The 57671-nt window shown below is 42.1% G+C and carries 52 protein-coding genes, 1 tRNA gene and 1 pseudogene (2 of these 54 cut by a window edge); 25 read left to right on the top strand and 29 right to left on the bottom strand.

From position 1 onward, the window contains the following. Positions 1 to 540, bottom strand: partial view of an LA2681 family HEPN domain-containing protein gene (locus tag E0H88_RS10645; RefSeq protein WP_131274143.1) — the 5' end (the start) only. The gene continues 1005 nt to the left of window position 1, outside the view; the window shows 540 of its 1545 coding nt (coding positions 1-540); its start codon is at positions 538 to 540; the stop codon falls past the left edge of the window. Between the two features lie 240 nt (positions 541 to 780). Continuing rightward, a complete protein-coding gene (gene metG, locus E0H88_RS10640) occupies positions 781 to 2838 on the bottom strand; it encodes a methionine--tRNA ligase (RefSeq protein ID WP_131274142.1) in 2058 nt (685 codons plus the stop codon). Positions 2839 to 3146: 308 nt separating this feature from the next. Between metG and E0H88_RS10635 the strand changes: the two genes are divergently transcribed. Beyond that, positions 3147 to 3935: a hypothetical protein gene (locus tag E0H88_RS10635; RefSeq protein ID WP_131274141.1), complete on the top strand. Its 789-nt coding sequence runs from the start codon at positions 3147 to 3149 to the stop codon at positions 3933 to 3935. A gap of 270 nt (positions 3936 to 4205) precedes the next feature. Further along, positions 4206 to 5006: a hypothetical protein gene (locus E0H88_RS10630; RefSeq protein WP_131274140.1), complete on the top strand. Its 801-nt coding sequence runs from the start codon at positions 4206 to 4208 to the stop codon at positions 5004 to 5006. Between the two features lie 276 nt (positions 5007 to 5282). Here E0H88_RS10630 and E0H88_RS10625 read toward each other — a convergent pair whose 3' ends face one another. Further along, a complete protein-coding gene (locus E0H88_RS10625; RefSeq protein WP_092819820.1) occupies positions 5283 to 5477 on the bottom strand; it encodes a hypothetical protein in 195 nt (64 codons plus the stop codon). A 556-nt stretch (positions 5478 to 6033) separates the two neighbouring features. Here E0H88_RS10625 and sbmA point away from each other — a divergent pair. The 3 genes from sbmA (at position 6034) to E0H88_RS10610 (ending at position 9739) form a co-directional block, all read left to right on the top strand. After that, entirely contained in the window at positions 6034 to 7230 is a 1197-nt protein-coding gene (gene sbmA, locus E0H88_RS10620; protein WP_131274139.1) for a peptide antibiotic transporter SbmA, read from the top strand. A 116-nt stretch (positions 7231 to 7346) separates the two neighbouring features. Then, positions 7347 to 8417, top strand: coding sequence for a DUF1176 domain-containing protein (locus E0H88_RS10615; RefSeq protein WP_131274138.1), 1071 nt, complete (start codon positions 7347 to 7349; stop codon positions 8415 to 8417). A gap of 326 nt (positions 8418 to 8743) precedes the next feature. Then, positions 8744 to 9739: a hypothetical protein gene (locus E0H88_RS10610; RefSeq protein ID WP_092819817.1), complete on the top strand. Its 996-nt coding sequence runs from the start codon at positions 8744 to 8746 to the stop codon at positions 9737 to 9739. A gap of 92 nt (positions 9740 to 9831) precedes the next feature. Here the strand turns inward: E0H88_RS10610 and E0H88_RS10605 are convergent, their stop codons facing one another. Continuing rightward, positions 9832 to 10410 carry a DJ-1/PfpI family protein gene (locus E0H88_RS10605; RefSeq protein WP_131274137.1) on the bottom strand — a complete coding sequence of 193 codons (579 nt, stop codon included), beginning with the start codon at positions 10408 to 10410 and terminating at the stop codon, positions 9832 to 9834. A 234-nt stretch (positions 10411 to 10644) separates the two neighbouring features. Here E0H88_RS10605 and E0H88_RS10600 point away from each other — a divergent pair, with 234 nt between their 5' ends. Beyond that, positions 10645 to 11163 carry a hypothetical protein gene (locus E0H88_RS10600; RefSeq protein WP_131274136.1) on the top strand — a complete coding sequence of 173 codons (519 nt, stop codon included), beginning with the start codon at positions 10645 to 10647 and terminating at the stop codon, positions 11161 to 11163. A gap of 123 nt (positions 11164 to 11286) precedes the next feature. Here the strand turns inward: E0H88_RS10600 and E0H88_RS10595 are convergent, their stop codons facing one another. Together E0H88_RS10595 and E0H88_RS10590 are read right to left on the bottom strand one after the other, a co-directional pair. Continuing rightward, complete coding sequence (locus tag E0H88_RS10595) at positions 11287 to 12018, bottom strand: carbonic anhydrase (RefSeq protein WP_131274135.1); 732 nt, start codon at positions 12016 to 12018, stop codon at positions 11287 to 11289. A 292-nt stretch (positions 12019 to 12310) separates the two neighbouring features. Next, the gene (locus E0H88_RS10590) at positions 12311 to 12916 is read right to left on the bottom strand and encodes a hypothetical protein (protein ID WP_131274134.1); all 606 of its coding nucleotides are present in this window, start codon (positions 12914 to 12916) and stop codon (positions 12311 to 12313) included. 384 nt (positions 12917 to 13300) lie between these two features. On the opposite strand from E0H88_RS10590, the gene E0H88_RS10585 reads away from it, so the two are divergent. Then, positions 13301 to 13966: a hypothetical protein gene (locus E0H88_RS10585; RefSeq protein ID WP_131274133.1), complete on the top strand. Its 666-nt coding sequence runs from the start codon at positions 13301 to 13303 to the stop codon at positions 13964 to 13966. Positions 13967 to 13992: 26 nt separating this feature from the next. Here E0H88_RS10585 and gatB read toward each other — a convergent pair whose 3' ends face one another. The 3 genes from gatB to gatC are packed head-to-tail and all read right to left on the bottom strand — an operon-like array spanning position 13993 to position 17313. Then, entirely contained in the window at positions 13993 to 15468 is a 1476-nt protein-coding gene (gatB, locus tag E0H88_RS10580; protein ID WP_131274132.1) for an Asp-tRNA(Asn)/Glu-tRNA(Gln) amidotransferase subunit GatB, read from the bottom strand. Then, positions 15468 to 16946: an Asp-tRNA(Asn)/Glu-tRNA(Gln) amidotransferase subunit GatA gene (gatA, locus tag E0H88_RS10575; RefSeq protein ID WP_131274131.1), complete on the bottom strand. Its 1479-nt coding sequence runs from the start codon at positions 16944 to 16946 to the stop codon at positions 15468 to 15470. The genes gatB and gatA overlap by 1 nt, the downstream gene beginning before the upstream one ends. 52 nt (positions 16947 to 16998) lie before the next feature. Then, positions 16999 to 17313, bottom strand: coding sequence for an Asp-tRNA(Asn)/Glu-tRNA(Gln) amidotransferase subunit GatC (gene gatC, locus E0H88_RS10570; protein WP_086174772.1), 315 nt, complete (start codon positions 17311 to 17313; stop codon positions 16999 to 17001). A 132-nt stretch (positions 17314 to 17445) separates the two neighbouring features. Between gatC and E0H88_RS10565 the strand changes: the two genes are divergently transcribed. The 6 genes from E0H88_RS10565 to E0H88_RS15930 all read left to right on the top strand — a co-directional run bounded on the left by E0H88_RS10565 (position 17446) and on the right by E0H88_RS15930 (position 22199). Beyond that, positions 17446 to 18492, top strand: coding sequence for a rod shape-determining protein (locus tag E0H88_RS10565; RefSeq protein ID WP_092819810.1), 1047 nt, complete (start codon positions 17446 to 17448; stop codon positions 18490 to 18492). Positions 18493 to 18507: 15 nt separating this feature from the next. After that, positions 18508 to 19365, top strand: coding sequence for a rod shape-determining protein MreC (mreC, locus tag E0H88_RS10560; protein WP_092819809.1), 858 nt, complete (start codon positions 18508 to 18510; stop codon positions 19363 to 19365). Further along, the gene (gene mreD / locus E0H88_RS10555) at positions 19352 to 19843 is read left to right on the top strand and encodes a rod shape-determining protein MreD (RefSeq protein WP_131274130.1); all 492 of its coding nucleotides are present in this window, start codon (positions 19352 to 19354) and stop codon (positions 19841 to 19843) included. Before mreC ends, mreD begins: the two co-directional genes overlap by 14 nt. Then, on the top strand, positions 19831 to 20397 hold the full coding sequence (locus E0H88_RS10550) for a Maf-like protein (RefSeq protein WP_131274129.1): 567 nt from the start codon (positions 19831 to 19833) through the stop codon (positions 20395 to 20397). Before mreD ends, E0H88_RS10550 begins: the two co-directional genes overlap by 13 nt. Before the next feature lie 42 nt (positions 20398 to 20439). Further along, a complete protein-coding gene (gene rng / locus E0H88_RS10545; RefSeq protein WP_131274128.1) occupies positions 20440 to 21894 on the top strand; it encodes a ribonuclease G in 1455 nt (484 codons plus the stop codon). Positions 21895 to 22028: 134 nt separating this feature from the next. Continuing rightward, positions 22029 to 22199 (top strand): PA1571 family protein, encoded by a 171-nt coding sequence (locus E0H88_RS15930; RefSeq protein WP_086196905.1) that lies wholly within the window; start codon positions 22029 to 22031, stop codon positions 22197 to 22199. Between the two features lie 77 nt (positions 22200 to 22276). Here E0H88_RS15930 and E0H88_RS10540 read toward each other — a convergent pair whose 3' ends face one another. Beyond that, positions 22277 to 23662 (bottom strand): WS/DGAT/MGAT family O-acyltransferase, encoded by a 1386-nt coding sequence (locus E0H88_RS10540; protein ID WP_131274127.1) that lies wholly within the window; start codon positions 23660 to 23662, stop codon positions 22277 to 22279. Between the two features lie 170 nt (positions 23663 to 23832). Next, the gene (locus E0H88_RS10535) at positions 23833 to 24564 is read right to left on the bottom strand and encodes a phosphoadenylyl-sulfate reductase (RefSeq protein WP_092819804.1); all 732 of its coding nucleotides are present in this window, start codon (positions 24562 to 24564) and stop codon (positions 23833 to 23835) included. Positions 24565 to 24764: 200 nt separating this feature from the next. Between E0H88_RS10535 and thrH the strand changes: the two genes are divergently transcribed. Next, positions 24765 to 25382, top strand: coding sequence for a bifunctional phosphoserine phosphatase/homoserine phosphotransferase ThrH (gene thrH / locus E0H88_RS10530; RefSeq protein ID WP_086196902.1), 618 nt, complete (start codon positions 24765 to 24767; stop codon positions 25380 to 25382). A gap of 69 nt (positions 25383 to 25451) precedes the next feature. Here the strand turns inward: thrH and E0H88_RS10525 are convergent, their stop codons facing one another. Both E0H88_RS10525 and E0H88_RS10520 read right to left on the bottom strand, forming a co-directional pair. Then, a complete protein-coding gene (locus tag E0H88_RS10525) occupies positions 25452 to 26672 on the bottom strand; it encodes an OmpP1/FadL family transporter (protein WP_131274126.1) in 1221 nt (406 codons plus the stop codon). 327 nt (positions 26673 to 26999) lie between these two features. Beyond that, positions 27000 to 28298 carry an OmpP1/FadL family transporter gene (locus E0H88_RS10520; RefSeq protein ID WP_131274125.1) on the bottom strand — a complete coding sequence of 433 codons (1299 nt, stop codon included), beginning with the start codon at positions 28296 to 28298 and terminating at the stop codon, positions 27000 to 27002. Between the two features lie 1527 nt (positions 28299 to 29825). Here E0H88_RS10520 and E0H88_RS10515 point away from each other — a divergent pair. Beyond that, positions 29826 to 30284: a DUF2147 domain-containing protein gene (locus tag E0H88_RS10515; protein WP_131274124.1), complete on the top strand. Its 459-nt coding sequence runs from the start codon at positions 29826 to 29828 to the stop codon at positions 30282 to 30284. 378 nt (positions 30285 to 30662) lie between these two features. Here the strand turns inward: E0H88_RS10515 and E0H88_RS10510 are convergent. Further along, positions 30663 to 30738 (bottom strand) — tRNA-Arg (locus E0H88_RS10510). A 90-nt stretch (positions 30739 to 30828) separates the two neighbouring features. Then, complete coding sequence (locus tag E0H88_RS10505) at positions 30829 to 32184, bottom strand: amino acid permease (RefSeq protein WP_131274123.1); 1356 nt, start codon at positions 32182 to 32184, stop codon at positions 30829 to 30831. 323 nt (positions 32185 to 32507) lie between these two features. On the opposite strand from E0H88_RS10505, the gene prpF reads away from it, so the two are divergent. Together prpF and E0H88_RS10495 are read left to right on the top strand one after the other, a co-directional pair. Next, entirely contained in the window at positions 32508 to 33698 is a 1191-nt protein-coding gene (prpF, locus tag E0H88_RS10500) for a 2-methylaconitate cis-trans isomerase PrpF (RefSeq protein ID WP_131274122.1), read from the top strand. Positions 33699 to 33917: 219 nt separating this feature from the next. After that, entirely contained in the window at positions 33918 to 34826 is a 909-nt protein-coding gene (locus E0H88_RS10495) for a polyprenyl synthetase family protein (protein WP_092819780.1), read from the top strand. A gap of 81 nt (positions 34827 to 34907) precedes the next feature. Here the strand turns inward: E0H88_RS10495 and putP are convergent, their stop codons facing one another. The 5 genes from putP to E0H88_RS10470 all read right to left on the bottom strand — a co-directional run bounded on the left by putP (position 34908) and on the right by E0H88_RS10470 (position 39628). Continuing rightward, positions 34908 to 36398 (bottom strand): sodium/proline symporter PutP, encoded by a 1491-nt coding sequence (gene putP / locus E0H88_RS10490; RefSeq protein WP_131274121.1) that lies wholly within the window; start codon positions 36396 to 36398, stop codon positions 34908 to 34910. A 181-nt stretch (positions 36399 to 36579) separates the two neighbouring features. Beyond that, complete coding sequence (locus E0H88_RS10485; protein WP_092819778.1) at positions 36580 to 37434, bottom strand: SPFH domain-containing protein; 855 nt, start codon at positions 37432 to 37434, stop codon at positions 36580 to 36582. 14 nt (positions 37435 to 37448) lie between these two features. Further along, positions 37449 to 37922: an NfeD family protein gene (locus tag E0H88_RS10480; RefSeq protein ID WP_131274120.1), complete on the bottom strand. Its 474-nt coding sequence runs from the start codon at positions 37920 to 37922 to the stop codon at positions 37449 to 37451. 98 nt (positions 37923 to 38020) lie between these two features. Further along, positions 38021 to 38938 carry a patatin-like phospholipase family protein gene (locus E0H88_RS10475; protein WP_131274119.1) on the bottom strand — a complete coding sequence of 306 codons (918 nt, stop codon included), beginning with the start codon at positions 38936 to 38938 and terminating at the stop codon, positions 38021 to 38023. Positions 38939 to 39001: 63 nt separating this feature from the next. Further along, a complete protein-coding gene (locus E0H88_RS10470; RefSeq protein WP_131274118.1) occupies positions 39002 to 39628 on the bottom strand; it encodes a 1-acyl-sn-glycerol-3-phosphate acyltransferase in 627 nt (208 codons plus the stop codon). A 146-nt stretch (positions 39629 to 39774) separates the two neighbouring features. On the opposite strand from E0H88_RS10470, the gene E0H88_RS10465 reads away from it, so the two are divergent. The 5 genes from E0H88_RS10465 to E0H88_RS10445 all read left to right on the top strand — a co-directional run bounded on the left by E0H88_RS10465 (position 39775) and on the right by E0H88_RS10445 (position 46100). Then, positions 39775 to 41034 carry an MFS transporter gene (locus tag E0H88_RS10465; protein ID WP_131274117.1) on the top strand — a complete coding sequence of 420 codons (1260 nt, stop codon included), beginning with the start codon at positions 39775 to 39777 and terminating at the stop codon, positions 41032 to 41034. A gap of 118 nt (positions 41035 to 41152) precedes the next feature. Then, positions 41153 to 42268 carry a porin gene (locus E0H88_RS10460; RefSeq protein ID WP_131274116.1) on the top strand — a complete coding sequence of 372 codons (1116 nt, stop codon included), beginning with the start codon at positions 41153 to 41155 and terminating at the stop codon, positions 42266 to 42268. Positions 42269 to 42395: 127 nt separating this feature from the next. Continuing rightward, the gene (locus E0H88_RS10455; protein WP_131274115.1) at positions 42396 to 44063 is read left to right on the top strand and encodes a phosphoethanolamine transferase; all 1668 of its coding nucleotides are present in this window, start codon (positions 42396 to 42398) and stop codon (positions 44061 to 44063) included. A gap of 9 nt (positions 44064 to 44072) precedes the next feature. Continuing rightward, entirely contained in the window at positions 44073 to 44750 is a 678-nt protein-coding gene (locus tag E0H88_RS10450) for a response regulator transcription factor (protein ID WP_092819771.1), read from the top strand. A 39-nt stretch (positions 44751 to 44789) separates the two neighbouring features. After that, positions 44790 to 46100, top strand: coding sequence for an ATP-binding protein (locus tag E0H88_RS10445; protein WP_131274114.1), 1311 nt, complete (start codon positions 44790 to 44792; stop codon positions 46098 to 46100). Positions 46101 to 46131: 31 nt separating this feature from the next. Here E0H88_RS10445 and E0H88_RS10440 read toward each other — a convergent pair whose 3' ends face one another. Further along, positions 46132 to 46833 (bottom strand): phosphatase PAP2 family protein, encoded by a 702-nt coding sequence (locus E0H88_RS10440; RefSeq protein WP_131274113.1) that lies wholly within the window; start codon positions 46831 to 46833, stop codon positions 46132 to 46134. A gap of 209 nt (positions 46834 to 47042) precedes the next feature. Here E0H88_RS10440 and E0H88_RS10435 point away from each other — a divergent pair, with 209 nt between their 5' ends. Then, the gene (locus E0H88_RS10435) at positions 47043 to 47726 is read left to right on the top strand and encodes an HAD family hydrolase (protein ID WP_131274112.1); all 684 of its coding nucleotides are present in this window, start codon (positions 47043 to 47045) and stop codon (positions 47724 to 47726) included. Between the two features lie 110 nt (positions 47727 to 47836). On the opposite strand, the gene E0H88_RS10430 is transcribed toward E0H88_RS10435, so the two are convergent. The 6 genes from E0H88_RS10430 to E0H88_RS10405 form a co-directional block, all read right to left on the bottom strand. Continuing rightward, entirely contained in the window at positions 47837 to 49024 is a 1188-nt protein-coding gene (locus E0H88_RS10430; protein WP_131274111.1) for an ammonium transporter, read from the bottom strand. Between the two features lie 438 nt (positions 49025 to 49462). Further along, entirely contained in the window at positions 49463 to 50188 is a 726-nt protein-coding gene (locus E0H88_RS10425; protein ID WP_171458688.1) for an amino acid ABC transporter ATP-binding protein, read from the bottom strand. Positions 50189 to 50202: 14 nt separating this feature from the next. Then, positions 50203 to 50886, bottom strand: coding sequence for an ABC transporter permease subunit (locus E0H88_RS10420; RefSeq protein ID WP_092819765.1), 684 nt, complete (start codon positions 50884 to 50886; stop codon positions 50203 to 50205). Further along, on the bottom strand, positions 50886 to 51629 hold the full coding sequence (locus E0H88_RS10415) for an amino acid ABC transporter permease (RefSeq protein WP_131274109.1): 744 nt from the start codon (positions 51627 to 51629) through the stop codon (positions 50886 to 50888). The genes E0H88_RS10420 and E0H88_RS10415 overlap by 1 nt, the downstream gene beginning before the upstream one ends. Positions 51630 to 51700: 71 nt before the next feature. After that, on the bottom strand, positions 51701 to 52642 hold the full coding sequence (locus E0H88_RS10410; RefSeq protein ID WP_131274108.1) for a transporter substrate-binding domain-containing protein: 942 nt from the start codon (positions 52640 to 52642) through the stop codon (positions 51701 to 51703). Positions 52643 to 52977: 335 nt separating this feature from the next. Then, positions 52978 to 53655 carry a YetF domain-containing protein gene (locus E0H88_RS10405; protein WP_131274107.1) on the bottom strand — a complete coding sequence of 226 codons (678 nt, stop codon included), beginning with the start codon at positions 53653 to 53655 and terminating at the stop codon, positions 52978 to 52980. A 282-nt stretch (positions 53656 to 53937) separates the two neighbouring features. On the opposite strand from E0H88_RS10405, the gene E0H88_RS10400 reads away from it, so the two are divergent. Then, entirely contained in the window at positions 53938 to 54966 is a 1029-nt protein-coding gene (locus tag E0H88_RS10400; RefSeq protein WP_131274106.1) for a molecular chaperone DnaJ, read from the top strand. A 206-nt stretch (positions 54967 to 55172) separates the two neighbouring features. Next, positions 55173 to 55373: pseudogene (locus tag E0H88_RS10395) on the top strand (endonuclease domain-containing protein); the annotation flags it as partial. Between the two features lie 120 nt (positions 55374 to 55493). Here the strand turns inward: E0H88_RS10395 and E0H88_RS10390 are convergent. Together E0H88_RS10390 and E0H88_RS10385 are read right to left on the bottom strand one after the other, a co-directional pair. Beyond that, entirely contained in the window at positions 55494 to 57497 is a 2004-nt protein-coding gene (locus E0H88_RS10390; RefSeq protein ID WP_131274104.1) for a hypothetical protein, read from the bottom strand. 60 nt (positions 57498 to 57557) lie between these two features. Beyond that, a protein-coding gene (locus E0H88_RS10385; protein ID WP_131274103.1) for a valine--tRNA ligase crosses the window boundary here: on the bottom strand, positions 57558 to 57671 show its final stretch. Its footprint extends 2781 nt past the window's final position; 114 of the gene's 2895 nt are visible here — the last part of the coding sequence; its start codon lies beyond the right edge, outside the window; the stop codon is at positions 57558 to 57560.

Below are 57671 nucleotides of genomic sequence, written 5' to 3'. Positions count from 1 at the left end.
ATAATCCAAATTTGTTAAAGCTATTTTGTCATATATAAACATCGCTTCAGAGAAACGATATTGTTGTTTTAGAGTGTTCGCTAGATTTATTAAATTTTGATAATAAATACCCGTATCTGTATCTTTAGTAATTTTTTTGAAATTTTGCCAATAAAGATTTTTTGCTTCACTATATAATTTGCTATCTTCATAGCTTAATAAGTCATCTTTATATCCAAAATCATTTGCAATGCTAAGTTTTGCATTTGCCAAATTGTAAAAGAAATGATCATTAAATTTTTTCTCGTAGTGAGGCTGATGTTTTTCGAGAATTTTAATCCCTTTCAAGACTGCTTCTTTGTTTTTTAAATATGAACCTACATCTATAAATTGACCAGCTAGATTAAAAAGTAGATGCAATGAAGTTTCAGATATTTCATATTTTTTTAATTCGCTGAGTATTATTTCAGAACCTACTAATGCCTCAGCCCATTCACCAATATCAATAGAATTAGAAATAGCATTTATAGCTTCATTAATTTCTTTTAGTTCTAGTTTCATTAAAATAACTTGTATAAAAAAGCCCCACTAAAATATAGCAGGGCTTTTTATAAGTGTCTAAAAAAACCTCTCCCTAACCCTCTCCTAAAAGGAGAGGGAATATCGCGGACTATCTTTCTATAAAAATTCTCTAATGAATACTCCCTCTCCCTGTGGGAGAGGGTTGGGGTGAGGGTAATATAAGAGCAATAAAAAAGCCCCTACAACGTAGAGGCTTTTTCTTATCTTTCGACCGAAATCTTAAGACACTTTATCACCCGGTTTAGCACCAGATTCAGGTGAAATCACCCAAACGCCGTCGCCGTTACCCGCAGCTAAAACCATACCGTTTGAAATACCAAAACGCATCTTACGTGGAGCAAGGTTAGCCACCATCACCACCAATTTGCCTTTAAGGTCTTCTGGCTTATAGAACTCACGAATACCGCTAAATACATTACGTGGTTCTGCTTCGCCAACATTTAAAGTCAATTGAAGAAGCTTGTCAGAACCTTCAACCGTTGCAGCTTCAAGAACTTCAGCCACACGTAGGTCAACTTTCATAAAATCATCAATATTAATGATTTCAGCTTCACCGACTTTAGGTTCAGGTTTCTTTTCAGCTTTCTTCTCTTTTTTCTTTTCCGCTTTTGGTGCTTCAGCAGGGGCAGCTAAAGAATCTTTAGATGCATCCACCATTGCAGCAACCGCTTTCGGGTCAACACGTTGCATCAACGGTTGGAACAATGCAATTTCATGACCGACTAGAATTGTTTCACGAGAAGCGAAATCGAAAGCATCTAACTGCAAGAAGGCTTGAACCTGTTCAGCCAAAGTTGGTAGTACAGGGGCTAAATAAACCGCCAATTGACGGAACAGGTTAATACCAACAGAACATACATCATGTACCTGTTGTTCTTCACCTTCAATTTTCGCCAGTGCCCAAGGTTTTTTCTCATCAATGTACTGGTTGGCTTTGTCGGCAAGCGCCATGATTTCACGAATCGCCGCTGAGAATTCACGCGCTTCATATTGAGACGCAATTGAAGCACCCGCATCAATAAAGCTTTGTACCAGTTCAGGTTCTGCACAGGTTGCAGATAATTTGTTCTCAAACTTGGTGTTGATAAATTTCGCACAGCGGCTGGCAATGTTGACCACTTTACCGACCAGGTCAGAGTTTACTTTCTGAACGAAATCATCAAGGTTCAAGTCAGAATCTTCAACTTTATCCGAAAGTTTAGATGCAAAGTAGTAACGTAGGTATTCAGGGTTCAAGTGCTGTAAATAGGTTTCAGCTTTAATGAAGGTACCGCGAGATTTCGACATCTTCTGACCGTTTACAGTCAGGAAACCATTCACAAATAAGCCTGATGGCGTACGGTAGTTTGCACCTTCAAGCATTGCAGGCCAAAACAGTGCATGGAAGTAAACAATGTCTTTACCAATGAAGTGATAGACTTCGTTTTTCGAATCTTTTTTCCAGTAATCGTCAAAGCTCAAATCAGGACGTTTGGTCTTGATGTAGTTTTCAAAGCTCGACATATAGCCAATTGGCGCATCGACCCAAACGTAGAAGTATTTGTTTGGCGCATCCGGAATTTCAAAACCGAAGTAAGGCGCATCACGGGAAATATCCCAGTCCGACAAACCTGCTTCAAACCATTCATCCAGCTTGTTGGCAATCGACACAGGCAGGCGGCCTTCGTCACGAGTCCATTTTTGCAGGTATTCACCAAAATTAGGCAGCTTGAAGAAGTAGTGATCTGAAGACTTCTCTACAGGCGTCGCACCACTTAAAGTCGATTTCGGATTGAGTAATTCTGTTGCGTTGTAGGTTGTACCGCAGACTTCACATGAGTCGCCGTATTGGTCTTCCGCTTTACATTTCGGGCAGGTGCCTTTAATGAAACGGTCTGACAGGAACATGCCTTTTTCAGGGTCAAATAACTGGGTGACAGGGCGAACCGCAATATTGCCTGCTTCACGGTTTTTCACATAAATTTCAGAAGCACGGGCACGGTTGGTGTTGCTATGGGTTGAATCGTAGTGGTCAAAGTCAACCTTAAAGCCGGCAAAGTCACGCTCATGTTCTTTTTGTACATTGGCGATTTGCGCTTCAGGCGAAATACCGTTGGCTTCTGCACGCAGCATGATGGCTGTACCGTGAGCATCATCCGCGCAGACATAAGTCACGTCATGACCCATTGCACGCATCGCACGTACCCATATATCAGCCTGGATATAACCGAGTAAGTGACCCATATGAATCGGGCCATTGGCGTAAGGAAGGGCATTGGTGACTAGGATTTTACGCACGGATTCACTCTCTCATTCGTATTCATTATGCAATGGGCCATAATTTTACATGATGCAGAGGGGATTACAAAGAAATGCTTTAGCTGAAGCGCAATCAATAAAGCGACCTGAATTTTCAAATACAGCATTCGGTATCATCCGATGCGCGACGATTAAACAATTGATCGAGGTAAGTTAACGCTACTTTCTGCAATCAATAGCAACAACATGTACAGGCTTTGTTGCAGTTTACTTAATTCGTCCGTTTGGGTGCATGCTTTGTGCTAAAAAATTGTCTGATCATTTTATGACACCTCAGGAGGGTACTCATGACTCAGAATAACCAGACAAGTACTTCGAAGCAAAACTCAGATAAAGAACAACATGCACGAGAACTGAATGAGCAAGTGGAAAAAGAGCAAAAGCAGAACGAGATCGATAAAAAGCATAATCAGGAAGTTCTAGAAGCCCAGAAGCACAATACTGATGAAAAGTCCGAAGCTAGGCAAGGCACTCAGCTAGGTGGCGAACATGCAGACCAGAAAGATAATTCTAAACAAGCTCAGTCTGGCAAGTCAGATCAAAAAACTGAAAGCATTAAGATGGATGACTTAAAAGCGAAGGCAATTGCGATTGGTGAGGATCTGCTGAAAAAAGCTGAAAAGATTCTGAATGAGCTAAAAAATGGCAAGTCAGACAGCCAGCAAAATGGTGAACAGGGTTCGGGTGACACGAAAAAGGCTAAAGCGGATCATACATCGGAAGATAAATCGGCAAATCAGTCAGATCAGCAGGACCGTATGGCACATTTAAAAGATGAGGCCCTGCACAAGTTTGAAGACACCAAACAGAAGATTATGGAGTTGGTCAATGAAGCCTCTGTCAAACTGGGTGAACTGAGACAGATGGCGACGGATACAATGAGTAAAATGAAAGGAGAAGATCTGTCTCAGTCTGGTGAGTCGAAAAAACAGGATCAGGATTCTTCGTCCAAGGACAATCAGGATAAAGACCAGAACTCAGCTCACACCAACAACAAAGCTGACGCCAAAAAGGATCAAGATAACACCCATCAATCTGAGCAACACAAGTCTGACCAGAATAAAAATCATCAATAAGGGTTTCAATTTTAAAGATACTTCATTCAGGGCATGGTTGAAGGGGCTAGAACGGCCAAAAAATTGAAAATGGTCCGGATGGCATCCGAATATGCTCCATCTGCAAATTGGGCAAAGTCTAAATCGGGCGGACTGTGATTGGGTGGTTAGGGTTGATTGAATCTCGTTTGGGATTCAATCAACCTCATAGTATTTATTTTATAACGCTATGTGCTGTAATGAATACCTGTGATAATAGGCACTTAAAGCAATCTGCCAAGAGTAAAGACCATGATTGACCAGGATGATTTTGATTACGACCCACCTGTAACGCGTATTCAGCAAAATCAGCAGAATAAAGTGCAAATGGGCAATCAAATCTTGAAAGAAGCCGAACAGTATCTGGAAGAGATCTCGGCAGATGAACATGCTTTTCTTATCAAAACATTATTGGGCTTAGCCGAGCAGGAACCGTATTTCCAGGTACTGGCAGAAGAACTTGATCAGCCCCTGGGGGCGAAAGTTGCCAACGATGCTCTAAACCTGCTGTATTTCTGGCAAGCGGTTCATCAGTTTGAAGATATCGAAAAATTTAATTTACTGGATGTGGTCAAATCGGAAAACTTTCAGTCAGAAATGCTCAAAGCTTTTGATGCCTTAAACATTGCAGAACATAAAGCACAGCGTCGCCTCGTGCTTCTGGAAGCATTCAAGTTATATAAATTGGGTTTTTATGCAGGCTGTATTCCCATGCTGTATGCACAACTTGAAGGAATCCTAACTGATGTACTGATTGAGGCAGGTTTTTTAAAACAAAATGCCACCAGGTTTGTCGATGTTTATAAAATTGTTCCCGGATTAAAGGGCAATGAAATTAAAAGCTTGTGGCATAAATCAAAAATTGCAGCAGAGCTGAATCCTTATTTTTCCGAACTTGCAGCATACCAGATGGATAGCAGTTCAACCGTGAGCATGACCCGGCATAATATTTTGCATGGTACGGATCTGAATCATTTTAATCAGGGACGCAGTTTCGTCTTGTTTATCTGGCTGTTTTCTGCGTTAAGCTTTATGAGTACGCTTAAATATTGAAAAAAACTGGTGTAAGTAATATTCAGCTTAAAGCAGCTGGGTTGAGGGATGCTGGATGGACTAGAGGTAGAGGGAACTTTTAAGCTTCATAACAGATAAAGCATCTATCTCTTTTTCTATGGCTTTGATCAGCAGCGGAGGCTTTTAGCCAAAGTTTAAAGTTTATTGTTGTTTTATGGCACACCAAAAATCTCGAACTTGAGTATAGGGAAGGTGTACCCAAGTTGAGAATTCCGTAGCCAAATTTTCTAAATCACTATAAAAATCCAATGAAATTTATAGCTCACGCCAGACTGTATTTTCATCTCGCAAAGAAACAGTAAAGTTAAAATTTGAGTCGTCTGATACCAGCAGGCTGGTCGGTGTTTGCATAACGACTTTTAAAATAGTGCCTTGTTCAAAAACCAGCGGATTGCAGTTTTCTTTTTCCAAGGTTACGGGTTTTAATAATTCGATGATTAATTTTTCCATTTCACTTCCCCTGTTTATTAGAAATTAGATTAATTATACCATAAATTGGTAAATATTTAACCAATTTTATCAGTTTTGCGAGTTAAATCAAAAACAAACGGATAAAAATCATTATGCAGTCGACATACTGAAGAAGTAAATGAGAGGGGATTAAAGTTTATATTTTGATTTATCTTCCATTTTTGAACATTTCCATAAAATTTTTAGGGATTTAATAGCTGGATTATTTTTAAGAAAATTTTAATTTATCCAGTCTAAGCTGAGTCAAGATGTGGCTTAAAGTCATCAGTGCTGTGTTGAATGCAGGATGTCGCAGATTTTAAGCTGAACTGAATGATTAAGACGTCATCACAGGGCGAATGAACCCTACCATTTCCTGATTAAGGTATCAGCCAAAGACATTGATTTCATCTGAAAAAACATTTCACAAACAGTGTATAAGTTGCTACAAAGATGAAAAGACGAGAATAATAGCCGCTTCATCCCTTCGGCTTAAATAGGCCGGGTGGGTTGATTGGCAAGTTTGAAACTAAAAATAAAGGAATAGCTTGAGCGAATGTTTAAATCTTTTTTTCCTGACCCGAAGTGGTTCTTTTCATCGTTGGTACTCTGGTTTGTCATCAATATTGCGCTGTGGTATTCCGGCGGAAGTGGCTGGGGAACATTTTTAGGCTTTGCACCGGGTTATGCTACAGCAGAATTACCGATAGGGGTAAGCCGCTTTTGGTCACCTTCATTTTTATGGTTCTATCTGTGGTTCATGGTTTCAACCGTTATTTTTGCCCTGTTCTGGCGCTTAAAATCCAGCAATCCATGGCAGGGATGGTCGGTCTGGGGCTCGGCTTTTATTCTGTTTAACATCTGGTTTGCGGTGCAGGTGAATGTGGTGGTGAATGCCTGGTACAGCCCATTTTATGACCTGATTCAGAAAATGCTGAGCAGTGGCGGTGGCAATGTCAATTTACTCTACAGTGAGACCTTGACCTTCCTCTATGTCGCGATGGTCTATGTGACCATTGCCGTATTTAACCTGTTCTTTGTCAGCCATTATGTATTCCGTTGGCGTACGGCCATGAATGACTATTACACTGCACATTGGGAGCAGCTACGCCATATTGAAGGGGCTTCGCAGCGTATTCAGGAAGATACCATGCGTTTTGCCAAAACCACCGAAAGTTTGGGAGTGAGTTTCATTCAAGCCTTAATGACGCTCATGGCATTTTTACCGGTGTTATTGCAGTTGTCATCGCATGTCAAACAGCTGCCAGTGGTGGGTGAAATTCCTTATGCGCTGGTTTGGGCTGCCATTAGCTGGGCAGTGCTGGGTACTGTGGTGTTGATGGTCGTCGGGTATAAATTGCCGGGTCTGGAATTTAACAACCAGAAGGTTGAAGCTGCCTACCGTAAGGAACTGGTTTACGGTGAAGACTATGCCGATCGTGCCGATCCGCTGACTTTAAAAGAACTGTTCAGTCGCGTGCGTTTTAACTATTTCCGCCTGTATTTCCATTATGCTTATTTCAACATGGTACGCATCTGGTACATGCAACTGGACAATCTGTATGGCCTGTTTGTGCTGTTTCCAAGTATTGCCGCAGGGGCGATTACCTTGGGTCTTATGATGCAGATTGCCAATGTCTTTGGCAAGGTACGCGAGTCATTCCAGTATTTAATCGAGTCTTGGCCAACGATTATTGAACTGCTTTCGATTTATAAGCGTTTACGGGCATTTGAATCGACTTTGCATAAATAATGAAGAATCAAATTGAGCAACAGAACCCGCATGATGCGGGTTTTTTATAACGCTTTATATTTCACAATCATGAAAATGCTGAAGTATAGTAATTAAAAAGGGAAGGGGCAGAAAAAATGAAAAGGTTTTATGCGTGGACTTCGCTTTGCTGTCTGGCCGTGACCAGTCCTCTAACATTTGCCAAAGAAATTCAAGGCATGTCTTTTTCTCATCAGGATTGGGAAGTGTATTGCAGTAATATCGGCACCTGTCGGGCAGCAGGCTATCAGGATGATCATCTGCAAAGCATGCCCGCCACAATCTTGTTGACCCGTAAAGCTGGAGCAAAACAAACCGTACAAGGGACATTTGCCCTATCCAGTTTTGATCAAGCCTTAGATAACAAAAAACTGAATAGTTTAAACTTTTTTATCAATAATCAGGATTATGGCCGAGTCAGGATTAACATTTCAGAGCAACTGCTTACAGGATCGCTAAATAGCAAACAGCTCAATGCACTGTTACAACAGACCCGGAAAAAAGTGAACATCGTATTTAAAAACGCCTATTACACCTGGCAGGTTTCGGATGCAGGCATGACGGCTTCATTATTGAAAATGGATGATTTTCAACAACGTATGGGTACGGTAGGTGCTTTGGTCAACCCCGGAACTGCAGATGAGTCGAAAGTATTGGCAGCACAGCCCAAATTAGTGGTCAATAAAGTAAAAACCGCAGCAAAACCTTATTTAACACTACAGCCCAATAGCAGACAGTACCAAAACCTGCATAAGTTACTCATGGCTGCCCGGCCGACACAGTCAGATGTAGCTGAATTTTGTGAAGGCATTTATGATGGAGAGGGTGCCAAACCACAAGCGATTGAACTCTATAAGCTTACCAATAACAAAGTTATAGCTACCACCCTATGCTGGCGCGGAGCCTACAATGAAGGCTATGGGGCTTGGGTAATGAATCAATCTTTAACAGGCAAAGCCAGCTTTGTGACCGAATCTGCATCGGGTTTTGCAGCAGGCGAAATCAGCAGTGCACAAAAGGGTCGTGGTATTGGTGATTGCTGGAAGATGAGCGAATGGATTTGGCAGGGACAAGCTTTCGTTCAAACTGTAGATCGCTGGTCTGGCATGTGTAAAGGTTTTGCCGGTGGTGCCTGGGATCTTGATTTAATTGAAGCCGTGGTGAAATAACCCATTTCATTTTTGCTTTTGAGTACGCCAGCTGGCTATTTATATAAAAGATTAAATTTACATCAGGTCATGATGGAAATTGCCGAATAGCATCAGGGATAACTAAAGCTTCACCAATCATACAAAGTTTCAAATTGGCTAAAAAGTGTTATCTCCTTCAGATTTCAGTGCTGAAACTTTTAAAAGATTGGCAGTTATTTTGCTTTTTCAGATAAAAATGTATCCTGTAAATCAGTGGGAATTAATAATAAAATCAAGGTAGTGTATTTGTGATTTCCCGGATTTTCATATATTTTCTTAATGACAGCATCAGTGAGCATTAATACGTGAATTTCAAAACATTCATCTTGATTGGCGGAGTGGGCATCACTTTACATGGCTGTACCAGTTTTAATGCTTTGAGCTCAGATGATTCCGCTAAAAATTATGCTTCAGCACAGGAAATGATCGTTCAAAAAAATATTAACCAATCGAATGGACATGCCAAAGAATATGTCTATTCATGGGGAGCAAAACAGAATGACAAAGAGCCGCAATCTTTATATCCAAGAAAATATTTAAACAATTACTGTTCTGCCAAGCAGGGCAAATTCACGCTGCTCTATAAGAGCTCCATGACTCTGGTCAAGGATGCATCGGATAAAAAGCGTTTATCTGCATCTGGCAATGTCAAACAAGGCATAGGTGCCTACAAGTGCGTACAAAATAATGGGCAAAGCTGGATTGCGTCTATTGAGCCGGTGGCTGAACGTAAACTCAATGATGGGCGTGATACGCGTGTCGTCAGTTTGCAGACCAGGCTGATGTCTGCGGATGAAGCCAAAAAGTTTTATAAAAATATCCGTGTGACTACAAATGTTGCAGATAAAAAAAACAGTTCCAATGATCAGGGCAATAAAAAAGCGCTGAACAAGTCTGTGCCTCAACAAGAGGCTGAAGCTAAAAAAGAAACGGAACTGAAAAAAGAAACCAAGCCTGCAGCAGAGTTACCTGAAAAACAGCCGCTAAAAGTGGTGGAAAGTCCGCAACAGCAGCAGGTGAAATTTTACGTCGCTGCACGCCGTGATTTAAATAGCGGTAAAAATCAGGTGGCTGCCTGTAATAATGCACAGCGGGCCTATAATTATGGCAAATTGCAGGGAACGGAGGGAACCCGGGTCTACACTGAATCGGGGATGCTGGTGGCGCGCTGTTTAACTAGTGTGCCAAGTTATAGTAACCGCTTTTCGAATTCTAAAGCTCAAGCAAGGCGGGTCTTGCAAAATTTAGCCGTGAACTATAATCACAGTGGGGCGAAAAATATGCTTAGGCAGATGAAATAAAAAGCTATTTTGCTCATCTTCATCAGCGTCATGTTCCATCATCATGCGATGGAACATGAATGTTGAAATTTTCAAATTTTAACGTGGCAGTATTACAGGTTAATCGTTGCACCCAAGGCTTTCACAAATTGCGCCATCCAGGCAGGGTGCGCAGGCCAAGCCGGTGCAGTCACCAGATGTCCGTCGGTGACTGCTTCAGTCACGGCAATATCGGCATATAAACCACCTGCAAGTTTTACTTCCGCTGCACATGCAGGGTAAGCAGAACAGGTTTTACCTTGAAGTACATCGGCAGCCGCTAAAAGTTGCGCACCGTGACATACGGCTGCAATCGGTTTTTTTACAGCATCAAATTCACGCACAATTTCCACCACACGTGCATTCATACGCAAGTATTCAGGTGCGCGTCCGCCCGGAATGACCAGACCCACATAATCTTCGGTATTGACCGAGTCAAAGTCATAATTGATGGCAAAGTTATGACCACGCTTTTCGCTATAGGTTTGCTCGCCCTCAAAGTCATGAATGGCTGTGGCGATGCTGTCGCCGGCTTTTTTATCCGGACAGACTGCATGCACGGTATAGCCCAGGCCAGTTAAAAACTGGAACGGCACCATTGTTTCGTAGTCTTCGGCATAGTCGCCCACCAGCATCAAGATTTGCTTAGTCATGATTTTTCCCTCTGTTCAGATATGATTTATATAAAGTTTTATTTTCATTCACCATAGCATAAGCAGAGGTCCTTTTTAAGGATGAAGTGGCTTTCTTTAGTCGAAGCCGGAAACCCTTCAAATTGTCAGGTGGATAGACAAGCTGAAAAAGAAGCTTGATTTTACACAGCCATAACAGGCTGCACCCGGCAATTTATGATAAAAAGACAGCAGTTCAGAATGGAAGTTTGCTTTATGTTTTACTCTATTTTCACCCCCTTGGGGCGTCGCTTTGCTCGAATCGGTTGTTCTGCTTTGATGGCAACTGCGGTTATGGGAACAACACAAGTTGCAATGGCCGGACCAACGGTGGATCAGCTGAGTAACTGTCTGGTGAAATCCACCACGGCAGCAGATAAAACAACGGTGCTGCAATGGACCTTTGTCGCGTTATCTGCACATCCGGAATTGAAGAAATTCAGCAATGTGAATGAAGAGCAGAGAACCCAGCTGGATAAAAACCTGGCACAAGTGTTACAGCGTATATTGGTGGATCAATGCGCGAGCCAGACTAAAGCTGTCATTGCTGCGGAGGGTGTACAAGCGGTGGGCGATAGTTTTCAGGAGCTTGGACAAATTACCGGTGAGGAAATTTTAGAAAATCCTGAAGTAGAAAGTCAGCTCAAAGGTGTGCTGCGCTATGTGGATTTAAATAAACTAGTGGTCACTTTCTTGACGCCAGATTTGTGGAATAAGTTAGGAAAAATAAGATGAAACAACCATAAAAAGACCTGAATTCAGGTCTTTTTTATGTTCAAGGGCTAAGAATTAAAATTAACTTATATTTCAAAAGATGTGTGGAGATATAAATCGCTTTCTGTATAAATATTGGTGGCTTTATTCCAAAACCATACGTGCATTTTGCGGTTGTACAGGTCGATTGTTCGGATGCTCCATCAGTTTTGAAAATGCTTCAATTTGTTGTTTCGATGCCTGTTGAATGTCTTTTAAAACAATCCAGCGGACACCCTCGGTACAAGGTGGGGTAGTGAGTGAACCGTTAAAGCGATAGTACTCCAGGTTGTCAGGTAAAAATGCAGATGCCAGGTCCTGTTGCTTGAGTGGAATGGCAGCACCTGCTTTTTTAGGCAATTCTTTCCACAGTTTAGCCAGTTTCTGGTTTTGTTTTCCTTCATCAAACATCACCGCAACCACAGCAAGCTCACCCGTAGTGGATGCATGCACCAGATGCATTTCCATAGGGTAGGATTTACCTTGAATCTGGTTTTCACTGGGGCTATGCAAATGGAATTGTTTGAGTTCAAACTGTTGATTGTCCAGGTTTAAGTCATTGCCTGGCTTGAAATTAATTTGAATGGTATGGCCGTTATGAATAATGTCTTGAGCTGAAGTGTGGTAATTAAATTTAAGTGGTGGCAGTTTGGCTTGTACGGTTTGCTGAATATTAATAGGGGATTGGTTCGCCCCGGCACAGCTTTGATAGTTTGTGTTTAAGTTGGCCCAATGTTCAGGGGCTTTGTGACTGGCATAACCCCAATCGTGAGTTGAGCCAGCTTGAGCTGTGTGAACCGTGGCTAAAGTTAAAAGTGCTATTTTTCTAAAAATCATTATTTACTCTACATTTCATGCTTTATAGTTGGGCGTGTATAGTCTAAAAAATCAGCATTAGCTGCAAAAGAAAATGAATATAAAATATACAGTTAATGTTGTTTTTTTGAAGTTTATATTTTTATAAAGTGTTATTTTTACAGGTGAAATTAAGAGTTAAAATTAATCTTCTTCCTAGTCTTCACTTGTGCTGCGTTTTAAAGTAGTGCTTTAAAACTTGCTCAGGAGAGGGAACCGCGCGTATCAAATTGATGATGAGGCAAGTCCCCCTTTGGAAAAGGGGGATTAATGATTATAACAAATCAGGATAAAACTTCTCAAACTCTGGATTCACAGCTTCACCCCGCAGCAAATAGCCTTTGGGTTGTATATAACTATAAATTTCCCGCGAAGGTTGTTCATGCCAACCAATATTAAAAGCACAGAGTTTTGGGAAAAATTGTAGGTGGCTGTAGTTTAAGTTGTTATGAATCCAATAGGCGAGTTGTTGCCAATTCGCTTGGTCTTTTTCATACAGTTCTAGAAAAGATGGAATGACAATACACGCCGTTGCCCCATAACCTTTTGCATCGGGGTAGTCCCAAATATGGCTGGCAAAGTTTTTCTCGTTGCTTGCGCAGTTATGTCCTTTTTCATTACCGAGTTGGTTCACGCTTGGTGAGCGGTAAGCAGATCGAATCGCGATACGACCAAACTTTGTTTGCAGTGGTTCGAGTAGTTGCTGGCAGAGTTCCGTACCTGTACGAATAGCGATGTCAGGATGGTCAGGGGAGTTAGGGACACCGTACCAATTGGCGATTTCGCTATAGAGGAAATCACGCATAAAAAAGGACTTGGATAATTGAATGCGTCCTAAATCTTCGAGTTTGGCGATGGAGGATACTTTTTTGATGGTCATGTTGTTTTTGGCGTGAAGTGTTTGGGTTGATTGTATGTTTAAAATTTTGAAATTTAAATGATAATCCTCTCCCTAGCCCTCTCCTTTAAAAAAGGAGAGGGAACACCGCGTATCCAACAAATCACATGACAAAGTCTCCCTTTTCTAAAGGGAGATTTAGAGGGATTCTAGAAGTCACGCATAAAAAGGACTTTGACATTTGAATATGGCACAAGTCTTTGAATTTGGTGTTAGAGGATGCTTTTTTGATGGTCATATTGTTTTAGATTTGAAGTTCTTGGGTAATTGTATCTTTAATTATTAGAAATAAAGCTCAATTTTTTTAATTATTAAATCACAATTTTTGTGTTGTAATATTGAATAAAGTTAATATATAGCTTATTGATGATGAAAGATTTTATAAAAAAACATAAAACACTAAGTTGGGTGTTCGGGATATTAGGTACTTTAATTGTCGGTGGTTTAGGAAGCGGTGTATGGGAAATTATATTAAAACCATTCTTTAGCTTTATGGGTAATGGAATTATTAGTTTCTTAATTAATACTTCATCAAGTTTTAGTAATGAAATTTATCAAAACATTGCAATTAGAGGTTTGGATAGATTTCAAGCAAAAACTTACAGCTTATTCATTATGTTGTTAGGCACTGTTTCTATCGCATGTTTTTCATTTATTTTTTTAATAGGCTTAAAAAAATTCAAGGAACTCAATGAACCATGCTTAGGAAATGAGGATATCGATTACGTTCCATGGTTTTTTCAAAGTAGAAAAAACTTTATCATATGGATGACAGTATTCTTTTTGATTTCATTTTTACCATTTTGCGTACATTTTTATGATGGTATGAAGACAGATTTTATATCGAAAAAAGTAATTTATTTTGAGTATTTATTGAAAGTTAATGGAGATGTTATTAATGATGTTGAACTAAAAAAAATAGAATCTAAGTTTGCTCAGATTAAGAAGTTAGAGGACTATGAAAAAGTAATATTTGATTTAGAAAAGATTGCTGTTGACAACAAAAAGTATATAAATAAAAACCCGCTCTAAAGCGGGTTTTTTAAAAAAAGACTAGATTAACCAATCAATTTCTTCATCAACTCATTTACTTGTGCAGGATTGGCTTTACCTTTCGCGGCTTTCATCACTTGACCAACAAGACCGTTGAAAGCTTTCTCTTTACCAGATTTATACTCTTCAACCATCTTCTCGTTCGCAGCAAGAACTTCCTTAATAATCGCTTCAATTGCGCCTGTATCAGTTTCCTGTTTCAAGCCTTTTTCCGCAATAATTTCGTCCGCAGTTTTGCCTTCTTCCCACATAAAGCCAAACACTTGTTTTGCAATCTTACCGTTAATTGTGTTGTCCACAATACGCGCGATCATACCGCCAAGTTTTTCTGCACTTACAGGAGAATCCGCAAGGTCTAAGCCAGCTTTATTTAAAGCACCTGAAAATTCACCCATCACCCAGTTTGCCGCAATCTTACCTTGTGCAGCGCCACCAGCAGCCTTAACGACTTCTTCATAAAACTCTGACATTTCACGCGTAAGCGTAAGCACGTGCGCATCGTACTCAGTCACACCGAAGTCCGCCACGAAACGCGCACGACGTGCAGCAGGAAGCTCAGGCATGGTCGCTTTAATCGCTTCGATTTGCTCATCAGCAATGATCACAGGCAACAAGTCTGGGTCAGGGAAGTAGCGGTAATCGTTCGCTTCTTCTTTTGAACGCATTGAACGAGTTTCCATCTTCACAGGATCGAATAAACGTGTTTCTTGGTCAATGGTGCCATCCCATTCAAGGATTTCCATTTGACGTTCAATTTCAACATTGATCGCTTGTTCAATGAAACGGAATGAGTTGAGGTTTTTAAGCTCGCAACGAGTACCGAAGGGTTGACCTGGACGACGTAAAGACACGTTACAGTCGGCACGGAAAGAACCTTCTGCCATGTTACCGTCAGAAATACCTAACCAACGTACTAACGTATGAATCGCTTTAATGTAGGCAACTGCTTCTTCTACAGAGCGCATATCTGGTTCAGATACGATTTCAAGCAGTGGCGTACCTGCACGGTTTAAGTCGATGCCTGACATACCTTCAAACTGGTCGTGAATCGATTTACCGGCATCTTCCTCAAGGTGCGCACGTGTTACCCCAATGCGTTTGGTGGTGCCATCTTCAAGTTGAATGTCGATATGACCCAAGCCCACAATTGGGTTGTCCATTTGGCTAATCTGGTAGCCTTTTGGAGAATCCGGATAGAAATAGTTTTTACGGGCAAATACAGAAGCCTGGTCGATGTACGCGTCGATACCCAAACCAAAGCGAATCGCAAGATCCACCACTTCTTTGTTCAGTACTGGCAATACGCCCGGCATGGCTAAATCAACCAGACTTGCCTGAGTGTTTGGATCATTACCAAACTCGGTTGATGAACCCGAGAAGATCTTAGATTTCGTCGCCAGCTGAGTGTGAATCTCGATACCAATAACGACTTCCCAACCATCAATCAGGTTTGACTTAGGTTTTGCATTGTTCTTCGCCATTATGCATTCTCCTCAGCAATTGCAGCGCGTTTTGTATGCCAATCGGTTGCCTGTTGATACTGATGTACCACAGACAGCAATTGCGATTCTGACCAGTAGTTACCAATCAGCTGTAAGCCAACTGGCAGGTTGTCTTTGTCAAAACCAACAGGCGCGTTAATCGCAGGAAGACCTGCAAGGTTTACCGCGATGGTGTAGATGTCACCCAGATACATTTCAACTGGGCTTAAGTTTGCACCGATCCGATAGGCAGTGGTTGGCGCAGAAGGCGCAGCAATCACATCGACATTTTCAAATGCTTTCAGGAAGTCTTGTTGAATTAAACGACGGACTTTTTGTGCTTTCACATAGTAGGCATCGTAATAACCGGCAGACAGGGCATAAGTACCAATCAGGATACGGCGTTGCACTTCAGCACCGAAACCTTCTGAACGGGAACGCTTGTACAGGTCCATCAAGTCCACTGGGTTTTCACAGCGGTAGCCATAACGCACGCCATCATAACGTGACAGGTTTGAAGATGCTTCAGCAGGTGCGATCAGGTAATAAGTTGGAACATAAGCTTCAGTCATGTTGAGGTCAATCTCAACTAGAATCGCGCCCATTTCTTCTAATTTTTTCAGAGATTCTTCCACACGTGCTTTGACGTCGGCATCTAAGCCGGCAACATTAAAGTATTGCTTTGGAATACCAATGCGTAAACCTTTAACTGAGGTAGCATTCAGGTTTGCCACGTAGTCATCAACGTCTTTTTCTACAGAGGTTGAGTCTTTCGCGTCATGACCTGCCATCACGTTCATTAGGTAAGCGCAGTCTTCCGCAGAACGCGCCATTGGACCGCCTTGATCTAAAGATGAGGCATAGGCGATCATACCGAAACGCGATACACGGCCATACGTCGGTTTCAGACCAGTCAGACCACAGAAAGACGCTGGCTGACGGATTGAACCACCTGTATCGGTGCCGGTTGCTAATGGCGCCAGATCAGCTGCTACAACCGCAGCAGAACCACCAGAAGAACCACCCGGAACGTGATCCAGTGCCCATGGATTTTTGGTCGCACCAAAGTAAGATGACTCGGAAGTTGAACCCATGGCGAATTCGTCCATGTTCACTTTACCAAGAGTGACTAAGCCCGCAGTTTTACCTTTCGCTACAACGGTGGCGTCGTAAGGAGAGATAAAATTGTCCAGCATTTTGGAACCGGCAGTGGTTTTAATGCCTTGGGTACAGAAAATATCTTTATGCGCAATGGGCACACCGGTTAATGCTGTGGCGTTGCCGGCCTTGATTGCTGCATCTGCGGCGTCGGCTTGGGCCAATGCCTGCTCGGCGGTTACGGTCACATAAGATTGTACTTGGGCATCGATTTTTTCAATGCGTTTTAAATAATGTTCAGTCAATTCGCGAGACGAAAATTTAGCCCCAGCTAAACCTTCGGAAAGTTCACGAATCGATAAGCGATGTAAATCTGTCATGAGAAATATTTCTTTACGTTTAATTTAATAAAATGATTTAACTGAATAAAGATTATTCAATCACGCGCGGAACAAGGTACAAGCCATCTTGGGTTGCTGGTGCAACAGCTTGATATTCTTCACGATGATTTTCTTCAGAAACCACGTCTTCACGTAAGGGCTGTGGATGGTCAAATGGACTTTTAAGCGGCTCAACATTTTCAGTGTCAATGCCTTTTAGGGTTTCCATCATGCCTAAAATTTTATTTAGACTTTGAGCATATTCAGCAGATTGCGTATCATTTAGCGACAATCGGGCCAGATGTGCGATTGCTGAAACTGTTTTTGCATTTAAATCTGCAGAATGCTGTGCATCCGATGTAGACATAATATTACCTAATCAGTATTAAAAAAATTCAAAATATCGTGCGTTATAATAAGCGATTGACTTGTCCAAATCATCACATTTAGTTAAAGTTGCCACCTTGCGTCCACATAAAGTTTAATCGAGAACGTCTCCGTGATTCTAAAAAGACTAATTGGCTTGTTTTCGCCCGATCTAGCCATTGATTTAGGTACAGCAAATACACTTATTTATGCACCAGGACGAGGCATTATATTAAATGAACCGACGGTTGTGGCCATCCGTCACAGCGGTTCACAGAAAATCGTTGCCGCGGTTGGTCTTGATGCTAAACAAATGCTTGGTCGTACACCTGCAAATATTTCTGCAATCCGTCCGATGAAAGATGGGGTGATTGCCGATTTCGAAGTGACCGAAACCATGCTGAACCAGTTTATTGGTAAAGTCCATGAAAAGCGTCTATTCCCGCCTGCACCGCGTGTTGTGGTGTGCGTGCCGTGCAAATCAACACTGGTTGAGCGCCGTGCCATTCGTGAAGCGGTATTCAATGCTGGTGCACGTGATGTCCGCTTGATTGAAGAGCCAATGGCTGCTGCAATTGGTGCCGGTATGCCGGTTGAACAGGCATGTGGTTCAATGGTGGTCGATGTGGGCGGTGGTACCACTGAAATTGCCATCATTTCATTACAGGGCTGTGTTTACGCAGACTCACTGCGTATTGGCGGTGATGTATTTGATGAACAGATCATCAATTATGTACGTAAAGCGCATGGTTGCGTGATTGGTGAAACCACTGCCGAAGTGATTAAAAAAGAAGTGGGTATGGCACTTCCGGATGAGGGTGCCAAATCACTGGAAATCGAAGTGCGTGGCCGTAACCTGGCTGAAGGTGTACCTCGTGCCATCACGGTGACTTCAGACGAAATTACCCAGGCGATTTCCGATCCATTACAAAATATTGTCTCTGCGGTTAAATCTGCCCTTGAACAAACCCCGCCAGAACTGTCTTCTGACATTGCAGAGCGTGGTATCGTGCTGACCGGTGGTGGTGCATTGCTGCGCAACCTGGACAAGCTGCTTGCACAAGAAACCGGTCTGCCTGTGGTTGTGGCTGAAGATCCGTTGACTTGCGTGACTCGTGGTGGTGGCAAGGTTCTGGAGTTCTTCGACAATCCAAATCACGACATGTTATTTGTAGGCTAAGTTAGGGACCAGGCGGTGCAAACACAACTGTTTTCCAGACAACCGCCATCTTTTCGCTCATTTATCATTGCGGTGATCACATGTCTGGTTGTGCTGTTTTTTAACTGGCGCATGCCTCAGGTGATTCAGCCCGCACGTGATGTCTTGTATGCGGCATATAATCCGATTTATGCCCTCGCAAGTTATCCGGTGTTGTCGCGAGAATGGCTCAATCAACAAACCAAGTCTGAAGCCCAGTTACGTCGTGAAAATACTGCGATGCAAGCCGAGTTGTTGCAGGCTCAGGTTCGTCTGCAAAAATTATCTGAACTTTCTGCCGAAAATACCCGTTTAAGAGGTCTGCTGGATACACCTTTGATTATTGATGGGCGCATGGAAATTGCAGAAGTCATCGGTACCGATGCAGATCCTTTACGGCATATTATTGTGATTAACCGTGGTTCCAGCAGTCAGCTCAAGGTCGGTCAAACCGTACTGGACGATAAAGGGATTATGGGGCAAATCATCAATGTCAATTCGCATAGTAGCCGTATTATGTTGCTGTCCGATAAAGAGCACTCGCTCTCTGTGCGTTTAGAACATACCGGGATGCGTGCCATTGTATCGGGTACAGGTGATTTAGGTCATTTGAAGATGGAATATGTTCCGACCAGTGCCAATGTCAAGGTGGGTGAAAAAGTGTATAGCTCAGGTCTGGGGGCGCATTTCCCGGCAGGCTATCTGGTCGGCACGGTCTCCAAAGTCAACCGGCACAATTCGGGTGAATTTGCCCAGATTGAGGTCATTCCAGCCGCGCAACTGGCCGGTGGACATCATGTGGTGGTGCTGTTTTCCGATTCATTAGCGATGGAGCAGCCACATGCCACTCGCTAAATTACGTGCCGAAACCAATCGTGATCCTTTAATCGCGATTATTGTTTCAGTCATTGTCTGTTCGGTGCTGATGGTTTATCCATTGTCTTATGCCGTGTCAGGTGCACGTCCCTTATTCATGTTGCTGCTCATGCTGTTCTGGGTGATGTGCCAGCCCACCTGGTGCGGAATCTGGTTTGCCTTTGCCACCGGCATGTTTACCGACCTGCTGGTGGATGCCCCTTTAGGCATGAATGCGCTAAGTTTTGTGTTGATTACCTTTATTGTCCGGTTTTTAACCCGTGAGCGCCGTATCATGACTTTTGGCAATCTCTGGGTGATCAGCTTCCTGGCCGTGCTGGCACATTTATTTTTGACCTGGATTTTGCAAATTATGGGCGGCTTGCAGTTCTCCCTTACCCGGCACTGGCAGCCTTTATTTAGCAGTGTGCTGGTTTTCCCGGTCATGTATTTTATGCTAAAAAAATGGCGCGTTTAATTCTGGCTTCGAGTTCTCCTCGGCGCCGGGAACTATTGCAACAATTGGGTCTAGATTTCGAGATTTATAGTCCGGATATCGATGAATCTGTTCTTGAGGGAGAAGATGTTGCCGCCTATGTCGAACGTTTAGCCTGCAGCAAGGCTCAATCCGTATTGGAGCAATTTCCGGATGCCATTGTGATTGCCGCTGATACCAGTTTGGGGGTGGATGATCAAATTTTAGGGAAACCTGAATCAAAACAACATGCTTTTGAAATGTGGCAGCGCATTTCCGGGCGCAAGCATGATGTGTTTTCAGGTGTTTGTGTGCGTACAAGAAAAGAAAAATCAAGTATAGTGGTACGGACGCAGGTTGAGTTTCAAAAATTAAGTCTCAATGATATGGAAAGTTATTGGGCAACCGGGGAGCCCTTAGGCAAAGCGGGTGGTTATGCCATTCAAGGTATCGCATCGCGTTATATTCCCCGTATAGAAGGCAGTTATAGCAATGTTGTGGGCTTGCCTTTACACGAAACCGTACAGTTATTACAGGCAGTTAAGGCACTAAATTAACTGACCTCAAAAAAAAATTTTTATAATGTTTTGAGTTTTATTATGTCTGACGAGTTGTTGATTAACGTCACGCCGATGGAATGTCGTGTGGCCTTAATCCAGAACGGCACGGTCAATGAATTATTTGTTGAGCGTACGGTTAAGCGTGGATTGGTGGGCAATATATATAAAGGTAAAGTGGTGCGTGTACTTCCGGGTATGCAGGCTGCTTTTGTCGATATCGGGCTTTCCCGAACCGCTTTTCTTCATATCAACGATATGGTCTGGCCGCGCAATCAACCGACCCCGAATGTTTTTGAGCTGCTTCAGCCCGGTCAAATCCTCACGGTTCAAGTGATGAAGGATATGCTGGGCACCAAAGGCGCACGTCTTTCTACCGATCTTTCCATTCCCTCACGCTATCTGGTACTGATGCCGTATGGTCATCATATTGGTGTATCACAACGCATTGAATCGGAAGAAGAAAGAGATCGTTTACGTTCAATGATCGAACGGATTCAAAGCGAGCATAAATTACCCGGAAGTGTCATTGTTCGTACCGCGGCGGAGGGGATTCCTGAAGCTGAAATTGCACAGGACATGGCGTATCTGGCCAAGCTCTGGGAGTTTATTCAGCGCAAGCAAAAAAGCATTGCTGTCCCTTCACTGATTTTTGAAGAATTGCCGCTACCACAGCGCGTGATTCGCGATTTGGCCAATGAAGATACCGCTAAAATCTCAGTCGATTCACGTGAAATACATGCAAAATTGCAAGAATTTGTCCTTGAGTTTGTACCGAGTATGCAAGACCGCTTGGTTCACTATCCGGGTGAGCGTCCAATTTTCGATTTATACAATGTTGAAGAAGATATTCAGAAGGCGCTGCAAACCCGTGTAGCGTTGAAGTCTGGCGGCTATCTGATGATCGACCAGACTGAAGCCATGACTACCATAGATGTCAATACCGGTTCCTATGTCGGCGGTCGCACGCTTGAAGACACCGTATTTAAAACAAATATGGAAGCCACTCAGGTCATTGCCCGTCAGCTGCGCTTACGTAATCTGGGAGGCATTATCATTATTGACTTCATTGATATGCAGGAAGCCCAGCATCGTGAAGAAGTAATGAGCCAGTTTGAGCGTATGCTGGAACGTGATCATGCCAAAACCAAAATCACCCAGGTTTCGGAACTGGGTCTGGTGGAAATGACCCGGAAACGTACCCGTGAATCTTTAGAACACTTATTATGTGAATCGTGTCCAACTTGTCAGGGACGGGGCTATGTCAAAACGGCAGAGACAGTGTGTTACGAAATTTTTCGGGAAATTTTGAGATACGCACGTGCTTTTGAATCTAAAAGTGGTTTTACCGTGGTTGCACACCCTTCGGTGATTGACCGATTGTTAACAGCGGAAGCACCTGCTGTGGCTGATTTGGAGCACTTTATAGGGCGTATCATCAAATTCCAGGTGGAAAATCTATATACGCAAGAGCAATACGATATCATTCTGAGCTGAAATTGTAACAGAATATCGTTAAACACTTGTTACATCTGAAATTTTACTTTTTAAGCTGAATTTTGAATACTAGTCGTACACAGTAGCCAAAGCCAAAATCTCCCAGTTTTGGCTTAGCAAAAAAGAGGTATGACATGAGTATAAGCCAAGTAGCAGTTCAACAAAATACGAAAGTTACAGATAATAAAATGAGCCAAAACGGTTATATCGTCAATGAGCAGGGTAAAGAAGTTCAAATTACAGCTGCCATGATTCATTCAGTTTGCCATCAACTATTAAATCAATGTCGCGCAATTAAAAATTAATCTCATGCAAAGATAAAATAAAGGGGCCTTTGAAAGGCCCCTTTATTAATTTACTATTCACCTTTTTGAAATGGCGGCTAACTCACCGCTCTCAACTTCTTTGGCGGAATATCTTGTCCTACAATCTCTTCAAAGCGCTGAATTTCATCTTCCAGGTGTGTGAGCAGGTTTTGCATCTTCGGTAAGGCATGGCGACAACCAGTTAAACCCACCTCCAACTTATCCAGATAGCTAGTCATGGTAATGTTGAGCGCCTGTCCATCCAGCACAATCGAAGCTGGATACAGGGCATCCAGCTTTGCCCCATTCCAGTAGAGCGGTTCACGTGGCCCGGGCACGTTAGAAATCACAATATTGAAGGCTTGGCGTTTAGGCATCATGCCGGACACAATATTTAAGCCGGCTGCACCATAAACCAACGCACTGTAGTTTAAAATTTGATTGGAGTTCATGCGTTTAAAACGCTGTTTCGCATTTAACACGCTACGACGAATAATTTGCAGGCGTTCTAATGGGGTTTCTTTATTCGTGCCTAAATTGGCTAGAATCATGGTAATACGGTTAGAGACATCGGAATTGTCATCACGAATCGAGGCCGGTACCATCGCGATCAGCGGTTTTTTCGGCAATGCATGTTGACTGAGCAAATATTCACGCAGTGCGCCGGAACAGATGGCCAGTACCACATCATTAATGGTGACACCGAGTGTTTTGGCAATCCTGCTTAAACGACCCAGCTCAAAAGATTGTGCAGCAAAACGACGAGAAGAACTTACGCGTTGATTTAAAATACTGCTGGGTGCCTGGAAACTTGAAACATAGTCAGGATTGCGTCCCATATCTTTAAAAATCGTCTGGGATAATTCATACATGACTTTTGGCGTTGCTTCCAATTGATCCTTTAAAGTCCCCATGATTTTTTTGATGCGGCTCTTTGGGGGATTTTTAATACGTTTCGCGCGAGGACCTTCAACACACCAGAGTGGCACAATGCTTTTGGCATTTGGATCTTGCGACAGGGATTTTTCTACCAGACGCATACCGGCAATACCATCGACCATGGCATGATGAATTTTAAAGTACATGGCAAAGCGATTGCCTTCAATCCCTTCAATAATGTTACAGGTCCAGAGGGGTTTGGCACGATCAAGCAGTGCGCTATGTTCTTGTGAAATATAAGTCAGCAATTCACGGATTCGACCGGGATGCGGGAGTGCAATGTGGCGGAAATGATGGTCTAAATCAAATTCTTGGTCTTCATCCCAAAAGAGGCCATTGAGTTTATTATTAAAAGGTGTAACAGGAAGACATTTGGATTTACGAATATCAGCAACGAGGTCTTGAATGAAGGTGTCAGGCGCATTGTCGGGAATTTGAAACAGGAACAGCCCACCGACATGCATCGGTTGCTGACGTTTTTCCAGCGACAAGAAAATAAAGTCAATTGGGTGTAATGGACGCATAGCGTTGAATGCCTCACTGCAATTTTATGGCTGTTCTTATATAAACAGGCTTGTTAGAATTATATGAAAAGGTGTTTTTAGTATATCTTTTTTCAAAAAGAAATGAACTGCTTTATGTGTAATCATAAGTTAAAAAAAATCACTGAATAACAGTGATTTTTTTAAAAATATTATTTTAAATTTCCTGCATGTAATCCGCATTCTTTATGGGTCGCTTCCTCCCACCACCAGCGGCCTTCACGTTCGTGTTGATTCGGTAATACTGGGCGGGTGCAGGGTTCACAGCCAATCGAAATAAAACCACGTTCATGCAGCGGATTATACGGAATTTCCATCATGCGGATATAGTTCCATACGTCGGAACTTGACCAGTTTGCCAGGGGATTATATTTAATCAGTTGTTTTCCAGGACCGGAAAAACCGGCATCTGCTTGCACCACTGGAATTGTATTGCGGGTACCGGGGCTTTGATCTTTACGTTGACCGGTAATCCAGCCGTCTAATGTCGCCAGCTTTTTACGTAAGGGTTGAACTTTACGGATACCGCAACATTCCTGATGACCATCCTGATAGAAGCTAAAGAAACCTTTTTCAGTCACCAGTTTTTGCATCGTTTCGGTTTCAGGGAAGCAGATTTCGATTTCAATATTATAGTGTTTACGAACTTGGTCGATAAACTGATAGGTTTCTGGATGCAAGCGACCGGTATCGAGACTGAAGACACGAAAAGGTTTGCCCAAATGAGAAGCCATATCAATTAAAACCACATCTTCAGCACCCGAAAATGAAATGGCAATTTCACCTTCTTGACTTAAAGCAAGTTCCAGAATCTCGCTGGGAGATTTGTCGGCATATTCAGATGCAAGTGCATCAACAAGGTCAATGGTAGGGATTGGAGTCATGACAGTTCCTGGCGTATAGGCTTGGACACTTAAAAACCTATATTAATTTAATTCACAATGATTCTAATAGAATTGAAATAAGCTGTTTAGCACTAAAAAATAAATGCTTATGAATAAAATAGATTTAAAAAACAGCCCCTGAAATATCTATTTTTAAGCTATCATAACGCAAAATTTTTTCACTGACATTGGGAGAACCCATGGAAATCGTATGTCTTGATCTTGAAGGGGTGCTGGTTCCGGAAATTTGGATTAACTTTGCCAAAAAAACAGGAATTAAAGCATTGGAAGCCACTACACGTGATATTCCAGACTACGATGTGTTAATGACGCAGCGCCTGAATATCTTAAAAGAACACGGTTTGGGCTTAAACGATATTCAGGAAGTAATTGCAGAGATGGGACCTTTCCCGGGGGCAAAAGAATTTGTGAAATGGGTCAGCACTCATTTTCAATTGATTATTCTTTCAGATACGTTCTATGAGTTTGCTCATCCTTTAATGAAGCAACTGGATTGGCCAACCATTTTCTGTCACAAGTTAGAAACGGATGAAAATGGCATGATCACCGCTTATAAACTTCGTCAGCCAGATCAAAAGCGCCAGGCCGTTAAAGCACTGCACGGTTTGAACTTCCGTGTGATTGCAGCAGGCGATTCTTATAACGACACCACAATGCTGGGCGAAGCAGACCACGGGTTCTTGTTTGATGCACCGGAAAATGTCATTGCGGAATTCCCACAGTTTCCACCGATTCACGGGTATGATGCATTAAAAGAAGCGATTCGTAATGCTTCAGTGCGTAATATTCCAGCTTAAATCCTTATATTTATATAAGTAAAAAAGGCGTACCATCGGGTACGCCTTTTTTAAACATATAAAATATATTTAGAATTTATAACCTACATTCAAACCATAAGCGATAGCATGGTTATCTGCAAATTGTCCTGCTTGGGTATGCGCTCCAGTCACAGCATCAGCATCACCTAACCAGAAATATTTCACACCTGCTCCGATAAAGTAGTTTTCAGCAGGGGAGAAGCGCACACCTGTTCCCACATTCCAGTAGCCTTCCGTTGGACCAAGGGTAGTGACTGGATTACCCGCACCTGAATCCCAGCCTACAGAGACATTGGCACCCCAACGTTCATTCAGTTTACGACCCAGGCCTACTGTTGCAGAAATTTGATCGTCTTTATAGTCAATTAGATTAAAGCCATTCGGTTTTCCCGGTACCAGACCTGCTTGTCCAAGCATTTGAGAGAGTTTTCCAAAATTGTAGGGTTGAACTTTAAAATTAGACCAATCCACCCAACGCAGATTTGCAAAGGCAACAGTGTCCGCCATAATGCCGCTCTGTAAATCAACATTGACAGATTGTGGCGTGGTTAATTCAGTTTGTCCTGAAGATGCATTTAAGGCAGTCATTGCATTATCTAATAGGGTATTGCCTGTCATGCCTGCAGCATTAAAGCGTTCATAAGCATTGATCTTGTGCTTGATTTCTGAACGATAGGTGACGGAAGCTTTGAGTGCAATTTCCGGAATTTGATATGCAACACCTGCTAACCAGCCTGCCGATTCATCTTCACCCGTTCTGAAATCGTAGCCATTGAAAGCACTATAGGTAGTACCACGAAGTAGTACTGTACCATCCACAGTTTGATATACGGCACCTGCATATAAGTTCCAATTCTGAGTCGGTTGGTAGCCTAATATGAGATTTAAGTTTTGTGTGTCTACTTCGACAGAGGTGCCACCTTTAAAAGGAACAGGACGATTTTCTACAAAATTATTATTTCCAGAGTATTCTGCATCCGCACCATAAGGTTGATCGTAAATTAAACCTACAGAAAAGTGTTCATTCGCTTGAACTTTCAAAGCAGCATGTGGGAAATAGTAGTCACCAGCCATATCTGTAGCCGTATTTCCAGACTTATCTTTACCTGAAACTTCAGGGTCTAAAATAGAAATGCCTGCTTCAAAATAATTTCCGGGTTGTAAAAATGCGGCGATAGATTGACCTGAGCGATCTAAGCCAGCGGCAAATACTGAAGCAGATGGAAGTAAGCTAATTAAAACTGCTGAATATATTTTGTTGAGCTTCATGGTTCTTTCCCTGATGCCATTTTGTAACTAAAAGTGCTGGAAAAGTAACATAAATAAAAAAAGAGTAAATACTCTGCTAGAGTTTAATAATTGACTTGTAAGCACACAAATGATGCTTGATAGAGTAATAATTCTATTTTTGTTAAATTATCTTTATGATTTTTAAATAAAAAGAAAATTATGAAGAATGAAGTAAATTTCAAAATAAAAAATTAACCGTTTGATGGAAAATACAGCTATTAATTTATAAATGTATATTAAATGCTAATCAAAGACTGAAAAAAGACCATTGCGAACAATGGTCTTTTATTGTTTGGTTAAATAAAATTAGAAGCGGTAACCAATTTTTAAGCCGTATGCAAGTGCATTGTTGTCTTCAAAGCTAGCAACTGTATTAGGAGTACCAAATTGTGCGCCAGATTGTGCTTTAGCATCACCTAACCAGAAGTATTTCACACCACCCGCGATGAAGTAGTTTGGTGCTGGGCTGAATTGTAAACCTAAACCAACATTCCAGTAACCTTCTGTTGGACCAAGGGTAGATACTGGATTGCCTGCACCAGTATCATAACCTACCGAAACGTTACCAGCCCATTGCTCACTCAGTTTACGACCAACACCAACAGTTGCAGAAATTTGATCATCGGAATATGCAACTAAATCAAAGCCATTTGGTTTTCCAGTTGAAGCTACAACAGGTGCTTGTACACTAGCTGTACCAAATTTAGGTGGGCGAATGGAGAAGTTAGACCATTCAACCCAGCGTACATTAGCAAATGCTACGGTATCTGCCATGATGCCGGTTTGGAAATCCAGGTTAACAGATTGTGGTGTCGTGATTGAAGTACTTGAATTTGGTTGTAGGTTAAGACCAGCAAATAAACCTGTATTAAAAGTTTCGGTGGTTTTTGCATCATGGTCAATTTCAGAACGATATGTTAAAGATGCTTTGAGAGCAATATCAGGAATTTGATAAGCAAAACCAGCTAACCAACCGACTGAACCGTCTTCTTCCATATTGGCATTATAAGAGCCAAATGTACTGCTACCGCCATATGCTAGACCACGTAATTGAACGTCACCTTCAACAGTTTGATAAACTGGACCTGCATAAAAATTTAAATTTTTATTTGGTTGGAAACCAAATAGCATTGATATATTTTGTGTTTTTACTTCAACTTTAGTTGATTCAGAACCATTATGGAATAAACCTTGACCTTGAAATGCGGCTAATGCACCTGGTAGTACAGCAGGTGAACTTGAGTCTGTGGCTGAATAAGTTGCATCAGCTCCGAAAGGCTGATCGTAAATTAAGCCAAAAGAGAAATTATCAGTAAGCTGTAATTTTAATGCTGCACTTGGAAAATAATAATCATCTCCCATATCTGATAAGTTTGTATTTTGAAGCCCAATAGCACTTGCTGGAGCTGCAGGGTTTGGAGTATATCCATTATTTACTTTACCTGAAACATTTGGATCTAAAACAGAAATACCCGCTTCGAAATAGTTACCCGGTTGTAGGAAGGCTGAAATAGATTGACCTGAGCGATCTAGTGCAGCTGCAAATGCACCCGTCATTGGTACTGTTGCAAGAATCATTGCGGTACTAAGAGTTTTTAATTTCATTTTGTGTCTTTCCTTGAGGTACAAATTTTATTACGGCTGATTTGTGTTTTTGAATGCGCTAAATTTATTTTCCTAATATCAGTTATATAACCAGATATCATTTGTTACTCCATGTGACAAAAATAGCACAATAAAAAAAAGAGTAAATGCTCTATAAAAAACTATAGAGTTTAAAAAATGAACTTATTAGAGTTTTTAGTCTAAATTTAGACTAATAGTTTATTTTAAATAATTGAAAAATAATAAATTAAATTTAATTGATAATTATTTTGTTTGAATATTTATTTGATTAAAAAGTGATCATTTATCATAAAAAGTATCATATTTTTATGTGATAGAGTTCTCTTTTTAAGCGTAATAATTGAAATTAAACAATAGCAGTTCAAAGCATTAAATTTTAATTGCTTGGATTATTGATCTTTATATTTCATTCGAGGAGTACAAAATTCTTATCTTATTGTCAGCTTAGACCAGTGAAATTTTGAATAATGAAATTCATGTAAAATGATGCTTAAATCAAGTTTAATCTCATGGTGATTTGAGGTTCTTTTGATACCAGAACTGAGTATCTTTTGAATGATCCTAGATGGTATCGTGTGGACAGTTGTAAGGTATTCACTTAAAGATATCTAAAAGTCAGACATGGGATATTTAATTTATATAATTAAGAAAATACTAAAGTCGTGATAGCATTTGGCAATGTTAATTTGAAGAAAAATATAAAGAAACCCACCGAAGTGGGTCTGTGCGATCGAATACTATCCGTAGTATCAGGGTGTGAATATACACCTATAAAATGACAGTACTGTTTAGATTTGCTTTATAAATAAGCAGGTGAGTTATTTTTTCTTGAAATAAAAAGTGATCAGTAATATCACGATAATAATGAGAATTACTGCAATAACAGCTCTTTCCATAACAGCTCACCTGCAATTTATTTAAGTTCAGCATTGAATGTTGGGTTTTACTTTATCTTAATCCCTAGCAATTCAATGCCTTTCCAGATCAGAAAGCAACATGACTTCATTAGTCTAATTTTTAGGCGAAAGCTTTAATAGTGCAGGTATGTAATTCTTTTGGTATTCAGAAGGATAATTTGTACACAGGATCTGTTTACGCACTTTTTGTGTAGTGTCTGGGTTATCTAATCCATTCAGGAATTGTTCGGTTTTGGCATCTGATTCTTCGAATTGAGCTTTTACCCCTGGATCAACAGCTGGTTCAGAAACGATGGCTTCTTCAGATTGCTATTGGCAGCCGGTGATAGCAATAGAAAGAAGTAGTGCGGTTCGTATTTTTGATTTCATGATTTTATGTTGTTATTGGTAGATGAATTATAAGAGGAAATGAGAAAAAGAAAACCCAACGCAATTACATTGTTGAACTACTTTTTGTTCGAACCTAGGATAGGGTATGTGTTTCATCTTGATGAATTTTTTGTCTTTTGAAAAAAAATAATTGCTATAATCCCCCGCGCTTTATACACACTTGTGCTTCTTTTCTAACTTAGTTGTAAAATATCTTTATATGAAGTTTAAATTTATTGGTGCTGTTGCACTACTGCTGGGGCTTATCAACCCATTAAATGCCATGCCTTTTGACCCGTTAATTGGCACATGGAAGGTCATAGATGACCGTACCGGATATTATATTTCAGATATTGTGATTCGCAAAAATTCTAAAACAGGGCAGTACAGTGCTGTTGTCACTAAAAATTATCCGTTGCCTGGTGCGCCAGTTGCTGAAACCTGTACTAAATGTCGGGGTGTTCTGAAAAATCAGCCGATTTTCGGGATGGAGACTTTAAGAGGACTTGTTGCCGATAGTAATCATCAGCAATTCAGTAAGGGTGTATGGATTAATACACAAGATGGTCAGGTTTATAATGTTGATGCCCGTATAAATGCCTCGAAGGATCAGCTTAAAGTTCAGGGTAAATCTAAAAGTAGTAATACCATGAGTAATATGACATGGAAAAAACTCTAATAGAGTTTTACGTAATTAGAGTGAACATTTCTCAAGTTGCTAAAAACAAAACCCATCAAATATTCTTATAGTTAAAACTATATAAAAAGCAAATGAGTGGGGTGTTTAATTGTATATATCATATAGTTATGCCCTCAATCATTTTTTTTACATGTATAAAATTAATATATAAAGACTTTAAACTCGTTCGCTTCTATTAGTTATCAATTGAAAATCAGCTAGGGTATAAATAGAACTATTTATTTATATAGTCATTCGTGTACTCATTAATTGCAACTATGGGCGGTTTTGTTGAATTATAGGCGGTTAATAAATTTAAAAAAATATTTAAACATCAATGTACTTGGAGCTATGTGCTGCTAAGTTTGGGAAAAATGATGGTGCGCCCTGCGGGACTCGAACCCACGTCGGTCGCTTAGGAGGCAACTGCTCTATCCAGTTAAGCTAAGGGCGCAATGCGCAGCTAATTTAGCGCAAATACCGGTAAAAAAAAAGTTATTGTCGAAACAATAACTTTTTAAAATGAGTTAAATGAATTTTGCGCTTAAGATTTCTTCGCATTTAGGCTTTTGAATAGGCCAAACATCAGCACAATCCAGATAGGAATCATCAGTACAGATTCTTTAAAACCTTGGGTCCACATAATATAAAGGACTGTTGCAATAAAGATCAGTACCACATAATTGCTGACAGGAGCCCAGAGTGCCGGGAACTTGGTTTGAATCGCAGCGTTTTTGACAGCCTGTTTGAATTTCAAATGTGTCAGACTGATCATGGCCCAGTTAAGAACCAATGCACCCACGACCACGTACATCAAGTGACCTAACGCGTCTTTTGGAACAAAGTAGTTTAAAAGCACACAACCGAAAATGAGCAGAGCCGAGAATAAAACAGCAGGAATAGGCACACCTTGTTTATTTACTTTCAGGAACGCTTTTGGTGCATTGCCTTGCTGTGCCAGACCATACAGCATACGGCTATTGGCATACATACCGCTGTTATAAACAGACAATGCCGCAGTCAAGATAATGAAGTTCAGTAAGTGCGCTGCCCAGCCAATGCCGAGTTGACTGAAAATCATCACAAATGGGCTTTTATCCAGACCGCCGAGGTCTAGCTGGTTCCAAGGCACTAAGGATAAAAGAATCGTAAGTGAACCCACATAGAAAATCAGGATACGGAAAACGACCTGGTTAATGGCTTTAGGAATGGTTTTTTCCGGGTCTTTGGCTTCCGCAGCCGCCATACCAATCAGTTCAATACCGCCAAAGGCGAACATGAGGAAAGCCAGCATATAGAACAGGCCTTCAAAACCATTCGGGAAGAAACCGCCATGTGCCCAGAGATTGCTAAATGAAGAGGTTGAACCTGCATCTGCGGTCAGCAATAAATACAAACCGAAAACAATCATGGAAATCACGGCAGTCACTTTAACAATAGAAAGCCAGAATTCGGATTCGCCATAAAACTTCACATTGCCGAGATTGACCAGAGTAATGACAATGAAAAAGAACAGTACCGAAGCCCATGCAGGAATATGCGGCCACCAGTAATTGATATATTTGGCGACTGCAGTCAGCTCTGTCATGGCTACTAGAATATATAAGATCCAGTAATTCCAACCCGCCAGGAAGCCCGGGAATTTGCCCCAATATTTAAAGGCAAAATGGCTAAATGATCCTGCTACAGGCTCATGTACAATCATTTCACCCAGTTGGCGCATGATTAAAAAGGCGATTAAACCACCAATGGCATAACCCAGAATAATGGAAGGGCCAGCAGATTGGATGACCTGTGCGGAACCTAAGAATAAGCCTGTCCCAATTGCACCGCCCATGGCGATCAGTTGGATATGACGGTTCTTTAAGCCACGCTGAAGTTTGGAAGACTCGTTGTTCAAAGTATTCAGCCCGACAATGTGTAAGGAAAGGATTGTAATGGATTGTAATAGATTGAAATGTATAAGCCTAGTACAGGGCCAGGAGGGAGGTTGTTAAAAAATAATCACAAAAAACATATTTTATATATTTTGATTTCGAATCAAGGAATTAATTTTATTTTTTATTACATAAAATAAAATGATGTTAATGATAAAAAAAAGTTTGATATCCGTTTTTTATACTTAAGTCAAGAAAGCATCTATTTCATCAAAAAATCGCTATGATACTTTTTAGCATTTTGCTGAAGATGTACAACAATGATAAATGAAAGGATAAAAGAGAAATGAGTTTTGCTCCACAAATCAAGATTCCAGCAACCTATATGCGTGGCGGTACCAGTAAAGGTGTGTTCTTCAAACTGGATGACTTGCCGCAAGCTGCACAGCAGGCTGGAAAAGTGCGTGATCAGTTATTGCTGCGAGTAATTGGAAGTCCTGATCCATACGGCAAGCAGATTGATGGCATGGGTGGAGCAACTTCAAGTACCAGTAAAACCGTGATTTTGGCTAAAAGTACCCAGCCAGATCATGATGTCGATTATTTATTTGGACAGGTTTCGATTGATCAGCCTTTTGTGGACTGGAGCGGAAACTGCGGTAACTTGACGGCTGCAGTCGGCTCATTTGCCATTTCCAACGGCTTGGTAAATGCAGAACGTATTCCTGAAAATGGCATTTGTACAGTCCGTATCTGGCAAGCCAATATTCAAAAAACCATTATTGCCCATGTGCCTATCACCAATGGACAGGTGCAGGAAACCGGTGATTTTGAACTGGATGGGGTGACTTTCCCGGCAGCTGAAGTTGCTATTGAATTTCTGGACCCGGCTGATGATGGTGAAGAGGGCGGAGCCATGTTCCCGACGGGGAATGTCGTGGATACCCTGGAAGTGCCGGAAATCGGAACTTTCCAGGCCACCTTTATTAATGCCGGTATTCCGACCATTTTTTTAAATGCAGAAGATATTGGCTATGAGGGTACAGAATTACAGGATGCCATTAATGGTGATGCCCAAGCTCTGGCACGTTTTGAAACCATCCGGGCTTATGGCGCCAAACAGATGGGTCTGATTCAGGATATTTCCGAAGCAGAAAAGCGCCAACATACCCCTAAAATAGCTTTTGTATCGAAACCTAAAGCGTATACATCTTCAAGCGGTAAAGACATTCAAACCACTGATGTCGATTTGCTGGTTCGCGCCTTGTCGATGGGCAAACTGCATCATGCCATGATGGGCACGGCTGCGGTGGCGATCGGTACGGCAGCTGCGATTCCTGGAACCCTGGTCAATCTGGCAGCAGGTGGCGGAGTACGTGAAGCAGTACGCTTCGGGCATCCATCTGGTACTTTAAGAGTTGGCGCACAAGCTGTTCAGGAAAATGGGCAGTGGGTAGTCAAAAAAGCGGTCATGAGCCGCAGTGCACGGGTACTGATGGAAGGCTGGGTTCGAATTCCGGAAGATAGCTTGAAATAGCAAACAAGATAGAGAATCTTGCGAGAAAGCAGTATCATGCTGCTTGTCATTGATCAATAAGTTAGTCTGGTTCAAGCTTAAACGATGATGACGGTTCAATTCTCATGTAGATGAGGAATCGCAAGTTCTCTGTCGAAGGTGACAAGAGCGTTGTATATTAGATCGGGGACATTTTTAATTTTCCCGATCTATTCCCCAAGCAAAGTATTCGAGGCGAATGTGTCATCTTTAACTGACGTGCAAGCAAATGCATTAACTCAAGCACAGCAACGTATTCAACAAGATTTATTAACGGCATTAGACGCATTTTCCATACCGGAGCCGCTTAAAGGGGCTGTGTATCATGCGGTCATGCTGGGCGGAAAACGGGTACGTCCTGCACTTTGTTATGCCACCGCTGCTTTAAAACCGAATGCAAATTTTGCTGCCGTACGCCGTGCTGCAGTCGCCATTGAAATGATTCACTGTTATTCACTGGCCCACGATGATTTACCCTGTATGGATAATGATTCCTTGCGTCGTGGTCAACCGACCTGTCATGTCGCTTTTGGGGAAGATACGGCATTACTGGCAGGGGATATCTTGCAGTCGATGGCCTTTGAAATCTTGGGTAGCCGTCTGTTTGACCAGGGCCCGGCAGTTGCTCCGGCCATTGTTTTAAAACAGATGCAAATTCTGGCCACTGCCAGCTCGAAAATGGTCTGTGGTCAGGTGCTGGATTTGCAGGCTGAAGGCAAGCGTGTGGATCAGGATGCTCTGGAAAATATTCACCGTAATAAAACTGGTGCCCTGATTTCCGCGGCAGTGATGATAGCAGCCGTGACCGTATTTGAAGGTACAGATCCTGCCATTCCTAAACTGCGTGAATATGCGCAAGCGATTGGACTGGCCTTCCAGGTGCAGGATGACATTCTGGATATTATTTCCGATACGGCAGTACTGGGGAAAACTGCGGGCAAGGATGAGCAAGTGGATAAATCGACGTATCCTGCACTGATGGGGCTGGAAAAAGCTCAAGCCTATGCCAAGGAGCTGCATGACCAGGCCTTTAATGCTTTGGAGATGTTTGCTGAAGATGCAGCTGAACTGAACCAGATTTCAGAATTTTTATTGGCGCGTAAAAGCTAAAAATAATGTAAATTCATCAAAATTGAATCAAAAAAAGAGGACTTAAAGTCCTCTTTTTTTTACGCGCTTAGACTGTAAAAATTATTTAGATGCTTTATACAGGCGGTCACCTTCATCGAAACGGGTGGTCACTTCAGCAGAAGGGGCTTTACCCAGCAGGCTGACCACGACAATGGCAATGATTGAAGCAATGAAGCCCGGAATAATTTCATAAACACCGGTATCGCCCAACAGGTTTTTCCATAGAATGACCACCACGGCTCCGACCAGCATACCGGCAAGTGCGCCATTTAAAGTCATACGACGCCAGAACAAGGACAGAATAATCAGTGGACCAAAAGCGGCACCAAAGCCCGCCCATGCATAAGCGACTAAACCAAGTACCTTGGATTCAGGGTTTCCAGCCATCCAGATAGCAAGCAGGGCAATTAGTAAAACCATGAGACGGCCAATCCAGACCAGTTCGGTTTGTGATGCATTTTTACGCAGGAAGGATTTATAAAAATCTTCAGTTAAGGTACTTGAACACACTAAAAGCTGGCAGCTCAGGGTACTCATCACTGCAGCCAAAATGGCGGCAAGAACAATACCGGCAATCCAAGGATTGAACAAGATTTTGGTCAGCTCCATAAATACGGTTTCAGGATTGGTTGTCACCGCACCAGCCAGTTCCGGATGCTGCTGGAAGTAGGCAATGCCGAAGAAACCTGCTGCCACTGCACCACCCAGGCATAAAGTCATCCAGGCCATACCAATACGGCGTGCATTGGGAATGGATTTCACCGAATCCGCTGCCATAAAACGCACCAGAATATGTGGTTGACCAAAATAACCAAAGCCCCAGGCAAGCAGGGACATAATCGCCACAAAGCTTAAATCCCCCATGACATTCATGGCTTGTGGACGTGCTGCCTCAAGTGCCAAGGTCATTTGAGACAGGTCCGAGAAACTCAAAATGGTCACAATAGGGGTCAGTAATAGAGCAAAAATCATCAATGTCGCCTGAATGGTATCGGTCCAGCTGACCGCGAGGAAGCCACCGATAAAAACATAACTGATGGTGGCAATCGCACTGATCCAAAGCGCCGTGCTATAGGACAGGCCAAACATGTTTTCAAACAGGCGCGCACCGGCCACCATGCCTGAAGCACAGTAAATAGCAAAGAAAATCAAAATGATGAAAGCTGATGCCACTCGCAAGATTTTCTTCTGGTCGTTAAAACGGTTGGAAAAATAGTCTGGCAAGGTCAGGGCATTGTGCTGCACTTCGGTGTGTACACGTAACCGTCCGGCAACCAGCAGCCAGTTAAGCCATGCACCAATAATCAGGCCAATGGCAATCCACATTTCAGATAAACCTGAAAGATAAATTGCGCCAGGAAGGCCCATCAGCAGCCAGCCACTCATGTCTGAAGCACCGGCAGAGAGCGCCGTCACGAAACTACCTAAACGACGACCTCCCAAAATGTAATCAGAGAAATTGGCTGTCGCGCGATAAGCCAGAAGGCCAATCGCGACCATGGCGACAATATAAAAAAGAAAGGTAATTAAGGTCGGATTCAGGGAGCTCATACGGTATCCATTTACACGGTGGACAGTAGATCGAAACACAGGCTTTTAAAGAACAAGCACAAATAATTTCAAAAAAATAACGCGAAATTTAACCATAGATTAAAAAAAATTGCAGATTTTTTCGTGGCGGAAATAAAAATAGACAGCCTTTGCTGTCTATTTTTCAAGTTAAAAGAATAGGTTACTGATTGCGTCCCATCACTCCACGGATGGTATGCAGGATGTCGGCAGGCAACACCACAGTTTTGGCATTGTTGGACTTCGACATGTCCTGCATGGCTTTGACATATTGTTCACCAAGCAAATAAGCAACTGGAATTTCCTTATCACCCACGGCTGAAGTCACCATCTCAATGGCTTTTTGTGAGGCTTCAGCCAAGACGACTTGTGCTTCTGCATCACGGCGTGAAGCTTCCAGACGACCATCGGCCTCTAAAATGGCGGCCTGTTTTTCACCATCTGCCTTGGTCACGGTAGCGCGACGCTGACGCTCGGCAGCCGCTTGTGCTTCCATTGCAGCCTGCATGGTAGATGAGGGTTGAATATCCTGAATTTCCACGGTTTTCAGGGTAATGCCCCAATCGGAAATATCATCGGAAATGGCGGCTTTCAGTTTTGCTTTAATGTGATCACGTGAGGATAGCGCATCATCCAGATCCATTTCACCGACAATTGAACGTAGTGAAGTTTGCACCAGGTTCTGAATGGCCCAAGTATAGTTTTCAATGCCGTAAACCGCTTTTTCCGGGGTAGTGATATTAATGTAGGCCACTGCATTCATCAGCAGTACCGCATTGTCACGGGTAATCACTTCCTGCGAAGGAATATCCAGCACGATATCTTTGGTGGTGACTTTATAAGCCACTTCATCAATATAGGGAATCACAAAGCTCAGGCCGGGAGCCAGAGTGGTATGGTATTTACCTAGACGTTGCACAATCCATTTATAACCCTGCGGGACAATGCGCACCCCTTTAAAAATGGTCACCCCGGCAAAAACCAGCAGCGCCAAAACAATAATTGTTCCACCAGACATGTTATTTCCTCAGTTTATATATTTTCGTTATTGGGATTATGGGGTTTAACCACCAGATCATTACCCGAAATTTCGACCACGCGAACCCGGTCTCCAACGTGTACCGGCGCTAAAGTACGGCAATTCCATTCATCTGAACCCAACACAGGCATTGGAAAACGTACCTTAATCAGGTCATGTTGCAAATGGATTTGAATCACCATGCCGACCTGACCGATCGTGGCTTCACGGGATAATCCGGCTTTGGTTTTATCAATGGAAAGCGGTTTGATAAACTTGAACCACAACAAGGTGCATAGCACAGACAGGATAATCCAGGTGACAATCTGGGTGGTGAAACCCATCATCGGAAACATCCAGTATAAAACCCCGACCATAATGGCACCGATACCAAACCATAAGGCAGCAAAAGCGGGCAGGGCCAATTCGGAGAGCATGAGTAAAACACCCAATACAAACCAGTGCCAAGGTTCCAGAACAAATTCCATACATCTACTCGTGTATTGTAAAAATTGATATAGACGACTAAGCGTTTATATCAATTTAGCAGATGAATAAGTCTTTGAATATTAAAAAAGCATAATTTTTAAATTCTGGATTTTGGCGCAGGTTTAAACGCCGCGGGTGACTTTTTAAAATCGCTAATCGCCTTATCAATCGAGATAATTTTCAGCTGGGCCGCTTTTTCACCTTCCAGAATGGATTCGTGACTGGCTTTTAAATCCAGCGTGCCTAAATGTCCCACTTTAGGCTGAATGATTACATGGGCCTGATTCAGTTCTTCATTAATACTTTGCTGACCCATAATATTAATGGTCTGGTCCAGCAGACCCCACATGTTCATCGGTTTATTGCCGGCCGGACGTGCCGAAATATCCACGGCAATAACAATATCGGCCCCCATGGCCTTTGCGGTTTTCACCGGAATCGGACTGACCAGCCCCCCATCAACATACTGTTTCCCGCCAATCGTGGCAGGAACAAACACATTCGGAATACTGCAGGAAGCACGCACGGCCTGACCGGCATTGCCTTTAATAAATTCAGCTTTAGTGCCGGTGTCCAGACGGGTTGCAACAGCGGCAAAGCGAATCGGAAATTGTTCAATCGGTTTATTGGCAATGTGCTTGTTCACGTAATTCTGCAATTTTTGACCCTGCACCACACCTTGGCTGTTGAAGGTTAAATCACGGATATCCGATTCTTTTAACGTCAGTGCAATTTGCTGTAGTTGATAGGGTGTTTTACCACTGGCATAAATGCTGCCGACAAAACTGCCTGCACTGGTCCCGGTCACGATTTTAGGTTTAATGCCATGCGATTCTAAAACTTTCAGCACCCCGATATGGGCAAATCCTTTGGCACCGCCACCCCCGAGCGCAATGGCAACCACAGGTTCACGGGCCTTGATGGTTGTGGTTTGTGGTGGTGTTTTGGTGGTTTTATCACAGCCAATCAGGCTCAGCCCAAGTAAGCCAATACAGGAATAGTGTGCAAGTTTCATGGTTGAAATTGAACATCAAATAGACAAGGTTGCACACATCACAGCAAATAATTTTATGTTTGGCTAGTTGTTTTTTAAACGATTTTGTAAAGGCTTGGCTAACCAGCCCGGATTTTTGGGAGAAAATTTTCCGTTATAGTGATCCAGAATTTGTTCTACATCCTGTTCATAATTTCCTGTGGGCTGAAACACGCCCAGGCAGTGTATCGCCTTGTTTTTATAATCCAGTGAAAACATCACAATCGGGATATGGGCACCCACGGCAATGCGGTAAAAACCACTTCTAAACGATTCAGCCTGTTTGCGCGTTCCTTCCGGTGCCATACCGACCCAGATCTGCTGCTGCGTATTGATGAAGTCGATAATTTGCTGAGTCGTGCCTTGCTGGATACTGCGATTGACCGGAATCACGCCAATCCATTCCAGTAAGGGTTTCAGCGGGGTGTTGAATAAGGTATGTTTGCCAAAAACCGTGATCTTGATACCCAGCCCAAGCAGTGCTGCAAAACCATGCCAGGCATCAATATTCGAGGTATGCGGAGAAATAATGGCGACCGCTTTCGGCAGGTTGGGAAATTCACCTTCAAAACTCCAGCCTTGAGCCAGAAATAATTTTTTGAAAATATTTCGGCTTAAGTGACCACTACGGGCAGGCACTTGATCGGGCAAGGTCGGAAAGTGTTGAGTCATGGTGCTGTATGGAATTTCCCGGCAAATCTATAGACTTTTAAATATGTTAAGCTTTTGTAAAATAAGATTCATTGGCAAAATGTAAAGCATCATTCAGCTTGCCTGATCAAAATAGTCAATCCGGTTTTTGACCCTAAGGGCACACTATGCCGAGTACACGTAACATCTATCTATTGTTGTTCTCTTTATATTGGGCCCAAGGTTTACCCGTCGGTTTTATGACCCATGCTTTACCGGTGATTTTACGTGCCCAAGGGGTATCGCTGGCACATATTGGCGGTTTTGGCTTATTGATGTTGCCCTGGTCGATTAAAATTTTCTGGGCGCCCTGGGTTGACCGTTTTGGCCATTACCGTAGCTGGATTATTCCGACCCAGTTGTTGAGTGTGCTGGTACTGGCTGGCTTGTCTTTCCTCCCGATTCAGGCTTTAAACCAGCCTGAGTATTTACTGGTCTTTTTTATTGCCTTACTGAGCATGAATCTGGTCGGTGCCACCCAGGATATTGCCACCGATGGCCTGGCGGTCAATCTGCTGAACAGTCAGCAGCAACATTGGGGCAATACCTTTCAGGTCATTGGCTCCCGACTGGGCTTTATTGTCGGTGGAGGGGCCATTTTATGGGCACTGGACTGGCTGGACTGGCAAAGCACATTTTTAATTTTGGCGGGACTGGTGCTGCTGAATACTTTACCCATTTTATGGTTGAAGGAACCGCAAAAATTAAAGCATACGCCGTCCCGAGTTAAAGCAGAAACGTTTCGCTGGCAAAAAATAAAAGATTATCTGGCTTATTTTTATCAAGAGCAAAGTCTTGCTGCATGGTTAGCCGTTCTTATCACCTTTAAAATTGCCGATGGTTTAGCCGGGCCTTTGCTGAAACCCTTAATGGTGGATTTAGGTCTGACATTTTCCCAGATTGGCCTTTATGTGACCATGCTGGGCGCTGTGGCTGCACTCATCGGTGCAGGGCTGGCAGGGTTCAGCCTGAAGTATGTTTCGCGTGAACATGCCTTAGTCGGTTTTTCTATTTTGAAAATTTTCAGTCTGGCTGCCTATGCCTGGCTAGCCGTTCAATATGAGGCACAAGATCCTATTGAAACCTGGCTGATCTATCTGATTAATGCCGCTGAAGACATGATTTCTGCCATGCTGTTGGTGGTGATGCTGACTTTGGTGATGCAATACAGCCGCAAACATTTGGCAGGAACAGATTTCACTTTTCAGGTGGCGTTGATGGCCACCGTGAGCGGGGGGCTGTATAGCCTAAGCGGGATTTTTGCCGATCGTTTAGGCTATGGAAATTATCTCATCATTATTACTTTGATTGCGGTTTTATGTTTGTGGACAATTTTCCGATGGATAAAATATTTTAAACAATGTAATAAAAACTTAACAAATCAATAATTTGACTATTTGATAAGGCTAAATTATTAAAAATTATATATAAATATAAAATTAATGATTTTGTAACATAAATCCTTTGTGTATGATTTGTTACAAAATAAACCAATGGACTATTGAAATGAAAACCAAATTAGCAGCAGCGATTGCATTAAGTCTACTGGCTGCACCAACTTTTGCAGCGCCAACTCTTTATGGGGAAATTGATGCAAGTATTGATTACTTGCCAGAAGACAATGCCAATACTTCGGATAAAGATGTAGTAGAAGTCAGTTCTAACAGCTCTTTCATTGGTTTAAAAGGTGAAGAAAAACTGTCTGAACGTTTAAATGCAGTTTATGCGATTGAGTGGGGTCTCAGTGCAGATGGTGATAGTACGGACTGGACTACGCGTAACCGTTTTGTTGGTTTAAAAGATGCTCAGCTCGGTACTTTAAAAGTGGGTGCACATGATACTCCGCTTAAACAGCTTTCAAGCCCAGTTGATACATTCAATAACTATGTAGCAAACAAGGCTGATGTTACAGGGATTATGACTGGTGAAGCCCGTATATCGAATGCGGTTATTTATGAATCTCCGGCAATTGCCTTGCCTACAGGTGCCATTAAAGTAAATGCATTATTGGCTTCTGGCGAAGCTTCAGGCATTGCGAAGGGTAACGGCGCCTCTAAAACTGCCGGGCGTGGTTTAGGCGACGCATGGTCTGCATCTGTAGTATATGACAGCCCTGTGGTTGTGGCGGGTATTGCGTATGACAAAGCAATTCCAAGTAATTTTGGCGGCCGTGGTATTGTGAACGCAGCGACACCTGAGGTTACTGCAGCAGCAGCCGGAAGTGCATTTGCAGCAGCAAATACGCTTCGTGCTATTGGTCGTGTAAATATTGATGGTGGTTTGGCATTAAAAGCACTTTATCAAACTTCTGAAGTAGAAGATGCAGCCGGCAATGAGCTAGCCGCAGCAGATATTGATGATTCACAAGGCTGGTTGTTGGGTGCAGAATATAATCTGCCGACAGCTAAGGCTTGGACAGTAAAAGCGCAATATAGCCAAAATACAACCAGCTTTAAATCAGCAAAATCAGATTTTGATGCGCAACAGATTTTTGTCGGTGCCGACTATGCATTTAACAAACAGGTGAAAGCTTATGGTTATGCAGGTTACTTGACTCTTGAACAAGGTGATCTTGAAACCAAACAACCTGTAGTGGGTACAGGATTGGAATATAAATTCTAATCTGTCAGTTGTTGTATTCTAAAAGGCGATGTTTAACATCGCCTTTTTTATTACTTTTTTTATATTAAGTGAATTTTAAGTTTGGTATTTTAGATTAAGGCATCAGTAAAAAGATTAACCCAAAGTCATGTCAAATATCATCAGTCCCATACGCGATAAGATAAAGCCGATTTCATTAAGCCAGTTTAATGTGTTGCTGGCGATCTGGCTGGGCGCGATTTTAAATTTTGCATTTTTTCAGAAAATCCAGAGTTTGACTCCATACCAGGGTCCGAAAGCCTATCTGTTTTTAATGGCAACGGTACTGGTGATTGTGGCTGCCTATAACCTGATTTTTCAGCTGATCCAGTGGAAATGGAATGCCAAAATCTTTGCCTCCATCTTTTTGGTGGTGGGCGGTTTTACGGCATATTTTGTCAATAGTCTTGGCGTGGTCATTTCCCCCGAGCAAATTCAAAACATGATGCAAACCGATGCCCGTGAGGTCGGCGATTTACTATCTCTACAGTTTGTATTGTGGACAGCTGCTTTTGTTGTGTTTCCTCTCCTTTTTATCAGTCTGGTTCGGATTAAAGCTGAATCTTTGCCTTGCAAAATCATTAAAAAGCTGTTGAATGGCGTTGCTTCGTTGCTGCTGATCGGGGCTCTATTATTTGTTTTTTATGTTGATTATGCTGCAATTTTTCGGGAACATCGTGATTTGAAAGGCATGATTTCTCCACAAAATGCCATCGCATCGACCCTATCGTATTACCACAAATCGGCACCTAAAAAGAATTTGCCTTTAATTCAATATGGGGAAGATGCTCATTTGCTTCAGCCAGTCAATGAGCAGGCCAAACCGAAGCTCATGGTGTTGGTAGTGGGTGAAACAGCCCGTGCAGAAAGTTTCTCATTGAATGGCTATGCCAAAAATACCAATCCTGAACTCTCTAAACTGGACATTATCAATTTCAGTCAGGTGAGTTCATGCGGTACTGCAACCGCCGTGTCGGTACCCTGCATGTTCTCCGGCATGCCGCGTGAAGATTATGACGAACAGCTGGCCAGTCACCGTGAAGGACTGCTCGATATCGCACAGCGTGCCGGCTATAAAGTGACCTGGATGGATAATAACTCGGGTTGTAAAGGTGCCTGTGACCGGGTTGAACAGTATCAGATTCCGCAACCGCTCAAAGATAAATGGTGTGCGAAAGATGGGGACTGTTATGATGAAATTCTGGTGGACAGTTTAAAAAGCTATCTGGCTGCAATTCCTGAAACCGACAAGACCCCACGTTTAATTGTTTTGCATCAGATGGGCAGTCACGGACCTGCTTATTATCAGCGTTCCAAAGCACCCTTCCAGCCTTTTAAGCCGAGTTGCGATAGCAATGCAATTCAAGGGTGTAGCCGTACAGAACTGTTGAATAGCTATGATAATTCGATTGTATATACCGACCATGTTTTAAGTTCACTCATTCAGGTATTAAAAGGCAATAGTGCTTATCAAACCGGATTCTGGTATCTGTCCGATCATGGTGAATCGACAGGAGAACATGGCTTGTATTTACATGGTTCACCTTATGCGATTGCGCCGACCCAACAAACCCATGTTCCCATGCTGATGTGGTTTTCTCCTGAATGGACTGCACAAAATTCTGCGCAAATTACTTGCTTAACCAAGCAAAAAAGCAAAGAATTAAGTCAGGATAACCTGTTCCCGAGTCTGTTAAGTTTACTGGATGTGAAAACCCAAACCATTGATGAACAAAAAAATATGTTGCAGCAATGTCAGTCAACAAAGAAGGTATGAGTTTAAAGCATGGCTAAAATATTGATCATTGAAGATGATTTCATGATTGCTGAATCCAGCATGACTTTGCTGAAATATCAGCAATTTGATGTGGAATGGGTCAACAACGGAATTGACGGTTTAAAAAAACTCATACAGGAAAAGTTTGATATCGTCCTGCTTGATCTGGGCCTGCCGATGATGGATGGCATGCAGGTGCTGAAACAGATTCGCCAGCAGTGGCCCGCTTTGCCTGTACTGATTATTTCAGCACGGGATCAACTGCAAAACCGGGTGGATGGATTGAACAGCGGGGCAGATGACTATCTGATCAAGCCCTATGAGTTTGATGAACTGTTGGCCCGTATCCATGCTTTGTTGCGTCGTAGCGGGGCAGAGTCTGCGCTGCAGGACAACCCGCAAATTTTAAGTTATGGCGAACTCACGCTGGATGTCGAACAGCACATTGCCAAGTTCAAGGGGCAATATATTGACCTGTCCAATCGTGAATGGGCAATTCTGATTCCCTTGGTCAGTCATCCGAACAAGATATTTTCTAAAGCCAATCTAGAAGATAAATTGTATGATCTGGATAGCGAAGTCAGCAGCAATACCATTGAAGTGTATGTGCATCATTTACGTGCCAAACTCGGTAAAGATTTCATTTGCACCATTCGCGGCTTAGGTTACCGACTGGGACAATTATAAATCAGACAACCATAAAATCAGCTAGAAGGTCAGCCACTGGTGCAGTCACAGTATTCATTAAAAAAACGCCTGATTATTTATGTTTCGGTTTTTAGTATTGCCCTGGGCTGCTTGCTGATTTTTTCTGCTTACCGCATTGCACTACAAGAAATTAATGAAGTCTTAGATGCGCAGATGCAGAATCTGGCAGAACGCGTCGCGCAGCATGATCCTGAACCGGTGCAAAGCCAGTTTGATCAGGCTAAGCATTATCATGAAGAAGACCTGTTTGTCGATGTCTGGTCTTATGCAAATGCAGAACATAAAACCCATGCCCTGAATTTGTTGGTGCATCCTGTGAAAAAAGCAGGATTTTATACCCATAAAACGGCACAAGGGGTTTGGCATACTTACATTTTGCCTTTAGAGCATTACCAGATTCAGGTGAGCCAGCAGCAATCGACACGGCAGCATTTGGCCCTGGAACTTGCCGGCAGTATGTTTATTCCTTATTTACTGTTCATGCCCTTTATCATCTGGGGACTGAGCTGGATTATTAGCCGCAGCCTGCAGCCTCTGGATGACTTTAAAGCAGAATTGGCACAACGTGGTTCGGAAGAGTTAAGTCCCATTGAGTCGAATACTTATCCCCTTGAAATTGTGCCGACCATTATGGAAATGAATCATCTGTTTGAACGGATTTTCTCTGCACAGCAGGAACAGCGGCAGTTTATTGCCGATGCAGCACATGAGCTTCGAACGCCTATCACTGCATTAAATTTACAGATGCAGATTCTGTTAAAGCAGTTTCCAGATGCTCAGGAACTACAGAATCTAAGCAAAGGATTAATCCGGATTCAGCATTTGGTCAGCCAGCTGCTGAGTCTGGCAAAACAGGATGCTTCAATTCTGGAGGTCGAAACCAAACAGCAGTTTTTACTGAATCAGGTCGCAGTAAATTGCGTAGAACAGCTCGTTCATCTGGCCATGCAAAAAGAAATTGACTTGGGTATGGAACGTCAGGAAGACGTGCTGCTGCATTGCCAGGAATCAGCGGTACATTCCATTATTTATAACCTGATTGATAACGCAATTAAATACACGCCCAATCAGGGGGTGATTAATGTATCGGTATTTGAGCAGGCGGGTTTTGCCATGATTCAGGTGGAAGACAGTGGACCCGGAATTTCTCCCGAACTGTATGAGCAAATTCTTAAGCGTTTTTATCGTGTCCATCATCACCTGGAAATAGGCAGTGGTCTGGGGCTGTCTATTGTGGATAAAGCCACAGAACGGCTCGGCGGCAAGCTTTCATTTTCCACGAGTGCAAGCCTGGGTGGCTTGCAGGTTAATGTGCAATTGCCACTCTAGCAGATCACTTTTCTCAGATGGGTGTGAGCAGTTAAACTTTCTCGGCTGCTTTATCCATGCTTTGGCCTGGTGCAAATCTTTGATAATTGAGTAGATAAAAACTCACGTTAACGAGCCAGATAATCCATGCCGTCCATAAATTATGGCTGAGAAAATGTGCCCCGCGCATCATTTGCGCCCAGCCCATGGCAAAACCTAAAATAAGCCCCGAAACCAGAAAAAAATAGGCCCGCTTTTTATCGGAAAGCCTGAATACAAAAAAACCCGCCATCAGTGCAAAGCCGGTAGATGCATGTCCGCCCGGGAAACAGTGGCCTTTAGTGGCAGAAAAATCCCAGAAAAAACCTTGATGGGTCGGAATGGTGATATTCCAGGGGCAGGCATGGGCAGACTGCGATTTTAACAGGCCAATAATCGAGGTGGACAGGATGACCAGCCCAAAGAAATAACCATAGGTCCAGCGTAAAGCTTTGACTTTCTCAAACTTGAACGATGCCAGCCAGATCATTAAAAAGCCGACATATACTGCAATAATCAGATTTTTGACATAACGATGGTTCAGTTCAGCTAAATACCAGTTGTCACGTAACAGGAATTTCCCGGATTCACTGACCCAGGGATGAATCAGCGCCAGATCCAGCGCGCCCCCGATCGGAAAGAAAACCAAAAGCAGGCAGAAACTGATGATGAGAAAACAGCCCTGATAGAGCATGAAGCGTTGCTGATCGTGCATAGTAAAGATGAATTGATTTTAGTGCTGCGATTACAGCAATAAAAACTTAATCCAGACTTAAGCGCGCTTGAATCGGTGGGGAAAATCGCTGCAAAGGTATCGTGTTAAGTATGATGTTGGATTAAATGCTGATAAGCATATCCAGGAAAGAGCATAATGATATAAAGCTTCAATGCTACATTAGCGGCAAGATTTGTATAGGTATTCAAATGACTATTCGTGCTGTTTTATTCGACCTGGATAATACCTTAACCCATCGTGATCAAAGTATTCTGGCGTATAGCCAATATCTGGCACAGACCTATCAGCAGCAGTTACAGCATGACGCAACTGGCCAAATTCAGGCGATTATCCGTCGCATTGATAATGGCGGCTACCCGAAAAAAGAATTGCTTACCCATTCCAGTATTGCCGCGTCTGTGGCTTATGCCTTGCAGCAGGAATTAACCTGGAAAAGCATACCTGAACTGGATGAGCTGACCCAGTTCTGGTTTCAGCAATTTGGCTTATCTGCAGTGGCCATGCAGGGTGCCAGTCAGCTCTTAACTGAATTAAAACAACAAGGTTATCAGCTGGCTGTTGTTTCTAATGGTGGTCATGCCACCCGTTTAACCATTTTACAGGGTTTGGGTTTTAGTCATTATTTTGACGCAATCGTCAGTTCGGAACGGGTCGGCATCAGTAAACCGAATCCGGAAATTTTTCTCTATACCAGCCAGAAGTTGGCCGTTGCACCAGAACATTGCCTTTTTGTGGGCGATCATCCGGTGAATGATGTGCAAGGGGCAATCCGTGCCGGAATGAATGCCTTATGGCTACAGGGTTTTCATGAAGTTCAGGATCAGCCCATAAATCGCATTCAAAGTCTGGCGGAAATTAAGCAGTTTTTATAATCCCTCGTACTCATTTATTGGGTCAGGCTAAAGCCCCCAGATAGAAAAAGAAAAAAAAGCGACTTTTTAAACTCGCTATTAAAATCATGATTCATTTTAAACCATCAGCTTTAAAAAATGGTTTCTTCTGAATTGGCAGAAATTTTATGAATGGATAAATCGGCACCACGGAATTCGTCTTCCTGTGATAAACGGATGCCCATGATGGCTTTCAGCGAACCGTAAACCACCAGACCGCCTGCAAGTGCAACAGAGATTGCGATTAAGGTCCCGATGATTTGCGAGATCATGGATACACCGCCTAAACCGCCGAGCCATTGCTGTCCGAAAATTCCGACTGCCAGACCGCCAAAGGTGCCGCATACGCCGTGTAATGGCCACACACCAAGCACATCATCCACTTTCAGTTTGTTTTGGGTGTAAGTGAACAGTTTGACAAAAATGATTCCGGCAATGCCGCCAATAATCAGTGCACCGACTGGGTGAACCACATCCGAACCTGCACAGATGGCAACCAGACCGGCCAAAGGACCATTGTGCAGGAAGCCCGGGTCATTCTTGCCCATGAAGTTGGCTGCAATGGTACCACCGACCATCGCCATCAGTGAGTTTATGGCAACCAGCCCAGAAATGGCATCCAGACGTTGTGCACTCATCACGTTAAAACCGAACCAGCCGACAATTAAAATCCATGAGCCAAGTGCCAGAAACGGAATGGAAGATGGCGGGTGTGCGCTGACGCGACCATCTTTTTTATAACGGCCATAACGCGCACCCAGTAAAATTACAGCCACCAGTGCAATCCAGCCGCCCATGGCATGCACCACTACAGAACCGGCAAAATCATGGAAAGCTGCCCCAAAGGTTTTGGTTAGCCAGCCTTGTAATCCCAAGTTGCCATTCCAGGCGATGCCTTCAAAAAATGGGTAGACCAAGGCAACCAGTAATAAAGTGGCAATGGCTTGAGAACGCATTTTGGCCCGTTCAGCAATACCGCCGGAAATAATGGCAGGAATGGCTGCAGCAAAGGTCAGCAGAAAGAAGCAGCGCATCAGGTTATAGCCATGATCTGCGGCCAAGGTTGCCCCGATGTGGAAAAAATGTTCCCCATAAGCAATATAGTAGCCGACAAAAAAGTAGGCGATGGCAGAGATGGAAAAATCTGTCAAAATTTTACTCAGGGCATTGACCTGATTTTTATGTCGTACAGTGCCCAGTTCCAGGAATGCAAAACCTGCATGCATGGCTAAAACTAAAACCGCACCAAGAAGGAGAAAGAGTAAATCTATATTTTGCATTTTATGGCTCCATTTTAGTGCTTAAAATCACAAAAAGAAGATCAGTATAACCATGTGATTGTTTTCGTGAAGATGGTCGAAATGGGGAAATTTTGATTAAGGCGGAGAAAAAAAACACAAGACTCGATATAAAGCAATCACTTGCTGAAAAGCAAGGAGTCTGCACTGCTATGGTGCAACATTATTTAATTTAAATTATAAATAAACATATGATAATTGAATAAAATTTAAGAATTTTAAAGAAGTTATTTTTAAGGAGTTTTTATAGCACTGAATAGTGGCAAGTTTAGCCCGATAAAAATTTAAGTGCGCGCATTGCTCATTATGAACAAGAAATGAAAAAAATATTTAAAGCTGGGCCGATTTGGTTCAGTTTTAGGAGTTGATCATAAAAAAACCAAGCCGCAGGCACAGGGCTTGGTTAAATTACACACTATTTTAGTGCAAGATTTTATTCAGGAACTGCTGAGCGCGATCACCGCGTTGGGTGTTAAAGAATTCATCCTTGGTGCAATCCTCAACAATTTTCCCCTGATCCATAAAGATCACTCGGTTAGCCACCTGGCGGGCGAAACCCATTTCGTGAGTCACGCACATCATAGTCATGCCTTCTTTGGCCAGTTCGACCATGACATCAAGCACTTCATTAATCATTTCCGGATCCAGTGCAGAAGTAGGCTCATCAAACAGCATCGCAATCGGGTCCATGCTTAAGGCACGGGCAATCGCAACGCGCTGTTGCTGACCGCCGGAAAGCTGTGCAGGAAATTTAGAAGCATGTGCGCTGAGGCCAACACGGTCTAAATAAGCCAGCCCTTTTTTCTTGGCTTCGGCTTCAGAACGCCCCAATACTTTGACTTGGGCAATGGTCAGGTTTTCGGTAATGCTCAAATGTGGGAACAGCTCAAAATGCTGGAACACCATACCCACACGGCTGCGCAGTTTGGTCAGGTCGGTTTTGGGGTCCTTGATGGAAATCCCGTCCACAATGATATTGCCTTGCTGGAACGGTTCCAGTCCATTTACGGTTTTAATCAGGGTCGATTTACCTGAACCTGAAGGCCCGCACACCACCACCACTTCACCTTGGTGAATCTGGGTGGTACAGTCGGTCAATACCTGAAAATCTTTGTACCATTTACTGACATTCTGCAGGTCAATCATCACTTTACCATCAGTCATACAGTTAACTTCCTTTGTAATTTTTTAACGGCATAGGTCGCGATCATACTCACAGTGAAGTACACCAAACCTGCAAATAAAATATATTGGGTCAATAGCGACATCAGGTCGCCACGGACATAGTTGGTCCGGAAAAAGTCCAGCAAACCAATCGCATAAACCATGGTGGAATCCTGAAACAGGATAATAGTCTGTTGTAACAGCAGCGGTGTCATTTTACGGAAGGCCTGCGGCAGAATGATCAGCCGCATGGACTGGCCGTAACTCATGCCAAGGGCATAGGCGGCTGCGGTCTGACCTTTAGGAATGGACTGAATTCCAGCCCGGACAATTTCCGAAAAGTAAGCCGCTTCAAACAGCATAAAGGCCACGATACTCGACACCAAAGCGGTATCAATGGTCAGGTAATTCCCCGTGACTGCGGTATAGATAAATGGCACCGCAAAATAGAACCACATCAGTACCAACAGCAAAGGGATGGAGCGAAACAGATTGACATAGCCTTGCGCAAATAAATTCAGGACTTTAAAGGAAGACAGGCGCATTAAAGCCAGCAGGGTACCAATCAAAATACCGCCGATGGTGGCACTGAACACCACTTTCAAGGTAATGCTCAAACCATGCCACAAGGCAGGAGCAGACAATTGTAAGTCATTTAAAAATGCAGTGAGCCATTCCATTATTTATCTCCTGCAATCAGACCGGGAACACGTAAGCGTTTTTCCAGCATATTCATTGCCTGAATTAAACAGAAGTTAATCACAATGAAGATGATGGTCACATAGGTATAAATTTCGATGGTGTTCTGGGTATATTCACTGATGGTTTTCATCTGGGAAATAATTTCTGCCACACCGACCAGGGATGCCACCGAAGTATTTTTGACACAGTTGGTCAGCTCGGAACTTAGTGGCGGTAAAATCATGCGGAAGGATTGCGGCAGAATGACATAACGGTAAAGCTGAGCAGTTGTAAAGCCCATGGCATAACCGGCATTCACCTGACCGACCGGCAAGGCTTCAATTCCGGTACGCACCTGTTCACAGACCCGTGCTGCGGTAAATAGCCCCAAACCGACACTGGCTGAAATCAGGGCCGTGGTATTGGCACCCAGATCATTCATCCACCATAATTTAATCGGCGCGGGTAAAAAGTTGGGAACTACATAAAACCAGATAAACAATTGAATGAGCAGGGGAACATTACGAAACAGGGTGACATAAGCGGTACCTATACCCCGTGCGGTTTTACTGGGTAATGTGCGCATGATACCCAGTATGCTGCCCAGAACCATCGCAATGCTCCAGGCCACAATGGCAATCACCAGCAGCCAGCCCAGCCCGGTCACAATCCAGTTCAGGTAGGTCGTGTCACCTACACCGGTAGACTGTAATAAAACTCCCCAGTTCCAACTATAATTCATAGTAACTCCTGAGTAGCATCAGGCAAAAAAGTCCTTTTTCTGCCTGATGGATAAAGTTGTTGTTCTAATGCTTATTGGTCACGATCATGCGGATTGCTGATTAAAGCCTTCAACTGATCGGACATCTGGAAGTTCAGATTAATATTTTTCGGTGGAATCGGCTGCTGGAACCATTTTTCATACATCTTGTTGATTTCACCAGAGCTATAGGTGGCCTTAATAGCATCATCCACGACCTGTTTAAAGCCGGTATCGCCTTTACGCAGCATACAGCCGTAAATTTCATGGATGGGTGCAGTTCCGACAATTTCCCATTTATTCGGATCAGCCGCCTTGGATTTTTCACCGGCAAGCAAGATGTCATCCATCATAAATGCCGCCGCACGGCCATTTTGCAGCATCAGGAATGATTCTGCATGGTCTTTGGCCGAAATGATTTCGCCAATGCCCAATTCCTGCTGATGCTGACGGATATAGCGTTCCGATGTCGTCCCCGCTGTGGTGACCAGTTTTTTACCTTTCAGGTCGGCAAAATCTTTCACTCCGGAATCTTTTGCCGTCAGCAAACGGGAGCCGACTTCAAAGAAACCGACCGAGAAATCGACCTGTTGCTGACGTTCCTTGTTGTTGGTGGTTGAGCCACATTCCAGATCTACCGTACCGTTTGATACCAGCGGAATCCGGTTTTGGCTGGTCACCAGGTTATAGCGAATTTTTAAATCCGGCATGTTCAGCTTTTTCTTCACCGCTTCTACAACTTTTAACTGTAAATCGTGTGCATATCCCACCGGCTGATTCGGATTATCGGCAATATAGGAGAATGGAATGGAAGAGTCGCGATAGCCCAGCACAATGGTGCCAGACTTTTTAATTTTATCCAGCGTACCTGAAGCAGAGGCATCTCCACCGGCAGGCTTTTCAGAGGATGGAGCTTTATTGTCACTACACGCACTCAGACCGAGCATGAGTGTGCTTGCGCAAAGTAAAGAGGTGATATTACGTTTATATGTCATGTATAAAACTCCTTTTTATATCCTTATCATCAAGTGCCAAGTTGCCCATAGAAAGCCACTTATTTTTTTATGCAAAAGATGTTTTCTTTTCTGTCTATAAGTACATCAGTTTTCATCTTAAGCGAGTTTTGAAGGATTGCTCAAGCAAATTTTTTTACCGTTTTGTTACCAATAAATGACTATGAAATAAATGTTTTTTTGGTCAAAGCCTCTTAACACGGAGCCTTAACTGCAGCAGGAAACATGCCAGCTGGAATATGAGTTTTATGGCTTCGACTAAAGTTCTACTCGCTAAATTTGAATAAAAGATAAAAAGAACTTGAGGTCGTTCCGGATTATCTGAGCATCTGTTCCTTGATAGCCGTGGCCCAGCGGCCACAGCCACAGCGCGGGCAGGACTGCTCGGGCTGGTCAGGATGATCGACATAGCCACAGTACATGCAGGCATAATGAGTGTTGGGTTCTATCTGGTTAACTTTCTGATATTGCTTGGGAAACAGCGGCAAGCCATAGCGGATGTCTTCAGGGCGAAAAAGCAGGATACTAAATTTACCATCGCTTTCGAGCAGCCCGGCACGCACCTGACCCAGATGCTCAATGCCTTGCTGGCGCATTTCGGCAAAGAACTCGTCGTGTGACATTTTCCCGCGCTTGATTTTCTCCAGTACCAATACACCATCTTCTACAATGTACAGCGACTTACCTTCCAGTAAATCTTCAAAGGGTTGGTATTTCATCATTAGCCAAGTGGTCAGGCGGTACATCATGATGATGACGCTCATGATCAGCAGTGCCTGAATTAAGGGCAAATCTTCGGTAAACATCGGGTCGCCGGCAATCGAACCGAGGGACAAAATAATGGCCAGTTCGAATACCGAAAGCTGCCGGACTCCGCGTTTCCCGGTCAGACGTAAAAACAGAATAATCATGATAAACATACACACACAGCGCACCACAATTTCAGCGGCAAATTCCCAGTTGGTGTCGTGTATGAAAATACTGGCCCAATCCATGTGTATGATTCCTTATCTCTGCTTCATTGATCATTCTTTTATAATATGCACCAGTAGAGCAGAAGGTATGTTTATAGTTCGGTAAAGAACTGCAATTATTTTAGTGACTTACTTAATGCAAATAAAAAACGGCTTTAGAATGGAAAATGAGCAGTTTCACACAAGTCAGCACGGTTCACTTTGGTAAGCCCGCTATGGCATTGCTTCTGCTGATCGAGTTCAGGATGCAAGGATCACTTCGCATAAATCAGGTATAATTTTCTTTTTGCTTTGACTAGTGCCATGTCTTTCAATTTAAAAACCACGGTTCAACCCGATGCCGAGCTTTCGCCGCAGCAGAGAAAGCTGAACCGGCTGATTGATAAAATTGAACAGCAGCAGCTTGAACTGAAGCAGTGGCAGCAGGCGCAGGAACAGATTCAGCAATATACCCGTCAGATTTTGATGCCTGTTTATCATGAGCTACATACGGTACTGTTTCAGCAATTAGAACAGCTATGGAAGCATTTGCATGAGGCAGAATTTTCCAAGGCAGAAGCGACGCAGCTAGATGTTAAAATCCAGTATCTTGCGACTTATTTAATGGACTACCAATCTTTATCAAAGCAACAGGTCGAAATTGTTTATGAGATTTATAATTACTATCAACAGCATATTGAACATAGCCAAGCCAGAAAAAACAAAAAGCAAAGCATAAAGGATGTTGAGCTGTTCTTTGCTGATGACGATACTTCAGATCAGGCAGCATCTGAAAATTTTGAAGAATGGGATAGCGAAAAGTACAGTCAGGCACGAGAGCAAGCCAAGCTTAAACGCCAGCAGGAAAAACTGGAACAGGCTGCGAAGTTGGCAGAGCAGTCTTTAAAAACAGTGTATTTAAAAATTGCTGCAACCATTCACCCGGATCGTGAACCAGATAAAACTAAAAAAGTAGAAAAGACTGAGTTACTGCAACGCGCGAATGAGGCTTATGCAGCGCAAGATTTATTTTATTTACTGAAATTACAAATCCAGATTGAGCAAAATCGGGGTGTTTCACAAAAAGGGTTAAGTGCCGAGCAGCTAAAGTTTTATCAACTGGCTTTAGATATGCAAAGCCAGAAACTGGATGATCAAATAGAAGAGATTCTTCAATCGTTGAGCTGGAATAAAAAAGGCCATATAGGCAAGGTGAAAATTACCGATTTATATAAGCAGGTGGATGCAGATACTTCAGCGCTGAAAAAGCAGTTAAAAGAGGAGAAAGAAAGGTTGAAGTATATGAAGAAGGTAAGTGGGGTGGAGATGTTGATGGAGAATCAAGTTCTTTAGTTTCCCTCACCCCTTGCGAAGCCGTGCTTCTCATCCCATAGGGAGAGGGTGCTGCACGTGATTTTATAATTTCATCAAATCCAAAATTAAAGTTCCCTTTCCTGAGCAAGTTTTAAAGCACTGCTTTAAAACAAAGCGCAAGTGAGGGTTAGGGAGAGGTTATGAAAATCTGTTATCCTCCCGCAAAATAATAAAAACAAAATCCCATGAACAAAAAACTCGATCCCCAGCTATTAGAATTCGCCAAATCCATGCGCCACACAGCCACCGATGCAGAATACCTCATGTGGCAACTGCTACGTGCCAAGCGTTTTATGAATCTTAAATTTCGTCGTCAGCATGTGATTAAACCATATATTGTGGATTTTTACTGTCATGAAATTGGTTTGGTTATTGAGTTAGATGGTATTCACTATAGAATATTATAAAAAATCATTAATTATTATATGCTATTAATGCAATATTTAAACATTATAAAAGAAAAATCAGGAAGAATATATTGAAGATTCTTCCTGATTTTTAATGCATTATTTTAGAAAAGGTAAAAAAGATTGATTTATTTGGGTTTGTACCTTTGGGTTGATTATTTTTTTAAATTTAAAATCAATCTTGGTTAATTCAATTGGTGATGTTGGAGTGTTTAAATTAACTCTAGTGTATTTATAACATGGTTTGTAATCATCAATAGGAGATATAATTTTAATATAGTTTTCGTCAGGAATAATAAATTTTTTGAATATTTCTAAGCTAGGTGGATATTCTACATATTTTTTAAAATTATTTTTTAAATCAGTAGGGTTTTTATAAAGTTCAACTGATGTTAACTTTAAATCATTAATAGAATATAGGTCATAAATAGGTCCTTTAAAATAGTCAATTAAAATGGTGTGGTCAATAATTGGAACGTTAAACAGTTCAGAACCACAGAATAATCTATTACTATTTAAAATTATTGGTGCAAATATTATCTCACTTTCAGCTTTTTTCCACTTAAATCTTGAAGAGATTTCATTAATATTATTTTCGATAAATTTCATTTTTCTTATAACTTGATTGCAAGCTCTTTGTAGAGTTGAGTAGCAGTTCCATGTGGAAATGGCACTATCAGGTGTGACTATACATTTCATTTCTCCTACAATTATTAAATTATCTATTTTTAAGAGTAGATCAAATTCTTCCGAGGTACCATCAATAGAAATTTGATTATTAGGAGTTGATAAGATAAAAAATTCATTTTTATCTATAAAAGAATTTTTATCTATAATTGATCGTAAATCGTTCTTAGTATTTTCTTCATAAATTGGTCCTTTAGCATCTATTTGACCTCCCCCTTGTTGAATCCAACCCTCCAAACATCTGACATAGTTTGGTGATAAAATTGATGAGAAACAAAATGTTAAAATGTCGTTATCGAGCTCTATAATTGGCATTCTCCAAAGATCGGCTTTTGGAGTTGATTTAGCTACAAAAGTTAGAAAATTAATAATATCACCTGAATTATCATGTTTTAAAATATTATTTAATTCACTTTCTAACTGAGATTTTGATAAGGTAGGTGCGAAATCTAAAAGTTTATAGCATTCACTTGTGCTGTATGAATCGTCTTCAGGAGTATGTTTAAATAGAGAATATGTTATAGACTGTAGTTGGCAAAAAACTTGAAATACGTCATCTAACTCAAAGGATAGATTGGGAATGCTTTTGTCTAAATAGCTATTAGGTTTTGAAAAAAAACTACTGTAAGATAATTCAATTTTAAGTTTTAGCTTTTCATCTAAAGACTCAAAAGGTACAGCATGGAAAGTATTATTGTCGATAATCAGAAATTCTTTATTTTTAAATGATTTATCATTTTCTATAATACTGTCTATTATCGCATCATTTATTCTAATTTGTTGATCTCTCAAATAACTGCTTTTATAGTTTATAGCAATTTTTTTGTTTTCTATAAATTTTTTATTCTCTATATCAAAATGTAACTGTTCATATAAAATAGAATTCCAGTTTTGTTCATATAAATTATAGAGTTGGGATAATATATTTTCGCCTCTAATAAAACTTTCAATTAGCTCATAATCATTGCTATCTTCTATATATTCATTTTTGTCATTTATGTGAAATAATATGTTGTATAAAATTCCATCTACACAGCCTTGTGCTATATCTTCGATTGAATAATTATTGCCTAGTGGATTATTTTGAAATTTTTTATTATTGATTATAGGTAAAGAGATCATTCCATTTTCAGAATAGTCAGAATTATTCCGGTAAATTATAGAGAAATCTCTATTAGATAAACCAATGAAATATCTTAGTGAGACTCTTTTAGGTAAATTTACTTGCAATTTTTGTAAATCATCAAGATCATCTCTAAGTTGCTTTAATTGTTCATAAAAGATAATTCCGACTTTTTCAATATATAAATCATCATTGTCTGTTTTATCAGCACTTAACCATATGCTCTTATTAAATTTTGGTTGAATTGGTGAAGCAATTTGGTTACTTCTTATATTTTCAATAAATTTTCCCATTGTAATATCCCCTCAAATTTGAGGGAATATTATCTTAATTTTTAAATATTTAGCAAGTAATTAAAGCGCTGCAATTTGCTCCATATTCGCTTTAATCTTCGCTAACTGGTCAGCAAACTCAGCAAGTTTCACTTTCTCGCCTTCAACCACAGCCGCAGGTGCTTTTGCCACAAA

Source organism: Acinetobacter sp. ANC 4216 (assembly GCF_004331195.1).
Taxonomy (GTDB): Bacteria; Pseudomonadota; Gammaproteobacteria; order Pseudomonadales; family Moraxellaceae; genus Acinetobacter; species Acinetobacter kookii.
Note: the sequence above shows the minus strand (reverse complement) of the source record. Positions and strands in the feature narration are given on the sequence as shown.

Bases quoted from the DNA above. Each gene is read 5' to 3' on its own strand.
- E0H88_RS10635 (WP_131274141.1), top strand. From the start codon at position 3,147: ATGACTCAGAATAACCAGACAAGTACTTCGAAGCAAAACTCAGATAAA.
- E0H88_RS10630 (WP_131274140.1), top strand. From the start codon at position 4,206: ATGATTGACCAGGATGATTTTGATTACGACCCACCTGTAACGCGTATT.
- E0H88_RS10625 (WP_092819820.1), bottom strand. From the start codon at position 5,477: ATGGAAAAATTAATCATCGAATTATTAAAACCCGTAACCTTGGAAAAA.
- sbmA (WP_131274139.1), top strand. From the start codon at position 6,034: ATGTTTAAATCTTTTTTTCCTGACCCGAAGTGGTTCTTTTCATCGTTG.
- E0H88_RS10615 (WP_131274138.1), top strand. From the start codon at position 7,347: ATGAAAAGGTTTTATGCGTGGACTTCGCTTTGCTGTCTGGCCGTGACC.
- E0H88_RS10605 (WP_131274137.1), bottom strand. From the start codon at position 10,410: ATGACTAAGCAAATCTTGATGCTGGTGGGCGACTATGCCGAAGACTAC.
- E0H88_RS10600 (WP_131274136.1), top strand. From the start codon at position 10,645: ATGTTTTACTCTATTTTCACCCCCTTGGGGCGTCGCTTTGCTCGAATC.
- E0H88_RS10595 (WP_131274135.1), bottom strand. From the start codon at position 12,018: ATGATTTTTAGAAAAATAGCACTTTTAACTTTAGCCACGGTTCACACA.
- E0H88_RS10590 (WP_131274134.1), bottom strand. From the start codon at position 12,916: ATGACCATCAAAAAAGTATCCTCCATCGCCAAACTCGAAGATTTAGGA.
- E0H88_RS10585 (WP_131274133.1), top strand. From the start codon at position 13,301: ATGATGAAAGATTTTATAAAAAAACATAAAACACTAAGTTGGGTGTTC.
- gatB (WP_131274132.1), bottom strand. From the start codon at position 15,468: ATGGCGAAGAACAATGCAAAACCTAAGTCAAACCTGATTGATGGTTGG.
- gatA (WP_131274131.1), bottom strand. From the start codon at position 16,946: ATGACAGATTTACATCGCTTATCGATTCGTGAACTTTCCGAAGGTTTA.
- gatC (WP_086174772.1), bottom strand. From the start codon at position 17,313: ATGTCTACATCGGATGCACAGCATTCTGCAGATTTAAATGCAAAAACA.
- mreD (WP_131274130.1), top strand. From the start codon at position 19,352: ATGCCACTCGCTAAATTACGTGCCGAAACCAATCGTGATCCTTTAATC.
- E0H88_RS10550 (WP_131274129.1), top strand. From the start codon at position 19,831: ATGGCGCGTTTAATTCTGGCTTCGAGTTCTCCTCGGCGCCGGGAACTA.
- rng (WP_131274128.1), top strand. From the start codon at position 20,440: ATGTCTGACGAGTTGTTGATTAACGTCACGCCGATGGAATGTCGTGTG.
- E0H88_RS15930 (WP_086196905.1), top strand. From the start codon at position 22,029: ATGAGTATAAGCCAAGTAGCAGTTCAACAAAATACGAAAGTTACAGAT.
- E0H88_RS10540 (WP_131274127.1), bottom strand. From the start codon at position 23,662: ATGCGTCCATTACACCCAATTGACTTTATTTTCTTGTCGCTGGAAAAA.
- E0H88_RS10535 (WP_092819804.1), bottom strand. From the start codon at position 24,564: ATGACTCCAATCCCTACCATTGACCTTGTTGATGCACTTGCATCTGAA.
- thrH (WP_086196902.1), top strand. From the start codon at position 24,765: ATGGAAATCGTATGTCTTGATCTTGAAGGGGTGCTGGTTCCGGAAATT.
- E0H88_RS10525 (WP_131274126.1), bottom strand. From the start codon at position 26,672: ATGAAGCTCAACAAAATATATTCAGCAGTTTTAATTAGCTTACTTCCA.
- E0H88_RS10520 (WP_131274125.1), bottom strand. From the start codon at position 28,298: ATGAAATTAAAAACTCTTAGTACCGCAATGATTCTTGCAACAGTACCA.
- E0H88_RS10515 (WP_131274124.1), top strand. From the start codon at position 29,826: ATGAAGTTTAAATTTATTGGTGCTGTTGCACTACTGCTGGGGCTTATC.
- prpF (WP_131274122.1), top strand. From the start codon at position 32,508: ATGAGTTTTGCTCCACAAATCAAGATTCCAGCAACCTATATGCGTGGC.
- putP (WP_131274121.1), bottom strand. From the start codon at position 36,398: ATGAGCTCCCTGAATCCGACCTTAATTACCTTTCTTTTTTATATTGTC.
- E0H88_RS10485 (WP_092819778.1), bottom strand. From the start codon at position 37,434: ATGTCTGGTGGAACAATTATTGTTTTGGCGCTGCTGGTTTTTGCCGGG.
- E0H88_RS10480 (WP_131274120.1), bottom strand. From the start codon at position 37,922: ATGGAATTTGTTCTGGAACCTTGGCACTGGTTTGTATTGGGTGTTTTA.
- E0H88_RS10475 (WP_131274119.1), bottom strand. From the start codon at position 38,938: ATGAAACTTGCACACTATTCCTGTATTGGCTTACTTGGGCTGAGCCTG.
- E0H88_RS10470 (WP_131274118.1), bottom strand. From the start codon at position 39,628: ATGACTCAACACTTTCCGACCTTGCCCGATCAAGTGCCTGCCCGTAGT.
- E0H88_RS10465 (WP_131274117.1), top strand. From the start codon at position 39,775: ATGCCGAGTACACGTAACATCTATCTATTGTTGTTCTCTTTATATTGG.
- E0H88_RS10460 (WP_131274116.1), top strand. From the start codon at position 41,153: ATGAAAACCAAATTAGCAGCAGCGATTGCATTAAGTCTACTGGCTGCA.
- E0H88_RS10455 (WP_131274115.1), top strand. From the start codon at position 42,396: ATGTCAAATATCATCAGTCCCATACGCGATAAGATAAAGCCGATTTCA.
- E0H88_RS10450 (WP_092819771.1), top strand. From the start codon at position 44,073: ATGGCTAAAATATTGATCATTGAAGATGATTTCATGATTGCTGAATCC.
- E0H88_RS10440 (WP_131274113.1), bottom strand. From the start codon at position 46,833: ATGCACGATCAGCAACGCTTCATGCTCTATCAGGGCTGTTTTCTCATC.
- E0H88_RS10435 (WP_131274112.1), top strand. From the start codon at position 47,043: ATGACTATTCGTGCTGTTTTATTCGACCTGGATAATACCTTAACCCAT.
- E0H88_RS10430 (WP_131274111.1), bottom strand. From the start codon at position 49,024: ATGCAAAATATAGATTTACTCTTTCTCCTTCTTGGTGCGGTTTTAGTT.
- E0H88_RS10425 (WP_171458688.1), bottom strand. From the start codon at position 50,188: ATGATTGACCTGCAGAATGTCAGTAAATGGTACAAAGATTTTCAGGTA.
- E0H88_RS10420 (WP_092819765.1), bottom strand. From the start codon at position 50,886: ATGGAATGGCTCACTGCATTTTTAAATGACTTACAATTGTCTGCTCCT.
- E0H88_RS10415 (WP_131274109.1), bottom strand. From the start codon at position 51,629: ATGAATTATAGTTGGAACTGGGGAGTTTTATTACAGTCTACCGGTGTA.
- E0H88_RS10410 (WP_131274108.1), bottom strand. From the start codon at position 52,642: ATGACATATAAACGTAATATCACCTCTTTACTTTGCGCAAGCACACTC.
- E0H88_RS10405 (WP_131274107.1), bottom strand. From the start codon at position 53,655: ATGGATTGGGCCAGTATTTTCATACACGACACCAACTGGGAATTTGCC.
- E0H88_RS10400 (WP_131274106.1), top strand. From the start codon at position 53,938: ATGTCTTTCAATTTAAAAACCACGGTTCAACCCGATGCCGAGCTTTCG.
- E0H88_RS10390 (WP_131274104.1), bottom strand. From the start codon at position 57,497: ATGGGAAAATTTATTGAAAATATAAGAAGTAACCAAATTGCTTCACCA.